The sequence below is a fragment of the Streptomyces sp. NPDC048297 genome, assembly GCF_043201585.1.
Taxonomy (GTDB): domain Bacteria; phylum Actinomycetota; class Actinomycetes; order Streptomycetales; family Streptomycetaceae; genus Streptomyces.
This window is the reverse complement of sequence record NZ_JBICZA010000025.1, coordinates 1-57,671: the sequence shown is the minus strand read 5'-3', so window position 1 is coordinate 57,671 and position 57,671 is coordinate 1. Positions and strand designations below refer to the sequence as shown.

General features: G+C 72.3%; 46 protein-coding genes and 1 pseudogene. 30 read left to right on the top strand and 17 right to left on the bottom strand.

Translation table 11 applies throughout. From position 1 onward, the window contains the following. The first annotated feature begins 130 nt into the window (after window positions 1-130). A complete protein-coding gene (locus ACGFYV_RS25395) occupies window positions 131-802 on the top strand; it encodes a hypothetical protein (protein ID WP_393880749.1) in 672 nt (223 codons plus the stop codon). Window positions 803-936: 134 nt separating this feature from the next. Here the strand turns inward: ACGFYV_RS25395 and ACGFYV_RS25390 are convergent, their stop codons facing one another. From ACGFYV_RS25390 to ACGFYV_RS25380, 3 genes are read right to left on the bottom strand one after another with little or no spacing between them, the layout of a single operon-like run. Next, the gene (locus tag ACGFYV_RS25390) at window positions 937-2,070 is read right to left on the bottom strand and encodes an Mrp/NBP35 family ATP-binding protein (RefSeq protein ID WP_393880748.1); all 1,134 of its coding nucleotides are present in this window, start codon (window positions 2,068-2,070) and stop codon (window positions 937-939) included. 43 nt (window positions 2,071-2,113) lie between these two features. After that, on the bottom strand, window positions 2,114-2,710 hold the full coding sequence (locus tag ACGFYV_RS25385) for a DUF1003 domain-containing protein (protein WP_393880747.1): 597 nt from the start codon (window positions 2,708-2,710) through the stop codon (window positions 2,114-2,116). Continuing rightward, window positions 2,700-3,992 (bottom strand): magnesium transporter MgtE N-terminal domain-containing protein, encoded by a 1,293-nt coding sequence (locus ACGFYV_RS25380; protein WP_393880746.1) that lies wholly within the window; start codon window positions 3,990-3,992, stop codon window positions 2,700-2,702. Before ACGFYV_RS25380 ends, ACGFYV_RS25385 begins: the two co-directional genes overlap by 11 nt. A 199-nt stretch (window positions 3,993-4,191) precedes the next feature. On the opposite strand from ACGFYV_RS25380, the gene ACGFYV_RS25375 reads away from it, so the two are divergent. After that, on the top strand, window positions 4,192-4,929 hold the full coding sequence (locus tag ACGFYV_RS25375; RefSeq protein ID WP_393880745.1) for a hypothetical protein: 738 nt from the start codon (window positions 4,192-4,194) through the stop codon (window positions 4,927-4,929). Window positions 4,930-5,759: 830 nt separating this feature from the next. Here ACGFYV_RS25375 and ACGFYV_RS25370 read toward each other — a convergent pair. After that, entirely contained in the window at window positions 5,760-6,299 is a 540-nt protein-coding gene (locus ACGFYV_RS25370; protein WP_393880744.1) for a hypothetical protein, read from the bottom strand. 104 nt (window positions 6,300-6,403) lie between these two features. Continuing rightward, window positions 6,404-7,528 (bottom strand): magnesium and cobalt transport protein CorA, encoded by a 1,125-nt coding sequence (locus tag ACGFYV_RS25365; protein ID WP_393880743.1) that lies wholly within the window; start codon window positions 7,526-7,528, stop codon window positions 6,404-6,406. Between the two features lie 475 nt (window positions 7,529-8,003). On the opposite strand from ACGFYV_RS25365, the gene ACGFYV_RS25360 reads away from it, so the two are divergent. Next, window positions 8,004-8,588, top strand: coding sequence for a suppressor of fused domain protein (locus ACGFYV_RS25360; RefSeq protein ID WP_393880742.1), 585 nt, complete (start codon window positions 8,004-8,006; stop codon window positions 8,586-8,588). 115 nt (window positions 8,589-8,703) lie between these two features. Here ACGFYV_RS25360 and ACGFYV_RS25355 read toward each other — a convergent pair whose 3' ends face one another. Continuing rightward, complete coding sequence (locus ACGFYV_RS25355) at window positions 8,704-9,963, bottom strand: MFS transporter (protein ID WP_393880741.1); 1,260 nt, start codon at window positions 9,961-9,963, stop codon at window positions 8,704-8,706. 169 nt (window positions 9,964-10,132) lie between these two features. Between ACGFYV_RS25355 and ACGFYV_RS25350 the strand changes: the two genes are divergently transcribed. The 3 genes from ACGFYV_RS25350 (at window position 10,133) to ACGFYV_RS25340 (ending at window position 12,615) form a co-directional block, all read left to right on the top strand. Then, window positions 10,133-10,774 (top strand): DUF6758 family protein, encoded by a 642-nt coding sequence (locus ACGFYV_RS25350; RefSeq protein ID WP_393880740.1) that lies wholly within the window; start codon window positions 10,133-10,135, stop codon window positions 10,772-10,774. Window positions 10,775-11,013: 239 nt separating this feature from the next. Further along, entirely contained in the window at window positions 11,014-11,871 is an 858-nt protein-coding gene (locus ACGFYV_RS25345) for a PHP domain-containing protein (RefSeq protein WP_393880739.1), read from the top strand. 138 nt (window positions 11,872-12,009) lie between these two features. Beyond that, on the top strand, window positions 12,010-12,615 hold the full coding sequence (locus ACGFYV_RS25340; RefSeq protein ID WP_393880738.1) for a MarC family protein: 606 nt from the start codon (window positions 12,010-12,012) through the stop codon (window positions 12,613-12,615). 105 nt (window positions 12,616-12,720) lie between these two features. Here ACGFYV_RS25340 and ACGFYV_RS25335 read toward each other — a convergent pair whose 3' ends face one another. Next, on the bottom strand, window positions 12,721-12,873 hold the full coding sequence (locus ACGFYV_RS25335; protein WP_184968404.1) for a hypothetical protein: 153 nt from the start codon (window positions 12,871-12,873) through the stop codon (window positions 12,721-12,723). 204 nt (window positions 12,874-13,077) lie between these two features. On the opposite strand from ACGFYV_RS25335, the gene ACGFYV_RS25330 reads away from it, so the two are divergent. Then, window positions 13,078-13,983 (top strand): NYN domain-containing protein, encoded by a 906-nt coding sequence (locus ACGFYV_RS25330; protein ID WP_393880817.1) that lies wholly within the window; start codon window positions 13,078-13,080, stop codon window positions 13,981-13,983. Between the two features lie 91 nt (window positions 13,984-14,074). Here the strand turns inward: ACGFYV_RS25330 and ACGFYV_RS25325 are convergent, their stop codons facing one another. Together ACGFYV_RS25325 and ACGFYV_RS25320 are read right to left on the bottom strand one after the other, a co-directional pair. Then, window positions 14,075-14,956, bottom strand: coding sequence for an alpha/beta fold hydrolase (locus ACGFYV_RS25325; protein ID WP_393880737.1), 882 nt, complete (start codon window positions 14,954-14,956; stop codon window positions 14,075-14,077). 170 nt (window positions 14,957-15,126) lie between these two features. Then, a complete protein-coding gene (locus tag ACGFYV_RS25320) occupies window positions 15,127-17,718 on the bottom strand; it encodes a DEAD/DEAH box helicase (protein WP_393880816.1) in 2,592 nt (863 codons plus the stop codon). A gap of 529 nt (window positions 17,719-18,247) precedes the next feature. Between ACGFYV_RS25320 and ACGFYV_RS25315 the strand changes: the two genes are divergently transcribed. Continuing rightward, the gene (locus ACGFYV_RS25315) at window positions 18,248-18,994 is read left to right on the top strand and encodes a ferritin-like fold-containing protein (protein WP_393880736.1); all 747 of its coding nucleotides are present in this window, start codon (window positions 18,248-18,250) and stop codon (window positions 18,992-18,994) included. A gap of 244 nt (window positions 18,995-19,238) precedes the next feature. Here ACGFYV_RS25315 and ACGFYV_RS25310 read toward each other — a convergent pair whose 3' ends face one another. The 4 genes from ACGFYV_RS25310 to ACGFYV_RS25295 all read right to left on the bottom strand — a co-directional run bounded on the left by ACGFYV_RS25310 (window position 19,239) and on the right by ACGFYV_RS25295 (window position 21,089). Continuing rightward, entirely contained in the window at window positions 19,239-19,508 is a 270-nt protein-coding gene (locus ACGFYV_RS25310; RefSeq protein WP_393880815.1) for a hypothetical protein, read from the bottom strand. 167 nt (window positions 19,509-19,675) lie between these two features. Further along, window positions 19,676-19,903, bottom strand: a complete 228-nt coding sequence (locus ACGFYV_RS25305) for a DUF3107 domain-containing protein (protein ID WP_393880735.1) — start codon at window positions 19,901-19,903, stop codon at window positions 19,676-19,678. Window positions 19,904-20,058: 155 nt separating this feature from the next. Then, window positions 20,059-20,700 carry a TetR/AcrR family transcriptional regulator gene (locus tag ACGFYV_RS25300; RefSeq protein WP_393880734.1) on the bottom strand — a complete coding sequence of 214 codons (642 nt, stop codon included), beginning with the start codon at window positions 20,698-20,700 and terminating at the stop codon, window positions 20,059-20,061. A gap of 167 nt (window positions 20,701-20,867) precedes the next feature. Continuing rightward, the gene (locus ACGFYV_RS25295; protein ID WP_393880733.1) at window positions 20,868-21,089 is read right to left on the bottom strand and encodes a hypothetical protein; all 222 of its coding nucleotides are present in this window, start codon (window positions 21,087-21,089) and stop codon (window positions 20,868-20,870) included. A gap of 263 nt (window positions 21,090-21,352) precedes the next feature. Between ACGFYV_RS25295 and ACGFYV_RS25290 the strand changes: the two genes are divergently transcribed. From ACGFYV_RS25290 to moeZ, 13 genes are all read left to right on the top strand, one after another. Further along, on the top strand, window positions 21,353-22,399 hold the full coding sequence (locus tag ACGFYV_RS25290) for an alpha/beta fold hydrolase (RefSeq protein ID WP_393880732.1): 1,047 nt from the start codon (window positions 21,353-21,355) through the stop codon (window positions 22,397-22,399). Between the two features lie 7 nt (window positions 22,400-22,406). Beyond that, window positions 22,407-24,116: a DUF3152 domain-containing protein gene (locus tag ACGFYV_RS25285; protein ID WP_393880731.1), complete on the top strand. Its 1,710-nt coding sequence runs from the start codon at window positions 22,407-22,409 to the stop codon at window positions 24,114-24,116. A 56-nt stretch (window positions 24,117-24,172) separates the two neighbouring features. Continuing rightward, on the top strand, window positions 24,173-24,268 hold the full coding sequence (locus tag ACGFYV_RS25280) for an Ms4533A family Cys-rich leader peptide (protein ID WP_393880730.1): 96 nt from the start codon (window positions 24,173-24,175) through the stop codon (window positions 24,266-24,268). 212 nt (window positions 24,269-24,480) lie between these two features. Next, window positions 24,481-26,199, top strand: a complete 1,719-nt coding sequence (locus tag ACGFYV_RS25275; protein ID WP_393880729.1) for an ABC transporter substrate-binding protein — start codon at window positions 24,481-24,483, stop codon at window positions 26,197-26,199. Between the two features lie 4 nt (window positions 26,200-26,203). Continuing rightward, on the top strand, window positions 26,204-27,256 hold the full coding sequence (locus ACGFYV_RS25270; protein WP_393880728.1) for an ABC transporter permease: 1,053 nt from the start codon (window positions 26,204-26,206) through the stop codon (window positions 27,254-27,256). Then, window positions 27,253-28,251 carry an ABC transporter permease gene (locus ACGFYV_RS25265; protein WP_393880727.1) on the top strand — a complete coding sequence of 333 codons (999 nt, stop codon included), beginning with the start codon at window positions 27,253-27,255 and terminating at the stop codon, window positions 28,249-28,251. The genes ACGFYV_RS25270 and ACGFYV_RS25265 overlap by 4 nt, the downstream gene beginning before the upstream one ends. Then, on the top strand, window positions 28,248-29,909 hold the full coding sequence (locus ACGFYV_RS25260; RefSeq protein WP_393880726.1) for a dipeptide ABC transporter ATP-binding protein: 1,662 nt from the start codon (window positions 28,248-28,250) through the stop codon (window positions 29,907-29,909). Before ACGFYV_RS25265 ends, ACGFYV_RS25260 begins: the two co-directional genes overlap by 4 nt. Before the next feature lie 272 nt (window positions 29,910-30,181). Beyond that, complete coding sequence (locus tag ACGFYV_RS25255; RefSeq protein WP_393880725.1) at window positions 30,182-31,987, top strand: DUF3492 domain-containing protein; 1,806 nt, start codon at window positions 30,182-30,184, stop codon at window positions 31,985-31,987. Between the two features lie 137 nt (window positions 31,988-32,124). After that, window positions 32,125-33,513, top strand: coding sequence for a hypothetical protein (locus ACGFYV_RS25250; protein ID WP_393880814.1), 1,389 nt, complete (start codon window positions 32,125-32,127; stop codon window positions 33,511-33,513). 254 nt (window positions 33,514-33,767) lie between these two features. Next, on the top strand, window positions 33,768-33,896 hold the full coding sequence (locus ACGFYV_RS25245; RefSeq protein WP_393880724.1) for a hypothetical protein: 129 nt from the start codon (window positions 33,768-33,770) through the stop codon (window positions 33,894-33,896). Further along, entirely contained in the window at window positions 33,893-34,852 is a 960-nt protein-coding gene (locus ACGFYV_RS25240) for an NAD-dependent epimerase/dehydratase family protein (protein ID WP_393880723.1), read from the top strand. The genes ACGFYV_RS25245 and ACGFYV_RS25240 overlap by 4 nt, the downstream gene beginning before the upstream one ends. Next, entirely contained in the window at window positions 34,840-35,592 is a 753-nt protein-coding gene (locus tag ACGFYV_RS25235) for a spherulation-specific family 4 protein (RefSeq protein WP_393880722.1), read from the top strand. The genes ACGFYV_RS25240 and ACGFYV_RS25235 overlap by 13 nt, the downstream gene beginning before the upstream one ends. 63 nt (window positions 35,593-35,655) lie before the next feature. Beyond that, window positions 35,656-36,834 carry an adenylyltransferase/sulfurtransferase MoeZ gene (moeZ, locus tag ACGFYV_RS25230; protein ID WP_393880721.1) on the top strand — a complete coding sequence of 393 codons (1,179 nt, stop codon included), beginning with the start codon at window positions 35,656-35,658 and terminating at the stop codon, window positions 36,832-36,834. Between the two features lie 226 nt (window positions 36,835-37,060). Here moeZ and ACGFYV_RS25225 read toward each other — a convergent pair whose 3' ends face one another. Together ACGFYV_RS25225 and ACGFYV_RS25220 are read right to left on the bottom strand one after the other, a co-directional pair. Beyond that, window positions 37,061-38,623 carry an alpha/beta hydrolase gene (locus tag ACGFYV_RS25225; RefSeq protein WP_393880720.1) on the bottom strand — a complete coding sequence of 521 codons (1,563 nt, stop codon included), beginning with the start codon at window positions 38,621-38,623 and terminating at the stop codon, window positions 37,061-37,063. A 183-nt stretch (window positions 38,624-38,806) separates the two neighbouring features. Continuing rightward, entirely contained in the window at window positions 38,807-41,953 is a 3,147-nt protein-coding gene (locus ACGFYV_RS25220; RefSeq protein ID WP_393880719.1) for a lysylphosphatidylglycerol synthase domain-containing protein, read from the bottom strand. Between the two features lie 176 nt (window positions 41,954-42,129). Between ACGFYV_RS25220 and ACGFYV_RS25215 the strand changes: the two are divergent. From ACGFYV_RS25215 to nudC, 5 genes and pseudogenes are all read left to right on the top strand, one after another. After that, window positions 42,130-42,498: pseudogene (locus tag ACGFYV_RS25215) on the top strand (MGMT family protein); the annotation flags it as partial. Window positions 42,499-42,873: 375 nt separating this feature from the next. After that, entirely contained in the window at window positions 42,874-46,257 is a 3,384-nt protein-coding gene (locus ACGFYV_RS25210; protein ID WP_393880718.1) for an ATP-dependent helicase, read from the top strand. A gap of 214 nt (window positions 46,258-46,471) precedes the next feature. Then, window positions 46,472-50,119, top strand: coding sequence for a UvrD-helicase domain-containing protein (locus ACGFYV_RS25205; protein ID WP_393880717.1), 3,648 nt, complete (start codon window positions 46,472-46,474; stop codon window positions 50,117-50,119). A gap of 10 nt (window positions 50,120-50,129) precedes the next feature. After that, window positions 50,130-51,533 (top strand): dipeptidase, encoded by a 1,404-nt coding sequence (locus ACGFYV_RS25200; protein WP_393880716.1) that lies wholly within the window; start codon window positions 50,130-50,132, stop codon window positions 51,531-51,533. Window positions 51,534-51,678: 145 nt separating this feature from the next. Continuing rightward, on the top strand, window positions 51,679-52,623 hold the full coding sequence (gene nudC, locus ACGFYV_RS25195; RefSeq protein ID WP_393880715.1) for an NAD(+) diphosphatase: 945 nt from the start codon (window positions 51,679-51,681) through the stop codon (window positions 52,621-52,623). Window positions 52,624-52,749: 126 nt separating this feature from the next. On the opposite strand, the gene ACGFYV_RS25190 is transcribed toward nudC, so the two are convergent. Beyond that, entirely contained in the window at window positions 52,750-52,992 is a 243-nt protein-coding gene (locus ACGFYV_RS25190; protein WP_393880714.1) for a mycoredoxin, read from the bottom strand. Window positions 52,993-53,231: 239 nt separating this feature from the next. Between ACGFYV_RS25190 and ACGFYV_RS25185 the strand changes: the two genes are divergently transcribed. The 4 genes from ACGFYV_RS25185 (at window position 53,232) to ACGFYV_RS25170 (ending at window position 56,784) form a co-directional block, all read left to right on the top strand. Next, window positions 53,232-55,436: an ATP-dependent DNA helicase UvrD2 gene (locus ACGFYV_RS25185; protein WP_393880713.1), complete on the top strand. Its 2,205-nt coding sequence runs from the start codon at window positions 53,232-53,234 to the stop codon at window positions 55,434-55,436. Between the two features lie 163 nt (window positions 55,437-55,599). Next, on the top strand, window positions 55,600-55,917 hold the full coding sequence (locus ACGFYV_RS25180; RefSeq protein ID WP_393880712.1) for a hypothetical protein: 318 nt from the start codon (window positions 55,600-55,602) through the stop codon (window positions 55,915-55,917). A 175-nt stretch (window positions 55,918-56,092) separates the two neighbouring features. Next, on the top strand, window positions 56,093-56,461 hold the full coding sequence (locus ACGFYV_RS25175; RefSeq protein ID WP_393880711.1) for a WhiB family transcriptional regulator: 369 nt from the start codon (window positions 56,093-56,095) through the stop codon (window positions 56,459-56,461). Then, window positions 56,458-56,784 (top strand): hypothetical protein, encoded by a 327-nt coding sequence (locus ACGFYV_RS25170; RefSeq protein ID WP_393880710.1) that lies wholly within the window; start codon window positions 56,458-56,460, stop codon window positions 56,782-56,784. The genes ACGFYV_RS25175 and ACGFYV_RS25170 overlap by 4 nt, the downstream gene beginning before the upstream one ends. 118 nt (window positions 56,785-56,902) lie before the next feature. On the opposite strand, the gene ACGFYV_RS25165 is transcribed toward ACGFYV_RS25170, so the two are convergent. Continuing rightward, window positions 56,903-57,671: transposase (locus ACGFYV_RS25165; RefSeq protein WP_393880709.1), on the bottom strand; the 769-nt coding region annotated here is incomplete at its 5' end.

The following is a 57,671-nucleotide window of genomic DNA, read 5'->3' as shown; positions in this document are numbered from 1 at the left end:
ACGCGGCGGGCGATTTCCCGGCTGTCTCCAGCTGTGTGGATATGCTGCCGAGTTGTTGTGCGGACCGGGCAGTACGCCCGAAGGGGGGCGGGCCACCCCGGTCCGACGAGAGCGAGGAGGCGTCCGGGCAATGGACACGACGAGTCGGGTGGGCGCACAGACGCCGGGCGCGGCGGGTGGAGCGCGGTTCGCGAGCGCCCGGCGCACGGTCGACGGCTACCTGCAGGCGCCCTTCCCCTGGTACGGCCTCGACGAGGCGTTCACGGGGCCGCGCTGGCTGATGCAGGTCGGCACGGCGGCGGACGGGGCCGTGGAGCACGGCTCGATCGGGCATGGCGACGAGCCCTCCGTGCGCAACGAGCACATGGCCGCGTCCTCGGAGGACGCGCGGGAGAAGTTCGCGGCGGTCGTCACCGTGCCGGCGAACCCGACCCGGCGCAGCGCCGACGGCACGGGGCTGCTGGAGGCGACGTCCGTGTCCTCGGCGGCGTGGCTGGCCGGCGTGGGGCTGCTGTCGTTCACCTGGCCCGGTCAGATGGACCACAGCCTGCGCGACGACTGGCTGGAGCAGCAGACCGAGACCGCGTGGGCCCTGGCCGACGATCTCGACGGATCCGAGTGGTCCAGGCTCTCGCTCCCGGTGGACGGCGTGGCCACGTCGTTCCACTACCGGGAGTCCGAGTTCGGGTGGGTGCTGGCCGGGGCCACCGAGGCGGGCGTGCACCTGGGGGCGTACGGGCGGGGCATGAGCGCGTACGGGCTCGGGTTCGCCGTGGTGAAGGACATCGCGGTGTACGCGTAGCCGGCGCCGCTCAGCACAGAACGCTCAGCACAGAAGGGGCGCGCCGGTGTTCCGGCGTGCCCCTTCGTCGCAAAGCCTCCAAGCCTCCCTCAGGGCGACTCGGAGCGACCGCTCCGCTGTTCGCCGGAAGTCCCTCAGAACTTGTTCTTCGGGGTGATCCCCAGCGACAGGCCCGACAGGCCACGCTGGCGGCCGCCCAGTTTGCCGGCGATGGCGCGCAGGGCGGAGCCGGCGGGGGAGTCGGGGTCGGACAGGACGACCGGCTTGCCCTCGTCGCCGCCCTCGCGCAGGCGGACGTCGATGGGGATGGAGCCGAGGACCGGGACCGTCGCACCCGTGGTGCGGGTGAGGCCGTCGGCGACCGTCTGGCCGCCGCCGGTGCCGAAGACGTCGACCATCTCGCCGCAGTGCGGGCAGGGCAGGCCGGACATGTTCTCGACCACGCCCACGATCTTCTGGTGCGTCTGGACCGCGATGGAACCGGCGCGCTCGGCGACCTCGGCCGCCGCCTGCTGCGGCGTGGTGACGACCAGGATCTCGGCGTTCGGGACCAGCTGGGCGACGGAGATGGCGATGTCGCCGGTGCCGGGCGGCAGGTCGAGGAGCAGGACGTCGAGGTCGCCCCAGTAGACGTCCGCGAGGAACTGCTGCAGGGCGCGGTGGAGCATCGGGCCGCGCCAGACGACCGGGGCGTTGCCCGGCGTGAACATGCCGATGGAGATGACCTTCACGCCGTTGGCGGAGGGCGGCATGATCATGTTCTCGACCTGGGTGGGACGGCCGTCCGCGCCGAGCATGCGCGGCACGCTGTGGCCGTAGATGTCGGCGTCCACGACACCGACCTTCAGACCGTCGGCGGCCATCGCGGCGGCCAGGTTCACCGTCACCGAGGACTTGCCGACGCCGCCCTTGCCGGAGGCGACCGCGTAGACGCGGGTGAGGCTGCCCGGCTTGGCGAAGGGGACCTCGCGCTCGGTCTGGCCTCCGCGCAGGGCGTTCGCCAGCTCCTTGCGCTGCTCGTCGCTCATCACGTCCAGCGTGACGTCGACACGGGTGACGCCCTCGACCCGGGAGACCGCGTCGGTCACGCGCTGCGTGATGGTGTCGCGCATGGGACAGCCGGAGACGGTCAGGTACACGGTCACCGCGACCGATCCGTCCGCGCCGATCTCCACCGATTTGACCATCCCCAGTTCGGTGATGGGTCGGTTGATCTCGGGGTCGTTCACCGTCGCCAGTGCCTCGCGCACCGCGTCTTCCGTAGCCATAAGGACGATGGTACGGCGCGCCGCGGTGCCCGAGGGATGCCCCTCAGCGGTCTTCTACGTCACGTCCGGGCGACCGTTCTGCCGGGAATACCACGTGCTCGTGGTGGCCGTCGTGCCGGTCCTCCAGATCCTTCATCGCGTCCTGCAGCTCGGAGCGGATCCAGTCACGGGTGGCGACCTCGCCCAAGCCCATGCGCAGCGCGGCGATCTCCCGGGTCAGGTACTCGGTGTCGGCGATGGACCGCTCGTTCTGCTTGCGGTCCTGCTCCAGATTGACGCGGTCGCGGTCGTCCTGCCTGTTCTGCGCGAGCAGGATCAGCGGGGCCGCGTAGGAGGCCTGGAGCGACAGCATCAGGGTCAGGAAGATGAACGGGTACTGGTCGAAGCGCAGGCCCGCGGGGGCGGCGACGTTCCAGAGCACCCACAGGATGATGACGACCGTCATCCAGACCAGGAAGCGGCCCGTGCCCAGGAAGCGGGCGATCTTCTCCGACAGCCGGCCGAAGGCCTCCGGGTCCCACTCGGGCAGGTACCGGGGCCGGCGCGGGCGCGGCTGGTCCAGCCGTGGCGTGCGGTGCCGCGTGGCGGCGGTGGCGCCCGTCGGCACGCGCTCCCGGTTGCCCTCGCGCTCAGGAACCATCGACGCTCACCCCCTCGCCGTCCTCCAGATGGAACTCCGTCTCCCGCCAGTCGTCGGGCAGCATGTGGTCCAGGACGTCGTCGACGGTCACCGCGCCCAGCAGCGAGCCGGACTCGTCGACCACGGGCGCGGCGACCATGTCGTACGTGGCGAAGAACCCGGCGATCACCGGAAGGGTGGCGTCCGGCTCCAGGGGGGTCAGATCGTCCTCGCCGACCAGCGAGCTGACCAGGGTGTACGGGGGGTCGCGCAGCAGCCGCTGGAAGTGGACGGTGCCCAGGTACTTGCCGGTCGGCGTCTCGTCCGGCGGGCGGCAGACGTAGACCTGGGCGGCGAGCGCGGGGGACAGGTCGGCGTTGCGGACCCGGGCCAGCGCGTCGGCGATGGTGGCGTCCGGGCGCAGCACGATCGGCTCGGTGGTCATCAGACCGCCCGCGGTGTGCTCCTCGTACGACATCAGGCGCCGCATCTCGGCCGCGTCGGCGGGCTGCATCAGGCTCAGCAGCCGCTCCTTGTCCTCCTCGGGCAGCTCGGAGAGCAGGTCGGCCGCGTCGTCCGGGTCCATGGCCTCCAGGACGTCGGCGGCGCGCTCCTCCTGCAGCTTGCCGAGGATCTCGATCTGGTCGTCCTCGGGCAGCTCCTCCAGGACGTCCGCGAGGCGGTCGTCGTCCAGGGCGGCGGCGACCTCGGCGCGGCGCTTGGCGGAGAGGTGGTGCAGGACGTTGGCGAGGTCGGCGGCGCGCAGCTGCTCGAAGGTGGCGAGCAGGCTCTCGGCGCCCTGGCCGTGCTCCTCCAAAGAGAACCCGGTGACCGCCGACCACTCGACGGTCAGCGTCTCGCCCCTGGCCCGCCGGAAGGCGCCGCCCTTCCTCCCCTTGCGGACGAAGACCCGGTCGATCTCCCAGTCCCGGCGGGCGGGCAGCTGCTGCACGGACAGGTCGAGGACGGTGACCTCCTCGTCCGTCTCCACCAGCTTCACGCGCCGGTCCAGCAGCTCGCCGAAGACGAGGCGCTCGGTGGGGCGCTGTTCGAAGCGGCGCACGTTGACGACGCCGGTGGAGATGACCTGGCCCGAGTCGACGCCGGTCACCCGGGTCATGGGCAGGAAGATACGGCGCCGGGTGGACAGTTCGACGACCAGCCCGAGCACGCGCGGGGGCCTGCGGCCGACGCGGAGCATGACGACGACGTCGCGCACGCGACCCACCTGGTCGCCGGTCGGATCGAAGACGGGGACCCCGGCGAGGTGCGAGACGAAGATCCGGGGGGCGCCGGCTGCCATGACTGTGCTTCCTTTGCGTGGAGATGCGTATTTACTGTGCCGATTGCTGGGAATTGCCCTCTCACGTGCGAATCAGGCTAGCCCGTACTGATCGGATACGCCCTGGTGAGCGGTCCGGACGGACTGCCTCCGCCGGGCGTGCGCCGTCCCGGTACGCTGCCGTACGCCGCTCAGGAGCCGTCAGAAAGGCAACCCACCCGTGACTGCGATTCCCCAGGGCCGAACCCGCCGGACCGCGTGGGTGGCCGCGACGTGCGCGCTGGCCGTGACGGGGACGGTGGCGCTGACGGGATGCGGCGGGGACGACCCCGACGCCGGGACGAACGGGGTGGGCAAGCTGCCCGCCGACAAGATCCAGGCGAAGACCCGGGCGGCGGCGGACGCGGCGCCCGCGGTACGGCTGTCCGGGACCGTGGTGACGAGCGGGACGACGTACACGCTGGACATGCGGCTGAAGGCCGACGGCGGGACGGGCTCGGTCACGTCCAAGGGCGGGACCTTCCGGCTGCTGCGGGTCGGCAAGCAGCTGTTCCTGAAGGCCGACGCGGACTTCTGGAGCCAGGGACAGGACAGCTCGGCGGGCGGCAAGCTCGACGGCAAGTACGTGAAGGTGCCGCAAGGGGACCCGGCCTACAAGAAGTTCAGCGGCTTCACGGACAAGGACGTCCTCCTGTCCGGCCTGCTGACCCTGCACGGCAAACTCGCGACCGACGGCCACCACAGCCAGTCCGGCGTCCGCACGATCCGCGTCACCGGCGACAACGGCTCCGGCGGCACCCTCGACGTCTCCCTGGAGGGCAAGCCGTACCCCCTGCGCCTGGTCCGCGCGGGAAGCGCCGGCACGCTGTCCTTCTCCGACTGGTCCAAGAACTTCCCCCTCACCGAACCACCAAAATCCGACACCGTCGACTACGGCCAACAACTCCCAACCTCATAACGCCGGGAACGCCCCCTGTCCAGCCGCAGTCCGGCTCCGCCGAGCATCACCGTTGCGGCTGGTTGCTGTGGGGGGCGGGGTGGAGGGGGGTGCCGGTTCGGCACTGCGGGCCCTGCCGTGGGGGTGCCGGTTTGGCTCCGCGGGCCACTGCCGTGGGGGTTTCCGGTTCGGCTCCGCCGAGCATCGCTGCCGTGGCTGGTTGCTGTCGGGGTGGGATGGAGGGGCTGTTGGTTCGGCCACCGCGGACCACCGCCGTCGTGACCGGTCGCCGTCGCGGCGGGGCGTCGGGGCCGGGTAGGCGTGGGGGTGGGGCGTCTGAGCCAGGTGGGTGTGAGGGCGCTAGGTGTTGTTGCCGGGCGTCCCGGACCGCGGCGTCCTGGCCCGCGCGGCCGTGAGATCCCGCTCGCTCATGTCCGCCGCAGCGGCGCTCAACCACGACGTACGTCTCCGGCGGTGCCGAGCCGTCCCCGCCCCCGCGCAGCGCCCCAGCGAGCATCGCTCATGCTCGCCGCGACCTCGCTCGCTCATGTCCGCCGCAGCGGCGCTCAGCCACGACGTACGTCTCCGGCGGTGCCGAGCCGTTCCCGCCCCCGCGCAGCGCCCCAGCGAGCATCGCTCATGCTCGCCGCGACCTCGCTCGCTCATGTCCGCCGCAGCGGCGCTCAACCACGACGTACGTCTCCGGCGGTGCCGAGCCGTTCCCGGCCCCGCGCAGCGCTCCAGCGGGCATCGCTCATCTCGGCCGCAGCGGCGCTCAGCCACGACGTACGTGTCCGGCGATGGCGAGGCGAGCCGCCCCCGTCCCGGCTCCGCGCAGCCCCGCACCGCGCTTACTTCTTCTTGCGGCGGCGGGTCAGGAGGCGGGGCAGGGCCGCGGGGACGGGTTTGCGGGTGGTGGCGGGGGTGGGGACGGGGCGCTGCGCCAGGCTGCCGGTGGGCAGCGGCGCCACGGACCCCGTCGGCACCAGGCGGAGCACCCTGCACTCGCGGGCCCAGCGCGCCGGCATCTCCTCGCTGTCGGGGGCGTTGAGCCGCTTGCCCTTCAGCTCGGCGACCGCCGCTTCCCACTCGGGGGAGCCCGGGGCCGGCTCGGAGACGGTGGCCTGCCAGGAGACCAGGCGGCCACCCTTGTCCTTGCCGCGCACGGTCACCTCGGCGAAGCCGCCCGCGGTGAGGCCGGGCAGGGGCTGCTCATCTGGACCGTCGCCGACCAGGCACACCGCGCCCTCGTGCCACACATGCCACACATGCCACAGCGCACGCGCCGCAGGCGCCTCGGCACCCCTCACCCAGACGAGGCCGGACTTCTTCGTGGCCTCCTCGATGAGAGCCAGGTCGAGAAGGGCCTGGTCGAGCAGCTCGCTTGTCATACGCCCAGCCTATCCAGCCATCCAGCTACCCGGCCGTCCAGCCACCTGGCTACCCATCTGTCCAGCCACCCATCTGTCCAGCCCGGCACCGGCCCGGCAACCCCTCACAGCCAGCCGTTGCGCTTCAGCGTGCGGTGGATGCCGAGGCACAGCGCGAACGTGACCCCCATGATCACCGGGTAGCCGTACCGCCAGTGCAGCTCGGGCATGTGCTTGAAGTTCATGCCGTACACACCGCACACCATCGTCGGCACGGCGATGATCGCCGCCCACGCGGTGATCTTGCGCATGTCCTCGTTCTGCGCGACCGACGCCTGCGCCAGGTTGGCCTGGAGGATGGAGTTCAGCAGTTCGTCGAACCCCATCACCTGCTCGTGCACCCGGGCCACATGGTCGGCGACGTCCCGGAAGTACTTCTGGATGTCCGGGTCGATCAGCCGCATCGGCCGCTCGCTCAGCAGCTCCATCGGCCGCAGCAGCGGTGCCACCGCCCGCTTGAACTCCAGCACCTCACGCTTGAGCTGGTAGATCCGGGCGGAGTCCACACCACGCGACACCCCGCCCCTGCGCCCCGGCGAGAAGACCTCGGTCTCCACCTCGTCGATGTCGTCCTGCACCGCGTCCGCGACCGCGAGGTAGCCGTCCACGACATGGTCGGCGATGGCGTGCAGCACCGCCGAGGGCCCCTTGGCGAGCAACTCCGGGTCGTCCTGCAGCCGGTGACGCAGCGCCCGCAGCGACCCCTGCCCGCCGTGCCGCACGGTGATGAAGAAGTCCCGGCCGGTGAAGCACATCACCTCGCCGGCCTCCACCACCTCGCTGGTGGCGGTCAGTTCGTCGTGCTCGACGTAGTGGATCGTCTTGAACACGGTGAACAGCGAGTCGTCGTACCGCTCCAGCTTCGGCCGCTGGTGCGCCTGCACCGCGTCCTCGACGGCCAGCGGGTGCAGCCCGAACTCGCTCGCGATACCGGCGAACTCCGCCTCGGTCGGCTCGTGCAGACCGATCCACACGAACCCGCCGTCCCGGCGCACCTGCCGCATCGCCTCCTGCGGCGTCAGCGCCCCGTCGCTCTCCACGCGCGCGCCGTGGCGGTAGACGGCGCAGTCGACGACGGCCGAGGGCGTCGCGGGGTCGCGGGTGGTGTCGTACGACGCGTTCGTCTCCTTGCGCAGGGACGGACGGGCCGACGGGCGGACCACGGCGCGCAGGTCGCGGATCATCGACATGGGCAGGCTCCTTCGCGGGCGGGCGGCGACGCGGGGCCGGCGACGGTTGGAACTGCCCGGAATGGGGACGTCCTGTGCACGGATGTTTGGCACGTCCACAAAGCGGGGAGCACCGCACCGTCGCGGTGGCGACTTCGCCGCTGATACAGAACTGACGGAGATCAGACAGATCAGACAGATCACAGATCAGGCAAAGCGAAACGAAGTGCTCTTCCGAACGATGACGCGAACGTGAAGGCGGCAGCCGGCCAGGAACTACATCAGCGGCGGGAAGAGCGAGTGGTACTACCAGGTCGACTTCGATCCATGACAGCCCCACCTCCTCCGGCCGGTCCCTCGTAAGGGAGTCTCATCGGCGTCGGGACTTGATAGCGACGCTTCTGCGTGCTGCCCCGAACCACCGGCTCAGCGTAGCAGTCGCCCATGGTGTCAAGGTGCCGCTTTGCCTGTCGCTGACGAGTTCTATGCTCACCGCATGGTTGATGTTCTTCCTCTGGTCGAGGCGCGGTTGAGTACCGCGCTGGGCGAGCCGGACGCGCGCGCCGCGGTCACCTTCCTCGGCACGGACCGCATCGAGGTGCTCCGGTTCCACGAGGAGGGCGTGGTCCGCTACGCCACGCTCGGCATGTCCGCGCAGCCCATGGCGGACCCCACCGCGATGCTCGCCGACCCCGTCAAGGGCCCCCGCGCCGAACTCGTCCTGTCCGTCCGCGCGGGCCTCGCCGACACCGACAAGGCGCTCCGCGCGCTCGCCGTGCTCGCCGCGTCCCCGCAGGTGGAGGGGGTGGTCGTGGTCCCCGGCGCCTCCCTGGACGTAGGCGGCCCGCTGTGGCCGGGCGCCCCCTTCACCTCGGTCCTGGTCGGCGAGCCTGGCGGGCTCGTGGAGGACCTCGAACTCGACGCCCCGATGGACCCCGTACGGTTCCTGCCGCTGCTGCCGATGACCCCGAACGAGGCCGCCTGGAAGCGGGTGCACGGCGCGCAGGCCCTCCAGGAGCGCTGGCTCACGAACGGGACGGACCTGAGGGACCCCGCCCGTACGTCCGTCCCGCTCGACTGAATCCGCACGCGACCCGCACGTGACCGATCTCACCAACGCGACGGTGAAATCGGCCAGTTGACGCGGACCCGGTCGACACGGGCTCAGCGAGTGCAAAGGCTCGGTGGGCACGGTCTCAGTTGGCGAAGACCGTGACACCGTCCTCGGTGGCGTGCGCCGTCTCCAGTTCCCCGGCCATGGGGGTCCCCCCGCTCGAGCGAAGCCGAGAGTGGGGGAGCGTGAGCGCCTCGCGCCGTACGACGACCACCACCGCGCCCAGCACCGCCGTGACCGCGGCGACCACGAACGGGACGTGGATGTCGGTCCACTCCTCGATTTTGGGCGCGAAGTAGGGCGCCGCCGCAGCCGCGAACCAGCGCACGAAGTTGTAGCCCGCGCTCGCCACCGGACGCGGAGCGTCCGACACGCCGAGGGCCAGCTCGGTGTAGACGGTGTTGTTCACGCCGATGAACGCGCCGGACAGGATCGTGCAGACGACGGCCGTGGTGTGGTCGCCGTAGCCGAGCACGAGGACGTCCGCGGCGAGCAGGACCAGGGAGCCGCCGAGCACCTTCAGAGAGCCGAACCGCTCCTGCATGCGCGGGGCCACGATCACCGAGAAGACGGCGAGCAGCACACCCCAGGCGAAGAACACCGCGCCCGAGCGGTACGGGGTCATGTTCAGCACGAACGGCGTGAAGGCCAGCACGGTGAAGAACGTGTAGTTGTAGAAGAACGCCGAGACCGCCGCCGAGGCGAGGCCGCCGTGCCCGAGCGCCTTGATCGGATCCAGGACCGAGGTCTTGCGGGCCGGCTTCGGCTGCTCCTTCAGGAACGCCGTGATGCACAGGAAGCCGATCGCCATCAGCGTGGCCGTGCCGAAGAACGGGCAGCGCCAGCTGATGTTGCCGAGGACCGCGCCGAGCAGCGGGCCGCAGGCCATGCCGAGGCCGAGCGCGGACTCGTACAGCAGGATCGCCGCCGCGCTGCCGCCGGCCGCCGCGCCCGCGATGACCGCGAGGGCGGTGGACACGAACAGGGCGTTGCCGAGCCCCCAGCCGGCCCGGAACCCGACGAGCTGACCGACCGTGTCCGACGTCCCGGCGAGGCCCGCGAAGACGATCACGAAGGCGAGACCGGCGAGCAGGGTCTTGCGCCCGCCGATACGGCTGGAGACGAAGCCGGTGAGCAGCATCGCGATCGCGGTGATCAGGAAGTACGAGGTGAAGAGCAGGGACACCTGGCCGGGCGTGGCGTCGAGGCCCTGTGCGATGGACGGCAGGATCGGGTCGACCAGGCCGATGCCCATGAAGGCCACGACGGAGGCGCCTGCCGTGGCCCGGACCGCCTTGGGCTGTCGCAGGAGGCTGCCGGCTCCCGCGTCGAAGGCGTCCATGTACGTCTCCCGTCTCTCGAAAGATAGTTGGTGTAAGCACATAGTAAGTTAGATCGGCTAAATAATGTAACATACATCTAATTTTGGCCGGTGGGGGCGATCGCGCCGGGGAGCCCGGACGGGTGATCGTCCTTGACGTGGCGGGGAAGGGGTAGGACCGTGGAGCCCTATGAGGGGCGAACCCAGTTGCCCGAGGTGTGGTGGCCGGGTCAGGGCTCCCGGACTCTTCGCCGACTCGTGGCAGTGCGATGTCCACGGGACGGTGTATCCGCTGCAGCCCGTGATCCCGCCCAGCGTCGAGGCCCTGACCGTCGTGGTGCAGCGCACGCAGGTTCCGCTGTGGATGCCGTGGCCGCTGCCGGTCGGATGGCTGTTCACCGGTGTGGGCTACGCGGGCGACGAGCGCAGTGGCGGACGCGCGACGGCCGTGGCCTGCTCGGGTCCCGGACCGCTCGGCGGCCCCGGTGAGCTGATCCTCGTCGCCGAGGAACTGGGCGTCGGACTCGGCGCGCGGTACGCGGGACTCGACGGCCCGGACCCCGGGCCCTATCTGAACGTGGAGAAGCCGCCCCAGGCGAAGGTCCTGGCCGCCGGTCGTCCCACCCCGCTCTGGCACGTCTCCGGGGCCCCGGACGACCGTGCCGTGTTCGCCGGTGAGGCACTGGGCATGTGGCTGTGGGCCGTGATGTGGCCCGAGCAGTCCGGGCTGCTCATGTACGACGAACTGGTCCTGACGGATCTGCGGGACGCCGGGGCCGAACTGGATCTGGTGCCGTGCGGGGCGCTGTCGCCGCGCCTGCTCAAGCCGTAGCGCCCGCGTGGGGGTCGGGGCGTGGCGCCCGGTGGGGTGGGGGCTTCTGCCGGGTGGCGGCTGCGGGTGTGGGGTGGCTGGTCGCGCAGTTCCTCGCGCCCCTTGGGGCGCTTGTCTCCTCAGGGGGTGCTTGTAGGGAGTGCCTGTAGGGGGCGCTCGGTGGTTGCGGGTGTGACAGGGGGCTTGAAAATACGGCTATTCTTGGGTGTCCCCCTCCGTCCGTCCCGCCTGGAGCAACCGTGCGCATCGATCTGCACTGCCACTCCACGGCCTCCGACGGTACGGACACCCCGGCCGAGCTGGTGCGCGATGCCGCCGCGGCCGGCCTGGACGTCGTCGCCCTGACCGATCACGACACCACGCGCGGGTACGCCGAGGCGACCGCCGCGCTGCCCGAGGGGCTCACGCTGGTCACCGGTGCCGAGCTGTCGTGCCGCATCGACGGCGTCTCCATGCACATGCTGGCCTACCTCTTCGACCCCGAGGAGCCCGCGCTGCTCGCCGAACGTGAGCTGGTGCGCGACGACCGGGTGCCGCGGGCCCAGGGCATGGTCGCCAAGCTGAACGCGCTCGGCGTGCCGGTCACCTGGGAGCAGGTCGAGCGGATCGCCGCCGGCGGCTCCGTCGGGCGGCCGCACGTCGCTTCCGCGCTCGTCGAGCTGGGCGTGGTGCCCACGGTGAGCGACGCCTTCACGGAGGAGTGGCTGGCCGACGGCGGCCGGGCCTACGTGGAGAAGCACGAGAGCGACCCCTTCGAGGCGATTCGGCTGGTCAAGAGCGCGGGCGGTGTGACCGTCTTCGCGCACCCGGCCGCCGCCAAGCGCGGTCGTACGGTCCCGGAGTCCGCGATCGCCGAGATGGCCGCGGCCGGTCTGGACGGCATCGAGGTCGACCACATGGACCACGACACCGACTCCCGGGAGCGCCTGCGCGGCCTCGCGAAGGAGCTGGGCCTGCTGGTCACCGGGTCCTCGGACTACCACGGCAGCCGCAAGAGCGTGGCGCTCGGCGAGTACACGACGGACCCCGAGGTGTACGGGGAGATCATCCGACGGGCGACCGGCGCGTTCCCGGTCCCGGGTGCCGGCGGGGTCTGACCTTCCCCCGTCACCGGCCCGACCCGTCTCCCCCCTCACTCTTCCCCGTCACCCGGCGCAGTCCGCCGTGCCCGTGCGTTCCGCGCTGTGGAACGCACGCCCGCGGCTGCGCTCCGCTCCGCAAGGTTCGCCATCACCATGTTCGACTTCGCCGTCTTCGGCTCCCTCTTCCTGACCCTTTTCGTCATCATGGATCCCCCGGGGATCACCCCGATCTTCCTCGCCCTGACCGCCGGACGACCGGTCAAGGTGCAGAAGCGGATGGCCTTCCAGGCCGTCTGCGTCGCCGGCGGAGTCATCGCCGTCTTCGGTGTCCTGGGCCACCAGATCCTCGACTACCTGCACGTCTCCGTCCCCGCGCTGATGATCGCGGGTGGTCTGCTGCTTCTGCTGATCGCCCTCGACCTGCTCACCGGCAAGACCGACGAGCCGAAGCAGACCAAGGACGTGAACGTCGCCCTCGTACCGCTGGGCATGCCGCTGCTGGCGGGCCCCGGCGCGATCGTGTCCGTGATCCTGGCCGTGCAGAAGGCCGACGGCGTCGCCGTGCAGATATCGGTGTGGTCCGCGATCCTCGCGATCCATGTCGTGCTGTGGCTGGTGATGCGGTACTCGCTGCTGATCATCCGGCTCATCAAGGACGGCGGCGTGGTCCTCGTGACGCGGCTCGCGGGCATGATGCTCTCCGCGATCGCCGTGCAGCAGATCATCAACGGCGTGACCCAGGTGATCAAGGGCGCCTGAGGCCGCCGGACGCTCGGCCCGAGGAGGTCGTCGTACAACGCAGAGCCCCCGTACGGCATCGGTGCCGTACGGGGGCTCTGAAGCTTCTGCGGTACTCCGCGGCTCTTACGAAGCCGTGGTCTCGGCCGGGCGGATCCAGAGGCGCTGCCCGATGGCGGCGGCCTGCTGCACGATCCGGTTGACGGAGGCGGCGTCCACGACGGTGCTGTCCACGGTGGTGCCGTCGACCTCGTCGAGTCGCATGATCTCGAAGCGCATGGCTTCTCCCTTCGTCTGGTCATCCTCCTGAGGAGAACTACTGGTGTGACGTGGTTCAGTCGGTGTCTGACCTAGTCAACGCGCTTCACGTTACAAACATTCCCTACGCTAAATAAATTTTTCGCACGTCTAATTACCGACCGGTACGGATCACTCGTGAGACTCGCCGGGACCGGTTGTGTTCGCAGCGTGACCGCCGGGACAATGGAGACGATGAACGACGACCTGGCGGCCCTGGGCGGCCGCATCGACCACACGAACGAGCTGCTCCAGCGCATGCTCGCCGAAGTGGCGAAGACGCCCTCCACCCACGCGATCTTCGTCGACGCGGGCTACCTGTACGCGGCCGCGGGCCGGCTGGTCGCCGGGACGGAGGACCGCCGCGCCTTCGATCTCGACGCCGAAGGCCTGATCGACGCGCTCATCGACAAGGCCCGCTCGATCTTCGCCGACAGCCGGCTGCTGCGCGTCTACTGGTACGACGGCGCCCGCCGCCGCATCCACACCGCCGAGCAGCAGTCCATCGCCGAGCTTCCCGACGTCAAGGTCCGCCTCGGCAACCTCAACGCCAACAACCAGCAGAAGGGCGTCGACTCCCTCATCCGCACCGACCTGGAGTCCCTGGCCCGCCACCGCGCCATCAGCGACGCGGCCCTGCTCGGCGGCGACGAGGACCTGGTGTCGGCGGTGGAGGCGGCCCAGGGCTACGGCGCCCGCGTCCACCTGTGGGGCATCGAGGCACCCGAGGCGCGCAACCAGGCCGAGCCGCTGCTCTGGGAGGTCGACAGCCAGCGCACCTTCGACCTCGAGTTCATCAAGCCGTACGTCTCCCGGCGCACGGCCGCCGCGTACGAGACCGGCGCCGGGAGCCGGCCCAGCCGCGAGGACGTCCGCTTCGTGGGCGCCCAGATCGCGGCGAAGTGGATGGCCGCCCGGGGCCGCGAGGCCCTGATCGAGCTGCTCCCCGGCCACCCCTACCTGCCCGGCTCCGTCGACCAGGACCTCCTGGTCGAGGCCGAGGGCCTCCTCCAGTACTCCCTGCGCGGCCAGGCCGACCTGCGCCGCGCCCTGCGGGACGGCTTCTGGGGGCACTTGCAGACGCTGTACTGAGCCGCACTGGTCCGTACTGGGCTGTGCTGAGCCGTACTGGGCCGTATCGAGCCGGTGACGGGTGAGCGGTCGTGACTGGCGCTGTGGCCGGTCAGGTCCTGATTGCCTCGGCGTCCCAGAAGTCGGCGAGTGCGCGGGCCGTCGCGGTGGGGCGGTCGGTGTTGGGGGAGTGCCCGGCACCCTCGACGACCGTCCGGCGGGCCTTCAGCCGTACGGCCATCTCGTCCAGGAGCACCAGCGGCCAGGTGTCGTCCAGCACGCCCGACATGACGTGGAATCGCAGCGGTACGGCGGCCAGTTCGCCGACCCGGTCCGGCTCTGCGCACAACTGGCGTCCCGTGGCGATGAGTTGGGCCGGCTTGGTGGACAGCCAGCGGCGCCGCAGATCCTCCCGGTTGTCCAGGCCGCCGTCCAGCTCGGCGGTGGCCGTCTCCTCGGGCGGCTCCATCGCCTGGATCGACTCCCACACCTGCGCCATCGTCATCACGGCGAGCGCGTCCCGCAGCAGTTTCACGCGCTGCTGCTGGGACTCCGAGATCTGCGCCGGCCCGGAGGCCATGAGGGTGAGCGAGCGGAACGGGGTGTGGTCGACGAGCGTGGCCGCGCGGGAGATCTGTCCGCCGAGCGAGTGCCCCAGCAGATGCACCGGCTCCCCGAGCGCCTCCGCCTGGGCCAGCAGATCCCGCGCCAACTCCGCCTGCGCGTAAGCGGATTCGTCCCGTTCCGGCCCGTCCGACTCGTGCTGGCCCCGCCCGTCCACGGCCACGGTCCGGTACCCGCGCTCGGCCAGGGGCACATGCAGCGGGTTGAAGTCCTCCTTGCTGCCCGTGAAACCCGGCACCAGCAACACGACACCCCGGGGCTCGACCCCGCCGGCCGCCGGCGCGTCGACCACGGCGAACTCCCCGCGCGCGGTCCGCAGAGAGTACGCACGGGCACCGGGGGGCGGGACGAAGGTGACAGGCCTGCTCATGGGGAGAGGTTATCGGTCGGTCATCGAGGCGTCGCGGGTGCGGGTGCGGGGGCTTGGGGGCGCGGGCCCGGTTCGCGGGCCCGGCCAGGGGCGGTGGCCCGCTCGTGTGCGAAAACGACGACGGCCCGGCCCCTGTGCGGGGCCGAACCGTCGTTCGGGCGATGCGCGGATCAGGCCTCGGAAGGCTCCGCGGCTGCCGCCGCCTTCCGCGTCCGGCGCGGCTTGGGCGCCGTCTCGGCGGTCTCACCGGCCGCCTCGGCGACGGACGCCGTGGCCTTGCGGGTACGGCGGCGCGGCTTGGTCTCCGGCTCGTCGGTGGCCTGCGCCGGAATCTCCGGAGCGGCAGCCTCGGCGACGGCCTTGCGGGTCCGCCGCGCCTTGGGTGCGGCCACCTCGGCCACCTCGGCTCCGTCGACCGCGTCCACCGTGGCGGCAGCGGTCTTCCGGGTCCGGCGCGGCTTGGCCTCGGCCACGGGGGCCTCGACCGTCTCCGGTGCGGCGGCGGTCTTCTTGCGGGTGCGGCGGGGCTTGGCTTCTGTGGCTTCGGCGGTGTCGACGGCGGCTTCGGCGGCAGCGGCGGCGGTCTTCCGCGTGCGGCGCGGCTTGGCCTCCGCGGTCTCCGTGGCCTCCGTGGCCTCCGCTTCGACCGTCTCCGGCGCGGCGGCGGTCTTCCGCGTGCGGCGGGGCTTGGCCTCCGCGGTCTCCACGGCCTCCGTGGCCTCCGCTTCGACCGTCTCCGGTGCGGCGGCGGCCTTCTTGCGGGTGCGGCGGGGCTTGGCTTCCGTGGCTTCGGCCGTGTCGACGGCGGCCTCGGCGGCAGCGGCGGCGGTCTTCCGCGTGCGGCGCGGCTTGGTCGCCGGGGCGGCTTCCTCCGTGGCCTCGGGCGCCGCGACGACCGTCTCGGCGGCCGGCTCGGCGGACTCGGCCGTCTTGCGGGTGCGGCGGCGGGGCTTGGCCTCGGTTGCCTCGGCGGTGTCGACGGCGGTCTCGGCGGCAGCGGCGGCGGTCTTGCGCGTCCGGCGCCTGGGCGCCGCCGTCTCGACGGTCGCCTCGGCCTCGGACGTGACGGCCGGCGCAGGCGCGGCCTCGGTCACCTCGGTCGCCGGTGCCTCGGCCACGGGAGCCTCGGCCGCCTCGGCCGTCTTGCGGGTGCGGCGACGGCGCGGCTTCTCCGCGGCGTCGTCCAGGACTGCCGGACCCTCCGCGGTGTCGACGGCGGCCTCAGGGGCCGTGGTCGTCGCGGTGGCCGTGACGACCACGGCCGCCTCTCCCGACACTCCGGCGCGCGTACGGCGACGGCGGCGCGGGGTGCGGGCCGACTGGGGCTCCTCCGCGGCGACCGGCTCGGTGGCGGCCGGTGCCGGGGTGGTCGCTACCGGGGTGTTCGCGGCCGGGGAGTCGGCCAGCGGAGTACCGCCGCGGGTGCGGCGACGGCGGCGCGGCGTACGGGGCGCACGCTCGGTCGTCTCGGACTCGGCGCGGCCATCACGACCGTCACGGCCACCTCGGCCACCACGGTCCCGGTCGTTGCGGTCGCCACGGCCGCCCCGACCACGCGCACCGCGCCCGCCGGTCTCGCCCAGGTCCTCCAGCTCCTCGGCGTCCAGACCCGCACGGGTGCGCTCCGAGCGCGGCAGGGTGCCCTTGGTGCCCGCGGGGATACCGAGGTCGGAGAACAGGTGCGGGGACGAGGAGTACGTCTCCACCGGGTCGTTGAAGTCCAGCTCCAGCGCCTTGTTGATCAGCTGCCAGCGCGGGATGTCGTCCCAGTCGACGAACGTGATCGCCGTACCCTTGGCGCCCGCGCGACCGGTGCGGCCGACGCGGTGCAGGTACGTCTTCTCGTCCTCGGGGGACTGGTAGTTGATGACGTGCGTGACGCCCTCGACGTCGATGCCGCGCGCGGCGACGTCGGTGCAGACCAGGACGTCGACCTTGCCGTTGCGGAAGGCGCGCAGCGCCTGCTCACGGGCGCCCTGGCCGAGGTCGCCGTGGACCGCGCCGGAGGCGAACCCGCGGCGCTGGAGCTGCTCGGCGATGTCGGCGGCGGTGCGCTTGGTGCGGCAGAAGATCATCGCCAGTCCGCGGCCATTGGCCTGCAGGATGCGGGCGACCATCTCCGGCTTGTCCATGTTGTGCGCGCGGTAGACGAACTGCTTGATGTTCGCGACCGTCGCGCCCTCGTCGTCCGGCGCGGTGGCGCGGATGTGCGTGGGCCGGGACATGTAGCGGCGCGCGAGGCCGATGACCGCGCCCGGCATGGTGGCCGAGAACAGCATGGTCTGGCGCTTGGCCGGCAGCATGTCGATGATCTTCTCGACGTCGGGCAGGAAGCCCAGGTCGAGCATCTCGTCGGCCTCGTCGAGGACGAGCGACTTGATGTGCTTGAGGTTCAGCTTCTTCTGGCCCGCGAGGTCGAGCAGCCGGCCCGGGGTGCCGACGACGACGTCGACGCCCTTCTTCAGGGCCTCGACCTGGGGCTCGTAGGCCCGGCCGCCGTAGATCGCCAGCACGCGCACGTTACGGACCTTGCCGGCCGTCAGCAGGTCGTTGGTGACCTGCGTGCACAGCTCGCGCGTGGGGACGACGACGAGCGCCTGCGGCGCGTCGGTGAGGTCGTCGGGGGTGGCGCGTCCGGCCTCGACGTCGGCGGGGACGGTGACGCGCTCCAGGAGCGGGAGACCGAAGCCCAGCGTCTTGCCGGTGCCGGTCTTGGCCTGGCCGATGACGTCCGTGCCCGAGAGGGCCACGGGGAGCGTCATCTCCTGGATGGGGAAGGGGTTGATGATGCCGACGGCTTCCAGGGCCTCGGCGGTCTCGGGAAGGATTCCGAGTTCACGAAACGTCGTAGTCAGGGTCATGCCTCTTCTGTGTGCGCGGTGCGAGGCGAGCGCGGGGAGTCATGTCTGACCGTGCCAGGGACGTCGGCTGCCGTACGGGCGAACCACAGGGGCAAGCCGTATGACACGGGAACCTCTGCCGACGCTCTAGCGCTCGAACCGCTGAGGGGTCCCTCCGGTCGTCGTACGTACAGTGCAGTTACTACAGTGCAGTACGGCCACGGAGGGCTGTCGGGTCGGAGCCGATCGGGCCACCGACCGGGCATCCTCATGCGTGCGCCCTGTCGCGGGACGTCGAACACCGTCGACGCACTCTGGCAGGCGCATTACCACCATACCCCGGATTCGCGCACATGCGATGGCCGATTTGGTCACGTAGTCGTCGTCACAGTGCCCGGAGGTGCCCGGAGGTGACCGTCCGAGGGGTGCGGAGCGGGCTATTGTGCGCCTCATGACTAGCTCTGACAAGGCTGAGAACGGGTCCGCCACCCCCGCCGGACCCACCGGTGTCGCCGCCCAGAACTGGGCGCAGGCCGCCGCGGACCCGCACTACCGTGCCGCGGTCGTGGACCTGCTCGGCGCGCTCGCGTACGGCGAACTGGCCGCGTTCGAGCGGCTCGCGGAGGACGCCAAGCTGGCGCCGACCCTCGCGGACAAGGCGGAGCTGGCGAAGATGGCCTCGGCCGAGTTCCACCACTTCGAGCGGCTGCGGGACCGGCTCACCGAGATCGGTCAGGAGCCGACCGCCGCGATGGAGCCGTTCGTCGCCGCGCTGGACGGCTTCCACCGGCAGACGGCGCCCTCGGACTGGCTGGAGGGCCTGGTCAAGGCGTACGTCGGAGACTCGATCGCGAGCGACTTCTACCGGGAGGTCGCGGCCCGCCTCGACGCCGACACACGTGAACTCGTCCTCGCCGTGCTGGACGACACCGGGCACGCGGAGTTCGCGGTGGAGAAGGTGCGCGCGGCCATCGACGCCGACCCGCGCGTGGGCGGTCGGCTGGCGCTGTGGGCGCGACGGCTGATGGGCGAGGCGCTCTCGCAGTCGCAGCGGGTCGTCGCCGACCGGGACGCGCTGTCGACGATGCTGGTGGGAGGGGTCGCCGACGGGTTCGACCTCGCCGAGGTCGGCAGGATGTTCTCGCGGATCACGGAGGCGCACACGAAGCGGATGGCGGCGCTGGGCTTGGCGGCGTAGCGCTCTGTGGGGGTGGGTTTCGGTCGGTTGCGCGGCTGCTGGTGTGGGGTGGTTGGTCGCGCAGTTCCCCGCGCCCCTTTCGGGGCGTTCCGCCTTGGCTTGGTCGGAGGGCTTGGGTTTTTGAGGCGTGGCGCTCTGTGGGGGTGGGTTCGGCGGTTGCGCGGCTGCTGGTGTGGGGTGGTTGGTCGCGCAGTTCCCCGCGCCCCTGGGGAGTTTCCCTGAGCCTTGCCGGAAGCGTAGGGGGCTACGCCGTCGCTGATCGGCGGCGTAGGGGGGTGGTCGGGCGCAGGAGGAGGGAAAGGGAGGCCGCGGAGACGATCGCGGCGCCCAGCAGGGTCAGCAGGATGCTGGCGGAGCCCAGCGCGGTGTGGGTGACGAAGTCACCGAAGAGGGCGCCGGCGATGCCCGTCGAGAGGACCAGGGGACGGGCGGGCAGCCGGTGCGAGAGCCGGCGGGTCGCCGCCCAGGCGAGGACCAGACCGAGCACAGCGGATCCGAGCGTCTCCAGCATCATGTCGGGGTTCCCTCCCACGGCGGCCTGTGCATCACGGTCGTAGGCCGTCATACCCGTGACCTGCGGATTGCAATCCTCCGCTGTGGATGAGGTGTGGACAATCTGTGCACACGGAAGGGCCCGGCGGGACTGTGCCGCCGGGCCCTTCCGCGCTGCCTGCCGCGGTCCTACAGCGTGCCGAAGCCCACCTTGCGGACGGTCGGCTCGCCGATCTCCACGTACGCCAGACGGTCCGCCGGGATCAGCACCTTGCGGCCCTTCTCGTCCTCGAGGCTCAGCAGCCGCGACTTTCCGGCCAGCGCCTCGGCCACCAGGCGCTCGACCTCCTCGACGCTCTGACCGCTCTCCAGAACGATCTCGCGGGGCGCGTGCTGCACGCCGATCTTGACCTCCACGGCTATGTCCCTCCGACGGTCAGTGATGTGCGCGATCTTCCGCGCCGTACGCAGCACACATTAGCCCGGTGAGGGGACGTACACGCTGTGGGCCGGAACGCCAACAGCGAACAGGCTCCGGGAACAAACGAACAGCCTCCCGGAACGAACGGCTGTCAGTGGTTGTCGATGCCGTGCAACGGGAAGCCGGCGATGCCCCGCCAGGCCAGTGAGGTCAGCAGCTGCACCGCCTGATCGCGCGACACGGCGCGGTCGCTGTGCAGCCAGGAACGGGCCACCACCTGGGCGAGGCCGCCGAGGCCGGAGGCGAGCAGCATCGACTCCGCGCGCGGCAGGCCGGTGTCCTCCGAGATGACCTCGCAGATCGCCTCGGCGCATTCGTTCGTCACCTTGTCGACGCGCTCGCGCACCGCGGGCTCGTTCGTCAGGTCCGACTCGAAGACCAGGCGGAAGGCGCCGCCGTCGTCCTCGACGTACGCGAAATAGGCGTCCATGGTCGCCCGCACGCGCTGCTTGTTGTCCGTCGTCGACGCCAGTGCGCCGCGCACGGCCTGGATCAGCGCCTCGCAGTGCTGGTCCAGCAGGGCCAGGTAGAGATCGAGCTTGCCCGGAAAGTGCTGGTAGAGCACCGGCTTGCTGACGCCGGCCCGTTCGGCGATGTCGTCCATCGCGGCCGCGTGATAGCCCTGTGCGACGAAGACCTCCTGGGCAGCGCCCAGCAACTGGTTCCGTCGGGCTCGGCGCGGCAGGCGCGTGCCACGCGGGCGTGCTGCCTCAGTTTGCTCGATGGCTGTCACGCCGCCTCCCAAAGTCGTCCACATGCGGGTGTAGGCCGCGCGGCCATCGTACTTTTCGGTAACCGTGGTGTGCGCGGTGCGAGCGCAGAATTTCACGTACCGGACGGCGGCGAAAGCCGTGCACCCGGCCCGACGCCGTGCGCGAGGGGGCGCGGAGGTCTGCGAGGTCAGCGGTAGTCCTCCTCGTCGAGCGTGACGACGCGCGCCTGCTCGACCAGATCGGCGACGTTCCCGCGGGCCGGATCCAGGCCCGTCATGGGGTCGTCGCGCTCGGGTGTGACGGCTGCTCGCTGCTCGACCGAGTCGCCCTCCGGGGCCTCTACGTCGATCACCGGGATGTCGGCCGCGAGGTCCTCGATCGCATCGGGCTCGATGGGGTCATAGGCCATGGTGGGCTCCCTTCCCACGAATCCCACGAACGTCCCTGGATGCGGCAAGGAGCCACACACGCGGGCGCCCTGCCTACGAGCCTAGGAGACAGCCGATCCGGACGCCATGGCATCGGCGCATCCGTTCGTCGGGAGCATCGAGGTTCGTCGGGGGAGGATCGAGGATCGCAGTCGCGGCGGACATTCTGTGACGGCGAGCGCGGCGGACATTCTGTGACAGCGAACACATGAGACGGTGTGTGATCGTCTCGTAACATTGCCGCATGTCTTCGACCGAGTCGCCGTCCGTGCCGGCCTCCAGTGTGCTCCGGCGGGTGGCGCCCGTCAGGGTCGGCGAGGGTGAGCGGCTGAGGTCGGTGCGGTTGCCGGGGGTCACGCTGTCGATCCGTTCCCGGCCGTCCGCGCGCGAGGGACTTCCCGCCGCGCTGTACGTCCACGGGCTGGGCGGTTCCTCACAGAACTGGTCCGCGCTGATGGCCCAGCTGGAGGAGGTCGTCGACGGCGAGGCGGTCGATCTGCCGGGCTTCGGCGACTCCCCGCCCCCGGACGACGGTGACTACTCCGTCACCGGGCACGCGCGCGCGGTCATCCGCCATCTCGACGCCGCCGGCCGCGGCCCGGTCCACCTCTTCGGCAACTCCCTCGGCGGCGCCGTCGTCACGCGCGTGGCCGCCGTACGCCCCGATCTCGTCCGCACCCTCACGCTGATCTCGCCCGCGCTTCCGGAGCTGCGGATCCAGCGGACCGCGGCGCCCACGGCCCTGCTGGGCCTGCCCGGCGTGGCCACCCTGTTCGGCCGGCTCACCCGGGAGTGGACGGCCGAGCAGCGGGTGCGCGGCGTCCTGGGGCTCTGCTACGGCGACCCCGGGCAGGTCACGCCCGAGGCGTTCGGGTACGCCGTGGAGGAGCTGGAGCGGCGGCTGCAGCTGCCGTACTTCTGGGACGCGATGGCACGCTCCGCGCGCGGGATCGTCAACGCCTACACCCTCGGCGGCCAGCACGGGCTGTGGCGCCAGGCCGAGCGGGTGCTCGCGCCGACCCTGCTCGTCTACGGCGGCCGGGACCAGCTCGTCGGCTACCGCATGGCCCGGAAAGCGGCCCGTTCCTTCCGCGACTCCCGTCTGCTGTCCCTGCCCGAGGCCGGGCACGTGGCGATGATGGAGTACCCGGAGGTCGTCGGCGGGGCGTTCCGTGAACTCCTCGCGGACAGCGGTAAGTTGGCGGGGATGGACACCAACGCGACTGCATCGCACGCCGGTTCGGACACGGCCGCCGGGGACGACGTCCCCGTCGCGGGCGCGGGGAGCTGAGCGCGCGGTGGGACGTCACAGCCGCCGCGGACCGGCGCCCAAGGACGAGAACGCCGGCATAGGCGCCACCGGCGCCGCCGCCCGGCAAGGCGCGGTCGCCGGCGCGGCTTCCCCGGCTCCCGGTGACACCCGGGGGCCCGGCATGCCCGGACAACGGCAGGCACCCATGGGCGCGGGCCCCGGCGGCGCGGCTCCCGGCGGTGCGGCGCAGCGGCCCGGACAGGCCGTCCCGGCCGCGCAGGGCATGGCGGCCGCGCAGGGCATGGAGGGAACCCCCGCACACGGGGTCCCCCGACTTCCGGACGGTACGCCGGCTCGGGGTGTGCCTCGGCTTCCGGACGGTACGCCCGCGCACGGTATGGCCCGGCTTGCCGATGGCACGCCCGCTCGTGGTGTGCCTCGGTTGCCCGACGGCACCCCCGCGCACGGTACTGCGCGGCTTCCCGACGGCACGCCCGCTCGTGGTGTGCCTCGGCTTCCCGATGGCACGCCCGCTCGTGGTGTGCCACGGGTTCCGGACGGTGCTCGTGGGGGGCATCCCGAGCAGCGTGAAGGCGGCGGTGGCTGGGGCGAGTTCGCGGGGCGGGGTGCCGGTGGTGCCGGGGCTGTCGCGGGGGTGCGGCAGGGGCCGGGCGGGTCCGGGGCGGCGACGGCGTTGCCGCGGCAGCGCAAGGGCGGGCCCGGGGGATCCGGGGCCGGTCCCCGGCAGGACTACCTCGACGCGTTCGACGAGGACGCCGACGTCTTCGCGCCCCGGCGCGGAACCGGTGCCGTCGGTCCGGTCGGGTCCGTCGACACGGAGGAGCCGCTCGGCGGCGGTGCCGAACCGGCCGCCCCGGGCGCCGGTGACGACGGAGGCGGCGAGGGTGACGGGGGTGACGGGCACGACGCGTCCGGGATCCGGGTGCCCGCGCAGCGCGGTGGCGGCAAGGGGCGGGCGTTCACGGGGATCGCGGCGGCCGCGGTGACCACGGTGCTCGCGGTGGTCGTCGCGGGGCACGTCGCGCACGACCGAGTCGGCGACGACACGCGGTCGCAGTCGGCCACGGACGACCAGGCTCACGGCGCCCTGACCCACGGGCAGCCGACCCCGTCCGCCGCGCCGAGCGTCGTCCCGCTGACGTACGAGCAGAAGATGGACACGAAGTACCCGCTCGGCGCGACGCTGCACGCCTCGGGGAAGTTCGCCGCCGTACCGGGCTTCGACAAGGCGCCCGGCGCGGGCCGGAAGTACACCTACCGTGTCGACGTCGAGCAGGGCCTCGGCCTGGACGGCGCGCTGTTCGCCGAGGCCGTGCAGAAGACGCTCAACGACCCCCGCAGCTGGGCCCACGGCGGCGCCCGCACCTTCGAGCGCGTCGACAGCGCCAGGCCCGACTTCGTGATCACACTCGCCAGCCCCGGCACCACCGCCGAGTGGTGTGCCAAGTCGGGCCTGGACACCACGCAGGACAACGTCTCCTGCGACTCGGCGTCCACCGAGCGCGTGATGATCAACGCCTACCGCTGGGCCCAGGGCAGCAAGACATACGGGGACAAAATTCACGCATACCGGCAGATGCTCATCAATCACGAGGTGGGTCACCGTCTCGGTCACGGCCATGTGTCGTGCCAGAGGGACGGCGAACTCGCGCCGGTCATGCAGCAGCAGACCAAGTTCCTCGACCACGACGGAATCCACTGCCTGCCCAACCCCTGGCCCTATCCCACGAGTTGACCGGTGCCGCTCACGTCACATTGACATGAGTCGCATGTTCGTTCATATTTCTGCCCATGTGGTCCAGTCCAGTCGTCACTCCTCGCGCCGCCATCGAGCTGGTGCTGATCGGCGTGACCGCACTGTGCGTGGCCGACATTCACTGTTGCTGACGCCGCCTTCCTGGCGTTCGCGTCGCGACTCTTTCTCATTTCCGCGTCCGTGGCCCTGCCGTGCTCTTCCCGGCGACCTGGCCATGTGACGACCCGATGACCCGATGACCCGGCGCCAGGGCTGACGTCTGCCTCCAGATGTCTCACTCCTTGTCTCCATGTCTCACCCTTCGAGAATTTCTCGATCGGCTCCCCGAGAGGTCGTCATTCCCATGCGTCAAACGTCCGTCACAGCGCGCCGTCTGGCCGCGGCATCCGTCAGCCTGGTCGTGGCAGCGGGCGTCGCCGCCTGCGGCCCGAAGGACGGCGATGCCCAGGGCTCCGGTGGCGACTCCGCGCCGCACAAGGGCGGCACGCTCACCGTCCTGAACGCCAACCCGCAGCAGGACTTCGACCCCGCCCGCCTCTACACCTCCGGCGGCGGAAACGTCCCCTCGCTCGTCTTCCGCACCCTCACCACGCGCAACCGCGAGAACGGCGCGGCCGGCGCCAAGGTCGTCCCGGACCTCGCGACCGACACCGGACGCCCCAACAAGGACGCGACCGTGTGGACGTACACCCTGAAGAAGGGCCTCACGTACGAGGACGGCACCCCGATCACCTCGGCCGACATCAAGTACGGCATCGAGCGCTCCTTCGCCCCCGAACTCTCCGGCGGCGCGCCCTACCTGCGGGACTGGCTGGTCGGCGCGGCCGACTACCAGGGCCCCTACAAGGACAAGAAGGGCCTGACGGCGATCGAGACGCCGGACGAGCGGACCATCGTCTTCCACCTGGACAAGCCTGAGGGCGAGTTCCCCTTCCTGGCCACGCAGACGCAGTTCACCCCGGTCCCGAAGAGCAAGGACACGGGCACGAAGTACGAGGAGCACCCGGTCTCGTCCGGCCCCTACAAGGTCGTCAGCAACGAGAACGACGGCGAGCACCTCGTCCTCAAGCGCAACACCTACTGGTCCACGGACGTCGACGCCGAGCGCAAGGCGTACCCGGACACCATCGACGTACGCTCCGGGCTCGACTCGTCCGTGATCAACCAGCGGCTGTCCACCTCCCAGGGCGCCGACGCGGCCGCCGTCACCACGGACACCAACCTCGGCCCGGCCGAACTCGCCAAGGTCACCGGCGACAAGAACCTCGCCGCGCGCGTGGGCACCGGCCACTTCGGCTACACCAACTACATCGCCTTCAACCCGAAGGTGAAGCCGTTCGACGACCCGAAGGTGCGCCAGGCGATCTCGTACGCCGTCGACCGGTCCTCCGTCGTCAACGCGGCCGGCGGTTCGGCGCTCGCCGAGCCCGCCACCACCTTCCTGCCCGACCAGAAGTCCTTCGGCTACACGCCCTACGACCTCTTCCCGGCGGGCAAGGCCGGCAACGCGGCCAAGGCGAAGGAACTGCTGAAGGAGGCGGGCTACCGGAACGGGCTCACCGTCACCCTCACCCACTCCAACAGCAAGGACTTCGAGACCAGCCCGGAGATCGCCACCGCCCTCCAGGACGCCCTCAAGAAGGCCGGCATCACGGTCAAGTTGCAGGGCCTGGAGGAGAACGACTACTCGGACAAGATCCAGACCGTGGGCACCGAGCCCGGCTTCTTCCTCGCCCACTGGGGTGCCGACTGGCCCTCCGGCGGACCCTTCCTCGCCCCGATCTTCGACGGCCGGCAGATCGTCAAGGACGGCGCGAACTTCAACACGGGCCAGCTCGACGACACGTCGGTCAACGACGAGATCGACGCGATCAACAAGGTGACCGACCTCGACGCCGCCGCCGCGCGGTGGGGTGCGCTGGACAAGAAGATCGGCGAACAGGCCCTCGTCGTGCCGCTGTTCCACCCGGTCTACAAGCGCCTGTACGGCAAGGACGTCCGCAACGTCGTCATCAGCGACTGGACCGGCGTGCTGGACATCTCCCAGGTCGCGGTGAAGTGACCCCGTGAGCGAGGCACTTGTCGCCGTCGAGGCCGCCGGGACGGACACGTCCGCCCCGGCGGCCTCGGGGGCCCGTCAGTTCTGGCGGCGGCTGCGGACGCAGCGCGCCGCCCTGGTCGCCGCCGTCGTCGTCGCCGTGCTCGTCCTGGTGGCGCTCGCCGCCCCGCTGCTCACCGCGATCGAGGGCCAGGACCCGACCACCTACCACCCCTCCCTGATCGACTCCGCGCGCGGTGGCGTGCCCATCGGGCCCTTCGGCGGCGCCGGCGCCGACCACTGGCTGGGCGTCGAACCGCAGACCGGCCGCGACCTGTTCGCACGGCTGGTGTACGGCGCGAGGGTGTCGCTGGGCGTGGCCCTCGCGGCCACCCTGATCCAGGTCGCCATCGGTGTCGTGGTCGGCGTGGCCTCCGCCCTCGGCAACCGATGGGTCGATCAACTGCTCAGCCGCGTCACGGACATCATCGTCGCGCTGCCCCTGATGATCATGTCGTTGGCGCTGCTCGCGATCGTCCCGGCGAGCTTCCCGCGGCCCGTCCTGGTCACGCTGGTCATCGGCCTGATCGCCTGGGGCAACATCGCGAAGATCGTGCGCGTGCAGACCCTCACCCTCAAGGGCCTCGACCACGTCTTTGCCGCGCGGCTCAGCGGCTGGGGCTCCTGGCACATCGCCCGCCGCGAACTGCTGCCCGGTCTCGCCGCACCCGTCATCACCTACGCCGCGCTGCTCGTGCCCACGAACATCTCCGCCGAGGCGGCCCTGTCCTTCCTCGGCGTCGGCGTGAAGCCGCCGACGCCCTCCTGGGGACAGATGCTCACCGCCGCGAACATCTGGTACCAGGCGGCACCCCAGTACCTGCTGCTGCCGGCCGGCGCCCTGTTCGTCACCGTCCTCGCCCTCACCGCCCTCGGCGACGGCGTACGCACCGCCCTCGACCCCCGGGCCGCCTCGCGCCTGCGCATCGGCACGGGCCGCGGGAGCGAGAGCGACAGCGATACAGCCGCCGAGGACGACACCGGCAACGAGGGCGACACAGGCAAGGAGAAGACCTCATGAGCGGCTTCGGCGGATTCCTGCTGCGCCGTGCCCTCGGCGCGGTGATCACCCTGCTCGCCGTCTCGGTGCTCGTCTACGTCGTCTTCTACGCCACCCCCGGCAACGTCGCCCAGATCACCTGCGGTCCGCGCTGCTCCCCGGAACAGGTGCACCAGGTCGCCGCGCAGCTGAAGCTCGGCGACCCGCTCTACCTGCGCTACTGGCACTTCCTTGAGGGCCTCTTCGCCGGCCAGGACTACTCGACGGGCACCGCGGTGCAGCACTGCACGGCGCCCTGCCTCGGGCTGTCGTACCAGAGCGACCAGCAGGTCCTGGACATCATCCTGACCAAGCTGCCGGTCAGCCTGTCGCTCGTCGTCGGCGCGATGGTGCTCTGGCTCGTCCTCGGCGTCGGCACCGGCGTGCTGTCCGCGTGGCGGCGAGGTCGCCTCTCCGAACGCGTGCTGACCGTCCTCACCCTCGCCGGCTGGGCCACGCCCGTCTTCGTCCTGGGTCTGGTCCTGATGATCGTCGTCTGCGGCCAGCTCCAGCTGCTGCCTTTCCCGGAGTACGTGGACTTCGCCGACGACCCCGAACAGTGGGCGTGGAACCTGCTGCTGCCCTGGCTGTCGCTCGCCCTGATCGAGGCGGCGGCGTTCGCCCGGCTCACCCGCGCGGCGATGCTGGAGACGCTCGCCGAGGACCACATCCGCACCTTCCGCGCGTACGGCGTCTCCGAGCGTGCGATCGTCGGCCGGCACGCCCTGCGCGGCGCGCTCGCGCCCGTCATCGCGCTGAACGCCAACAACGTCGGCTCGGCCATCGGCGGCGCGGTCCTCACCGAGACCCTGTTCGGCCTGCCGGGCATCGGCCAGGAACTGGTGCACGCGGTGAAGGTCGTCGACCTTCCCGTGGTCGTCGGCATGGTCCTGGTCGTCGGCTTCTTCGTGGTCATCGCCAACGCCGTCGCGGACGTCCTGTACGCGGTGGCCGACCGACGGGTGGTACTCGCATGAGCCTGGTGGACGTCACCGACCTCACCGTCGCGTTCGGTCCCGTGCGGGCCGTGGACGGACTCTCCTTCAGCCTGGAGAAGGGGGCCGCGCTGGCCCTCGTCGGCGAGTCCGGCTCCGGCAAGTCCACGGTCGCGGGCGCCCTGCTGGGCCTGCACCGGGGCACCGGAGCCCGGGTCGGCGGCGCCGTCCGGGTCGCCGGCACCGACGTGCGGCAGGCCTCGGACGAGGAACTGCGGCGGCTGCGCGGGGCCAAGGCCGCCATGGTGTTCCAGGACCCGCTGTCCTCGCTCGACCCGTACTACGCGATCGGCGACCAGATCGCCGAGGTGTACCGCGTCCACACGCGCGCGTCACGGCGAGCGGCACGCGCGCGTGCCGTCGAAGTCCTGGACCGGGTGGGCATTCCGGACGCCGTACGGCGGTCCCGTTCCCGCCCGCACGAGTTCAGCGGCGGCATGCGTCAGCGCGCCCTCATCGCCATGGCCCTCGCCTGCGAGCCCGAGCTGCTGATCGCCGACGAGCCCACCACCGCCCTCGACGTGACCGTGCAGGCCCAGATCCTCGATCTGCTGCACACGCTGCGCGAGGAGACCGGCATGGGCCTGCTGCTCGTCACGCACGACGTCGGCGTCGCCGCCGAGAGCGTCGACGACGTGCTGGTCATGCGGTACGGCCGGGCCGTCGAACACGGCCCGGTGGCCGATGTCCTCGGGGCGCCCGAGCAGACGTACACCCGCGAACTCCTCGGCGCCGTCCCGCGCGTGGACACCCCGCGCGCCGCGTCCGCGGAGAAGTCCGCGGAGTCCGACGAGCCGGAAGGGTCGGTAGAAGCGTCCGGCGACGTCGTGCTGGAGGCGACCGGTCTGCGGCGCGTGTTCGGGCGCGGCCGGCGGGCCTTCACGGCCGTGGACGACGTCTCGCTGACCCTCCGCCGGGGCGAGACCCTGGGGATCGTGGGGGAGAGCGGCAGCGGCAAGACGACACTCGGCCGCATGCTCGTGGGACTGCTGGAACCGACCGCCGGCGCGATCCGCCACGACGGACGCCCGCACACCGGGGTGGACCCGGCCGTCCAGATGGTCTTCCAGGACCCCGTCTCCTCCCTCAACCCCCGCCGCAGCGTGGGCGAGTCCATCGCCGACCCGCTGCGCGCGCGGGGGGAGCGGGGGGAGAGTGCCGAGCGGCGCATCCGGGGGCGCGTGACGGAACTGCTGGAACGCGTGGGCCTCGACGCGGCGCACTACGACCGCTACCCGCACGAGTTCAGCGGCGGACAGCGCCAGCGCGTGGGCATCGCACGGGCACTCGCCGCCGACCCGCGGGTCATCGTCTGCGACGAGCCGGTCTCCGCGCTCGACGTCACGACCCAGGCCCAGGTCGTCACCCTGCTCGGCGAGTTGCAGCGCGAACTCGGTCTCGCGCTCGTGTTCGTCGCGCACGACCTCGCCGTGGTCCGCCAGGTCAGCGACCGGGTCGCGGTCATGCGCGGCGGACGGATCGTCGAGTCCGGGCCCGCCGACGAGGTGTACGACGCCCCGCGCGATCCGTACACCCGGCAGCTCCTGGCCGCCGTACCCGCCCTGGATCCGCGGCTGGCGGCCCGCCGGCGCGAGGCCCGGCGCGAGGCCCGGCGCGAGCCCGCCGCAGCCGCGGTGTGATCGCGCCGCGCGGTCCGTGCCGCCGCGCGGTCCGTGCGGCCGTGCGGCCGATCCCGTGCGGAGGCGTAACGTTTCGCGTACGCACGATCACTGTGTGATCTCTTAGCGCGGTCGAACGCGACCCGCACGCGAAAGTTACGACCGTTCACCCCTTTTGGTGGCGCGATGGACAACCGTCCATCGCGCCACCGCCTTGTCCGCATACGTTCGTCCCGCTGTGAGCCGCCGGGACGGACGGCGGCTCCTCCTCACGGGAGATCGGGGGTGTACACGTGCGCATCGGATTGCTGACAGAGGGTGGCTATCCGTATGTGAGCGGTGACGCCGGACTCTGGTGCGACCGGCTTGTGCGCGGGCTCGGACGGCACGAGTTCGACGTCTACGCGCTCAGCCGCAGCCGGCAGCAGGAGGACAGCGGCTGGGTTCCACTCCCGCCGCAGGTCGGCCGCGTGCGTACGGCTCCGCTGTGGACGGCCGGGGACGACCGTGCGCCCCACGGACGGCGTGCCCGCCGGCGCTTCGCCGAGTGCTACGGCGAACTGCTCGCGGCGGTGTGCGCGGGCACGGGGCCGGGAGCGGCAGGGTCGGCTGGGGCGGGGACGACAGGGCCGGCGGGGTCGGCAGGGGCGGGCCTGGCGGCCGGTGCCGGACCGGACGGCGGCGCCTCCTCCGACGGGTCCCAGGCCTCCGCCGACGACCTGGCGGACCGTTTCGGCAGCGCGCTGTACGACCTCGCCGAACTCGCCCGCGACGAGGGCGGACTGGTCGGGGCGCTCCGCTCGGACGCCGCCGCGCGCGCCCTGGAACGCGCCTGCCGCGCCCCCGGCGCGCCGCGCACGGCGCGCGAGGCGCGCGTCCCCGACCTGCTGACCGTCACCGCCCAACTGGAACGCGCCCTGCGCCCCGTCTCCCTGGACTGGTACGGCGACGAGGGCCTCGGCGCGGCCGACCTCTGCCACGCCACCGCCGGCGGCCCGGCGGCCCTGCCCGGACTGCTCGCCCGGCACTTCTCCGGCGTGCCCCTGCTGGTCACCGAGTACGGCGTGCAACTGCGCTCGCACTACCTGGCCCTCGGCCCCGACGCGGCCGCCCCCGCCGTCCGCGCGCTGCTCGCCGCGTTCCACGGCCGGCTGGCCGCCGAGATCTACCGCAGGGCCGAGATCCTCACCCCGGGCAACGCGCACGCCCGCCGCTGGCAGGAGCACTGCGGCGCCGACCGCGCCCGGATCCGCACGGTCCACCCCGGCATGGACGCCTCCCGCTTCACCGAGGTCGGCGAGTCCCCGGACCGTGCCGACCCGGACACGCTCGTCTGGGTGGGGCGCGTCGAACCCGCGAAGGACCTGGTGTCGCTCCTGCACGCGTTCGCCGAGATCCGCAAGGAGGAGACCAAGGCCCGGCTGCGGATCGTCGGCGTGCCCGTGGACGCGGAGGGCGAGGCCTACCTGGGGCACTGCCGGGCGCTCGCCGCCCAGCTCTTCCCGGACGAGGCGGAGGGCGTGCACGCGGTCGGCGACAACCCCGTCTCCTTCGAGGAGATCGGCTGCCCCGAGGCCCCGACCCTGCCCGACGCGTACGCCGCCGGCGCGGTCGTCGTCCTCTCCAGCGTCGTCGAGGGCTTCCCGGTCAGCCTGGTCGAGGCCATGTTCTGCGGCCGTGCGACCGTCTCCACGGACGTCGGCGCGGTGGTCGAGGTCATCGGCGGCACGGGGCTCGTCGTACCGCCGCGCAATCCGCGGGCGCTCGCCGAGGCGTGCGTGGCGCTGCTGCGCGATCCCGCGCGCCGTGAGCGGCTCGGGGCCGCGGCGCGCGCCCGCGCGCTCGAACTGTTCACCGTCGAGCAGAACATCGAGGCATTTCACGGCATTTACCTGGAGATCGTCTCGCACTGCCCGGTGCGCCGCGTCGTCCTCGACGCGGAGGGCGAGCCCCTGCCCTTCGCCACCCCCGCCGAGGCCCACGTCCCCGGCCGCTGGACCGGCCCCACGGCACGCGTCCTGACCCGCGGCGCGCCCGGCTGGGCCGCCGGCAGCCCGGTCCGCGCGAAACCGCTGGCCGCTTCGGAGGGCGCGCTGTGAACGGGGACGCGATGGACGGGGACGCGGTGGACGGGGACGCGATGGACGGGGACGCGGTGGACGGCCCGGGTGAACTCCCGTGTGAACTCCCGTCGAAGAACGGTTCCTTCGCGGCGGGCGAACGGGACCTTCCCGGGATGCCGAGCGCGGCGGAGGCGTGGGACGCGCAGTCGGGGGAGTGGCTGGAGGTGGCTTCGGCGGGGGCGTCCTGGGGTCCGGATCCCGTGGCGTCGACGCGGTCCGAGACCGACTCCGACGGTGGCAGAGGCCGTAGCGCTGAACGTCGTCATGCCGAACGTCGTCATCATGCCGAACGTCGTCCCCAGGGCTCGGACGGCGGCTCGGTGTCCGTGTCCGTACGGTCCGAGGCCGGCTCCGACGGTGGCAGAAATCGGAGAACCGCCCCGCGGCGAGGTGTCGCGGACCCGGTGAAAGGCCTGCTGCACCAGCACCGTGAGTTGTGCGAGCGGGCGGTGGACCCGCTGGAGATCGCCGCCGGTCTTGAGGCGCACGGGGTCACCGACCGGACGGCCGCGCGGTTCCGGCACCGTGACGTCTTCTCGCTCGCGGAGGAGCTGTACGCGCGCGTGCCCCGCGACGGGGAACCGCACACCCGGGCCGAGTCCGAATCCGAATCCGAATCCGAACCCGGACCCCGTGTCCGCGCCGTCTGGGTCCTGCTCACCCTCCTGCCCGGCGTGCTCGCCACGGTCGCCGTGACGGGGCTGCGCCTCACCCACGGCCAGGCCCGGCTGCTCGTGGGCCTCGGCGGACTGCTCGCCGTCGCCCTGGCCGTGCGGACGGCCCTGCGTCACGGGCCCCTCGCGGTCCGGCCGGGCGCGGCGCCCCGGTCCGCGGAACCCGGCACACGCGCGTGGACGCTCTGGCTGCTCGCGTACGCCCTCCTCGGCGACGGACTCCTCGGCGCCATCGTGTCCGCCGGCCCCGACGCTCTGCCCGACGGCGCCCCCGACGGACCCTGGCCGATGACCACCGCACCCGTCCTGGCCCTCACCCTGGCCTGCGCCCCCGCCGCCTGGTGCGCCCACCTCCTCGCGGCCGGCGCCCGCCGTAGGCTCGCAGGCAGCCGCGGCCTGGGGGACTTCAGCGCCGCCGCCCGGCCGTTGCTGCTCGGCACGTTCGCCCTGTTCCTCGGCGCCCTCGCGGCCCTGCTCGCCCTGTGCGCCGCCGCGCTCCACGAAGACGCGGGCTACGCGCAGGCACTCACCCTCGGCGCCCTCCTCCTGCTCGCCCGTCTGCTCGTCGTACACCACCACCGCCACGCCCCCGCCCTCGTGCTCGGCGCGGCGGGCGCGCTCGAACTGGCGGCGCCCGCACTGCTCCTGTCCGGCAGGCTGCCCGGCTGCCACTTCCTGGCCGCCCCCGTCCAGGCCCTCGTGGACACCTGGGGTGTCGCCGCCGTCCCGGCCCTCGCCTGCGGCACGGCAGCCCTGACCCTGCTGGTCCACGCCCTGCGCACCCTCACCCGGGCCTCGGCGCACGCGCCCGCGGGAGCCCCCGAGTGAACCTTCCGCCACCACGCCCACCCCCACCCTCATCAGAGCCCACCACCCACCGCCCCCGCGTGGCCACACCGGCCGTCCCCCACGCGCGCGTGATCCCACCGGGCGTCCGCCCCGTACTCGTAGCCCCACCCGGCGTCCGCCCCGCACGCGTGACGCAGCCAAGCGGCCGTCGGCACCCCGGTCCATCGCCGCTGGGCCGGGACCCGGCCCAGCGCCCGAGGCAACCGCACCACCCTCTTGAAGGAGAAGACCAGATGACCACCTCCCGACCCGGAGCCGCCGAAGCCGCCGGGGCCACCGGAACCGCCGGAGCGTCCGGGGCCACCGGAGCCTTCGCCACGGCCCGTTCCGCCGGCGCGCACACCCCGGGAGCCACCCGATGAGAGTCCTGCTGATCGGAGCCAACGGATACATCGGCCGCTTCGTCGCCGACCGCCTCCTCGCCGACCCGGCCGTCCAGCTCACCGCGCTCGGTCGCGGCGACGACGCCGACGTCCGCTTCGACCTCGCCAGCGGCAGCCCCGGAGCACTCACCCGCTTCCTGGACGCGGTCCACCCCGGCGTCGTCATCAACTGCGCGGGCGCCACCCGGGGCGGCGCCCGCGAACTCACCCGGCACAACACCGTCGCCGTCGCCACCGTCTGCGAGGCCCTGCGGCGCAGCGGCTGCGGTGCCCGCCTCGTGCAGATCGGCTGCGGCTCCGAGTACGGCCCCAGCCAGCCCGGGTCCTCCACGGCCGAGGACGCCGTACCCCGCCCCGGCGGCCCCTACGGCGTCAGCAAGCTCGCCGCCACCGAACTGGTCCTCGGCTCCGGCCTCGACGCCGTCGTCCTGCGCGTCTTCTCGCCCGCCGGACCCGGCACCCCGGCCGGCTCCCCGCTCGGCCGGCTCGCCGAGGCCATGCGCCGCGCCATGCAGTCGGGCGACGGGGAACTCAAGCTCGCCGGACTCGGCGTCCAGCGCGACTTCATCGACGTCCGCGACGTCGCCCGCGCCGTGCACGCCGCCTCGCTGTCCGCCGCGCAGGGCGTCATCAACATCGGCTCCGGTCGCGCGGTCCGCCTGCGCGACGCCGCCGCCGTCCTCGCCCGGGTCGCCGGATACGGCGGCGCCCTGCACGAACTCGACGCCTCTCCCGGCCCGCTGCGCGGCACCCTCGGGGGCCCCCGGGTGGACCCCGACCACGCGGCCCCGGTCGCCTACCCGTACCCGGACGGCTGCGGCAGCTGGCAGCAGGCCGACGTGCGCACCGCCCGCGACCGGCTCGGCTGGCGGCCCCGCATCAACCTCGAGGAATCCCTGGCCGACATCTGGATGGAGGCGGCATGCCGTATCTGACCAGCATCGCGGCGAGCGGCACGAGCACCTCCGTCCGGACCGCCCTCGGCGTCCCCGGCTACGCCCACCCGCTGGTCTCCCCGGACCAGTGGGCCGCACTCGCCCGGCCGGGCACCCCGCTGGACTGGGTGGTCCTGAACGTCGCCGCCGGCGGGCCCGGCACCCGTCCCGACCCGCACTGCCTGGAGGCCGGCGGGCGGCTGCGCGAGCAGGGCGTCCGCGTCCTCGGCCGACTGGACCTCGCCCACGGTGACCGGCCCGCCGCCGACCTGCTCGCCGACGCCCACCGCCACCTCGACTGGTACCGCGTCGACGGCTTCCTGCTGGACCGCTGTCCCACCGGGCGGACCGCGCTCCCCGAGGTCCGCCGCGCGATCACCGCCCTGCGGGCGATCAGTGACACTGCCCACATCGTCCTCGGCCACGGCACCCACCCGCACCCCGGGTACGCGGAGAACGCGGACCAGTTGGTGACCTTCAGCGGCTCCTGGGCCGACTACCGCTGGTCGCAGGTCGCCGAGTGGACCGCGGACCATCCGCCCGACCGTTTCTGCCACTTCGTGCACGGTGTTCCCCGCGGTCATCTGGAGGAGGCGCTGCGCATCGCGCGCTGGCAGGGCGCCTCGACGATCTACTTCACCGACCACACCGACCGGGGTGGTCGCGTCGACCCCTGGGAGACCATGCCCGGCTACTGGGACGAAATCGTCTCGCGGGTCGGAACAGGTGTCTCGGAATGAAGAAGGCCGTGGCAGTGTTACGAGAAGAACAACCGTAGTGATCGACCGACCAACGGAGTCCCCGTGTCGCTGCCACCCCTGGTCGAGCCAGCTGCTGAGCTCACCGTAGACGAGGTCCGCAGGTACTCCCGCCACCTGATCATCCCCGACGTCGGGATGGACGGGCAGAAGCGGCTGAAGAACGCCAAGGTGCTCTGTGTGGGCGCCGGCGGCCTGGGCTCCCCGGCACTGATGTACCTGGCCGCCGCGGGTGTGGGCACCCTCGGCATCGTGGAGTTCGACGAGGTCGACGAGTCGAACCTGCAGCGCCAGATCATCCACAGCCAGTCCGACATCGGCCGCTCCAAGGCCGAGTCCGCCCGAGACAGCGTCAAGGGCATCAACCCGTACGTGAACGTGGTCCTTCACGAAGAGCGGCTCGAAGCCGAGAACGTGATGGACATCTTCAGCCAGTACGACCTGATCGTCGACGGCACCGACAACTTCGCGACCCGGTACCTGGTCAACGACGCGTGCGTGCTCCTCAACAAGCCGTACGTGTGGGGTTCGATCTACCGCTTCGACGGTCAGGCCTCCGTCTTCTGGTCCGAGCACGGCCCCTGCTACCGCTGCCTCTACCCGGAGCCCCCGCCCCCCGGCATGGTCCCCTCCTGCGCCGAGGGCGGCGTCCTCGGCGTGCTGTGCGCGTCCATCGGCTCCATCCAGGTCAACGAGGCCATCAAGCTCCTCGCGGGCATCGGCGAGCCCCTCGTCGGCCGCCTGATGATCTATGACGCCCTGGAGATGACGTACCGCCAGGTCAAGGTCCGCAAGGACCCGAACTGCGCGGTCTGCGGCGAGAACCCGACCGTCACGGAACTCATCGACTACGAGGCCTTCTGCGGCGTCGTGTCCGAGGAGGCCCAGGAGGCGGCGCTCGGCTCCACGATCACTCCCAAGCAGCTCAAGGAGTGGATCGACGACGGCGAGAACATCGAGATCATCGACGTCCGCGAGCCGAACGAGTACGAGATCGTCTCCATCCCGGGCGCCAAGCTGATCCCGAAGAACGAGTTCCTCATGGGCACCGCCCTGGAGGGCCTGCCGCAGGACAAGAAGATCGTCCTGCACTGCAAGACGGGTGTCCGCAGTGCGGAAGTCCTCGCCGTCCTGAAGTCCGCGGGCTTCGCCGACGCGGTCCACGTCGGTGGCGGCGTCATCGGCTGGGTCAACCAGATCGAGCCGGAGAAGCCGGTCTACTGACGGCCCGCCGGCCGACTGGCCGCCGACTGGCTGACTGGCCGCCGACCGGCTGGCTGACCGGCCGACCTGCACGAGCGAAGAGGCCCACGGTTCCGAGTGATTCGGAGCCGTGGGCTCCGCTGTGTACGGGACCTGCCGTGTACGGGACCTGCCGTGTACGGGACCTGCCGTGTACGGGACCTGTCGTGTGCGGGACCTGCTGCCGGGTGTGAGACCTGCCGTGCGCTCAGGAACAGACCGTGCCCGCCTTCGGCACCTTCCCGTCCAGCAGATAGCTGTTCACCGCGCCCTGCACGCACTTGTTCTTGCTGTCGTACGCGCCGTGCCCCTGGCCCTTGTACGTCAGCTGGACACCGACGCCCTTGCCGAGGGCCTCCGCCATCCGCTGGGCGCCCTGGTACGGGGTCGCCGGGTCGCCGGTGTTGCCGACGACGAGGATCGGCGCCGCACCGGGGGCGCTGACCACGGGATGCTCGGCGGCGCCCGGTACCGCCCAGTTCGTGCAGCTGATCATGCCCCAGGCCAGGAAGTCGCCGAACAGCGGTGAGGCGGCGCGGAACTCGGGGACCCGCTGCTGCACGAAGTCCGCGCTGTAGCGGGGCTTCTCGTCGGCGCAGTTGATGGCGACGTTGGCCGCGGTGAGGTTGCTGTACTCGCCGTTCTCGTTGCGGCCGTTCAGCGAGTCGGACAGCAGCATCAGGATCTTGCCGTCACCGTCGTATGCCTCCTCCAGGCCCTCGGTGAGGTAATCCCAGAAGTCCTTCGAGTACAGGGACTGGGCGATGCCGTTGGTAGCGGCGGTCTGGGTCAGCTCGCGCGGGGAGATGCCGGGGATCGGCTTCTTCTCCAGGTCCGCCAGCAGTTTGGCGATACGGTCCTTCACGTCCTGCGGGGTGTCGCCGATCGGGCACTCGGTGGTCTTGGACGTGCAGTCCTCGGCGAAGTTGTCCAGCGCGAGCTGGAAGCCCTTCGCCTGGCCGAGGGCGCTCTGCTCGGGGTTCTGGGTGGGGTCGACCACCCCGTCGAAGACGGCCCGGCCGACGTGCCCCGGGAACAGGTGGGCGTAGACGCCGCCGAGTTCGGTGCCGTACGAGATGCCGAAGTAGTGCAGCTTGGCATCGCCCAGGACCTGGCGCATCAGGTCCATGTCGCGGGCCGCGTCGGTGGTGCGGACATGCGGCAGGATCTTCTTGGAGTTGTCCTCGCAGGCGTTGTTGAACTGCTTGGTGCGGTTCACCAGCTCGGTCCGCTCGGCGCTGTCGTCGGGGGTCGCGTCCTGCTGGAAGTAGTCGTCGAGCTGGGCGTCGTCCAGGCACTTCACGGGCGCGCTGCGGCCGACTCCGCGCGGGTCGAAGCTGACCAGGTCGTAGCGGGTGCGCAGGGCGGCGTAGTCCTCGCCGAAGGCGGGCAGCGTGGTGACGCCGCTGCCGCCGGGCCCGCCGAAGTTGAACACGAGCGAGCCGATCCGCTTGCTCGCGGGCCCGCTGGTCCGGGCGCGGATCAGAGCGATGTCGATGGTGTCGCCCGTCGGCCTGTCCCAGTCCAGCGGCGCCTTCATGGTGGCGCACTGCCACGTGGCACCCTTCGGCAGCGGGGACGGGGCGCTGCCGCCGCCCTGTGCCTCGGACGGCGCCGGGCAGTCCGTCCAGTCCAGTTTCTGTGCCGTCAGATCCCCGCCCCCGTCCTCCTCCCCGTCGCCGGAACCGCCGTTGCATCCGGCCAGCAAGGTGGCCAGCAGCGCGGCACTGGTGGTCAGGGCGGCGGCACACAGCCGGGAAGGGTTCGCCATGTACCCATCCTGCGGGCGCGGGGGCGGGGGCGCGCGGGACACGAGCCGTACGAGGTACGTTCCGCCAGGTCGGCGGGTGTCCGGGGGTGGGCAGGGCCGTCGGGGCGTGGGGTCGCAGGGCCGCCGGGCCGCCGGGCCACAGAGCCGCTGGAGTGCCGGGGCGCCGGGGTGCCCCGGGTGTTCCTACAAGGCTCCCTTGCGGCTGAGGTGGTTGAAGGCCAGCCACCCCGGCAGCACTGGCAGCCACAGGGTCAGCAGCCGGAACAGCAGGACGGCCGGGGCGGCGACCTCCTTGGGGAGGCCGACGGCGATCAGACCCACCGTGAGGGTCGCCTCGACCGCGCCCACACCACCCGGGGTCGGCGCCGCGGAGCCGAGCGCGTTTCCGGCGAGGAAGACGACGGCGACGCTGGCGATGCTCAGCGAGGTCTGGCCGTTGCCGAACGCGCGGATCGAGGCGTCCAGGCACATCACGAAGCAGGCGGTCAGCAGGAGCATGCCGCCGATGCCGGTCACGAGCTTCTGCGGTCGCTGGAGCACGTCGAGCATGCGCGGCACGACACCCGCGAACAACGACCGCACGCGCGTGACGACGAACTTCCGCAGGAACGGCACCGAGGTCACCACGAGCACCAGCACCGCCACCGTCAGCAGACCCGCGATGACCGTCCGGGACGGCGACAGTGACGGCGTCTTCTCGGTGCCGGTCAGATAGCCGAACGACAGCAGCATCAGGATGTGGCAGCCGAGCCCGAACAGCTGCGAGGCGCCCACGCTCGCCACCGCGAGCCCCGGGCGCACGCCCTGGCGCTGCAGGAAGCGCGTGTTCAGGGCCACGCCGCCGACGGCCGGCGGCGCGACGATCTTCACGAAGGACCCGGCGACCTGGGCCGCCACCGTGCGCAGGAACGGCACCCGCTCCGGTACGAACCCCAGCAGCGCCATGGCGGCGGCCACGTAACTGAGCGCCGAGAACAGCACCGCGGCGAGCACCCAGCCCCACTGCGCGTTGGCGACCAGCGGGCCGAACTCGATGTGGGTGAGCTGGGTCAGCAGGAAGTACGCACCGATCGCACCGGCGATGAAGCTGATCAGGGTGCGGGGCCGCACCCGCTCCAGACGGGCCGGCTCCACGGGGGCCTGGGGCCTGATCCGCAGCACCTGGTGCCGGATCTGGGTGAGCAGATCCTCCTCGCGGGCCTCGTCCAGCGCTTCGTCGATGGCCCGCTTCTCGGCCCGCTGCTCCGCCTTCTGCTCGGCGCGGACCGCCTTCTTGCCGGGCTTCTCCAGCACGACCCCGGTCGTCTCGGAGGCCTCCTGCCGGGCCAGCTTGGCCTGCCGGGACGCCTCAAGCACCGCCTCGCGCTCGCGGTGGGCCCGTTCCCGGGCCAGCCGGCGCAGCGTCGCGCGCGTGGAGCGCGTCAGCGCGATGGGCTGCAGCATCGGCAGGCAGTCGGCGACCGCGTCGGGGCCGAGCACGCCGACCGCCGAGGCGACCGCCCGCTCGGCCCCCACCCGCAGACCGAGCGTGGTGAGCAGCTGTGCCACGTCCATGCGCAGCAGCAGGTCGCCGGCCGCGATCTCGCCGCCGCGCAGCTCCGTGAGGATCACCTTGCCGGAACGATCCACCAGTACGGCGTCACCCGCGAGCCTGCGGTGCGCGATGCGCCGGGACTGCAGGGCCCGCACCTGGTGCCAGGTGGCGCGCAGCAGCTCGTCGGTGATCTCCTCGTCGGCCAGGGAGTCCAGCGTGCGCCCGCCCGTGTGCTCGTAGACGAGTATCACCGCGTCCGGGCCGAGTTCGGAGGTGGCGATCAGCTTGGGCGCGTTGGCGCCGGCCGCGATCGCCGCGTACGCCAGCAGCGCCTCCTGCTCCAGCGCCTGCCGCAGCGACTGCAGGCTGGAGCGGGTGGCGAAGCCGCGCAGGGTCAGGTTGCGCCAGGCCCGGTAGAAGAAGCCCTGGGCCTGCTGCTCCCGGTCGACGACCGTGACGTCCAGCGGAGGCCCGTCCTCCAGGGTGACGAAGTACCGCCGCCCCCGGTCGCCGTTCTCCGTGTCGGGGATCTCCTCGCGGGCCGCGGCGACCGGGTGGAACCCGACGTGCCGGAGCCCCGCCATCAGGGTCCGCCCGGTGGGCCGGACGTTGGGCGAGCCGACCGCGTACAGCGTGCCGTAGGCGATGGTCCAGCCGATCAGTACCGTCAGGATGATCGAGAAGGGGGTCGTGTAGCCGGTGACCAGCATGGAGAACGCGTCGAGCAGCAGCACGATCCACAGCACGGCCCGCCAGCGGGGTCTGCGGGACATGCCGACGGCCGTCATGTAGGCGATGACGGGCGCGAGATAGCCGTGCACCGGGTCGGTCAGGGCGTTCAGGTCGCCCGGTGAGGGCTGGGTGAGCGCCTCCTGGATGGAGTGGGGGGCGGCGCGGGCCACCCACAGGTCGGTGGCGAGTGTCACTCCGTGCGCGAGGACGGCCGCCAGGACGCCGTCGGCGATCCGCAGCCCGTCCCGTTTGATCAGCCGCTCGATCGCGAAGGCGACCGGCACCAGGAGGATCGCGATGCTCGACCCGAGTGCCGCGATCTTGATCAGCAGGTCCGGGGCCTGGCCGGTGCCCTTGTTGATGTCCTGTTCCAGGCCCGAGGTGGTGCCGTGCGCGAACGCCGCGATCGCCAGCAGGACGGCGATGGCGAGCACGCCCACCAGGAGCCGCACGAGGTCGGAGGGGCGGTGCACGCGCGCGGGCAGCAGGGGCTCGTCGCCCTCGACCTCGTCCGGGTGGAGATCGTCGTCGCAGGGGGGCGGCGGCGCGGCGGGGGCGGGGCCGGGGAGGTGCGCGTCCTGGCCGCCAGGCTTGTTGCTGCTGGTCGCGTCGCCGCGTTCGTCGCTGCGGGTCGCGTTGCCGTGGTCGTCAGTGCCGGTCTTGCCGCCAGGCTTGTTGCTGCTGGTCGCGTCGCCGCGTTCGTCGCTGCGGGTCGCGTTGCCGTGGTCGTCAGTGCCGGTCTTGCCGCCAGGCTTGTTGCTGCTGGTCGCGTCGCCGCGTTCGTCGCTGCGGGTCGCGTTGCCGTGGTCGTCAGTGCCGGTCTTGCCGCCAGGCTTGTCGCCGCCGGTCGCGTCGCCGTTTTCGCCGTCACGCGTGCGCGTGTCCGGCTGTCGTGCACCCTCGTCCTCGTCCTTGCCGCGGGCGCCGGTGCTGCCGGTCTCCGTGCCGGTGCCGGCTTCGGTACCTGTGTCCGATTCGTCCGCGCCCGTGGGGGCGGTGCCTGGGCGCGTGGCCGCGCCAGGGGTGCCCTCCGCGTCCTCGGGGTGCACGCCCTGCTGTTTCATGGTCTCTTCTTGGTCTCGTATCACCAGTCACCGCCCGCACGATGGTGGCATGCCCCGCCGACACGCGCAGGCATCAGGGTGCAGATGCGGGGCCGACAGTCTGCCGGAAGGGCCGCCGGGTGCGAGAGGCCGGGCCCGGCCGAGGCCGGACCCCGTTGTCGGTGCCGTGGGGCAGGATGGGACGAATGAGCGAGCGGACCCCTGCCGAGGACACGGACGCGCTTCCCGAGTACGCGGAGCGGGTCCTGGACGTCGCCGAGGGCATCCCGCCCGGCCGCGTCATGACGTACGGGGACGTCGCGGAGTGGCTCGAGGAGGGCGGGCCGCGTCAGGTGGGCCGGGTGATGGCCCTCTACGGCGGCGCGGTCCCGTGGTGGCGCGTGGTGCGCTCCGACGGGGTGCTGCTGCCCGGCCACGAACTGGAGGCGCTCGGCCACTACCGCGCGGAGGGCACCCCGCTGAAGCAGGCGAGCCGGAGCGGCGAGGGCCATCTGCCGCGGCTCGACATGCGGCGGGCGCGGTGGGACGGCGACACGGGCGCGGACGACATGGCCGCGGGCGACATGGCCGCAGGGGACATCGCCGCGGGTGGCGTGGCCGTCGGCGGCATGGGCGCGGCCGCGCGGGACACGGGCACAGAGGGTCACACCTGACAGCTTCCGCCATCCGGTGCCCCGGGAGAGAGCCTGTGGTCCGTACGAGGGACACGGGGGACGTCCGTGGCATGACGTACGTTCGTGAGACGAGGGGCCCGCGTGGCCCGAGAGCCGCGAGCGCCGCGAGGGAAGAAGCGGAAGCCCTGCTTCGGCCCGGTGCGGCGGCGTAGCGTCGGCTGCACGTGTCTCCCTCACCCCCGCGGTCACCGCCTCGCGCGCGTGGCCGCCTGCCCACCAGCAAGACCACCAGGACCGGCGAACCACGTGAGCTCCTCTTCCTCCACCAGGCGACTGCCGCACCCCCCGGTGCGGCAGGAGACCCGTGGCGCTTACCGACTGGTCCACACCCCGCCGGCCGCGGTGGATCCCCCTGGTCTGGACGCCGCGCAGCGCGCCGTGGTTGACCATCGCAGCGGCCCGCTTCTCGTTCTCGCCGGACCCGGCACCGGCAAGACCACCACGCTGGTGGAGTCCGTAGCCGCGCGCATCGCCCGCGGCGCGGATCCCGAGCGCATCCTGGTGCTGACGTTCAGCCGCAAGGCCGCCGTCGACCTGCGCGACCGTATGGCCCTGCGCATCGGCGCGGCCCGCGCGCCCCGGGCGACCACCTTCCACTCGTACTGCTACGCCCTGGTCCGCGCCCACCAGGACGCCGGCCTGTTCACCGAGCCGCTGCGCCTGCTCTCCGGCCCCGAGCAGGACGTCACCCTGCGCGAGCTGCTCGCCGGGCAGCCCGAGCTGGAGCGGCTCGGGCTCGGCCATGTGCGCTGGCCGGACGAGCTGCGCGCCTGCCTGACCACGCGCGGCTTCGCCGACGAGGTCCGCGCCGTCCTCGCCCGCAGCCGCGAGCTGGGCCTCGGCCCCGGCGCCCTGGACGCCTTCGCCCGCCGCATCGGCCGCCCCGACTGGCGGGCCGCCGCCGCGTTCCTCGCCGAGTACCTCGACGTGATCGACCTGCAGGGCGTCGTCGACTACGCGGAACTGGTCCACCGCGCGGTGCTGCTCGCCCGCCGCCCCGAGGTCGCGGCCCGGCTCGCCGCCCAGTACGACGCCGTGTACGTCGACGAGTACCAGGACACCGACGCCGCCCAGGTACGGCTGCTGCACGCCCTGGCAGGCGGCGGCCGGACCCTGGTCGCCCTCGGCGATCCCGACCAGTCGATCTACACCTTCCGGGGCGCCGACGTGAACGGCATCCTCGACTTCCCGGAGGTCTTCCCGCGCGCGGACGGCCGCCCCGCCCGGGTCGAGGTGCTGCGCACCTCCCGCCGTTCCGGCGCCGCCCTGCTCGCCGCGACCCGCCTGATCACCCAGCGCATGCCGCTGCCCCGGCTGCCCGCCGACAAGGTGCGCGCACACCGCGAACCGGCCGCCGTACGCGACGGAGGCCACGTCGAGGCCTACACGTACCCGACACCCGGCGCGGAACTGGACAACATCGCCGACATCCTGCGCCGTGCGCACCTTGAGGACGGCGTCCCGTGGAGCGACATGGCCGTCCTCGTGCGCGCCGGATCCCGCACCATCCCCACCCTCCGCCGCACCCTCACCGCCGCCGGCGTCCCCCTGGACATCGACGGCGACGACCTGCCCCTGCGCCACGAACCGGCGGTCGCGCCCCTGCTGACGGCCCTCAGGGCGCTTGCCGACGCCGACGCCGACGCCGACGCCGACGAAGGCGCCGGTGAAGGCGAAGGAACTGGCGAGGGCGCAGGCGAACAGGTCTCCCCCGACGCCGGCGAGCAGCCGCCCGCCGCCCCCACCCCCGGCCCCCGCTGGCTCGACGCCGAGACCGCGCTCACGCTGCTCGCCTCGCCCCTCGGCGGCATGGACACCGCCGACCTGCGCCGGCTCGGGCGTGCCCTGCGGGAGGAGGAGCGGGTCGCCGGGAATCCGGTGCCGCCGCCGTCCGACGAACTGCTCGCACGGGCTCTCGCCGAACCCGAGCGCCTGGTCGCGCACGATCCGGCGTACGCGCGCGGGGCACAGCGCCTCGGCGCGCTGCTGCGCACGGCCCGTGAGCGTCTCGCCGGCGGCGGTACGGCCGAGGAGGCGCTGTGGGACCTGTGGGACGGCACACCGTGGCCCGCGCGCCTGGAGCGGGCCGCCCGGCGCGGCGGCGCGGCCGGCCGCAACGCCGACCGTGACCTGGACGCCGTGTGCGCGCTGTTCGCCACGGCCGCGCGCGCGGAGGAGCGCACCGGCGGGCGCGGTGCCCTCAACTTCCTGGAGGAGATCGAGGCCCAGGACATCGCGGCCGACACCCTCACGCGCCGCGCGGTACGGCCCGACGCCGTCCGCCTGATGACCGCGCACCGCTCCAAGGGCCTGGAGTGGCGGTTGGTCGTCGTCGCCGGTGTCCAGGAAGGGCTGTGGCCCGACCTGCGCCGCCGCGGCTCCCTGCTGGAGGCCGACCGCATCGGCCGCGACGGACTCGCCGAACCGCTCACACCGGGCGCGCTGCTCGCCGAGGAGCGCCGGCTGTTCTACGTGGCCGCCACGCGCGCGCGTGAGCGTCTCGTCGTCACCGCCGTGAAGGCACCCGCCGACGACGGTGACCAGCCCTCCCGCTTCCTGACCGAGCTGGGTGTCGACCCCCGTGACGTCACCGCCCGCCCGCGCCGTCCGCTGGCGGTGGCCGCGCTCGTCGCCGAGCTGCGCGCCACCACCGTCGACCCGCGCGTCTCGGCGGCCCTGCGGGAGGCCGCCGCCCGCCGGCTCGCCAGGCTCGCCGCCCTCGCCGACGAGGACGGCCGCCCTTTGGTGCCGTCCGCGCACCCCTACCGCTGGTGGGGCATGTTCGAGCCGACCGAGAGCAAGGTGCCGCTGCGCGACCGCGACCAGCCCGTCGTCCTGTCCGGCAGCGCTCTCGACCAGCTCGCCAACACGTGCTCCCTGCAGTGGTTCCTGGGCCGCGAGGTGAAGGCCGACGCGCCCGCCACCGCCGCCCAGGGCTTCGGCAACGTCGTCCACGTCCTCGCCGACGAGGTCGCCTCCGGCCGCACCCCCGCCGACCTCGACGTGCTGATGGAGCGCCTGGACTCGGTGTGGAACGCGCTCGCCTTCGACGCGCCCTGGAAGTCGGACCAGGAGAAGGACAACGCGCGCGTGGCGCTCGAACGCTTCCTGAACTGGCACGTGCTGGACCGCACCGGGCGCACCCCCGTGGTCAGCGAGCAGGACTTCGACGTCACCCTCGAAGCGGGCGACTACGAGGTCCGCATCCGCGGCCAGATGGACCGTGTGGAGACGGACGGCGAGGGCCGCGCCTACGTCGTGGACTTCAAGACCGGCAAGCAGGCGCCCAGCGCCGCCGAGGTGGCCCGCCATCCGCAGCTCGCCGTCTACCAGCTCGCCGTGAACGAGGGCGCCGTCGACACCGCCTTCGACGGCCGGCGACCCGAACCCGGCGGCGCCGAACTGGTCCACCTGCGGCAAGGAGCCGCGAAGCGGGACGGCGGCGAGAGCCTGCCCAAGGTGCAGGCCCAGGAGCCGCTGGACGGGGAGTGGGTCGGCGACCTGCTGGCCACCGCCGCCGGGAAGGTCCTCGACGAGCGGTTCACGCCGACCACCGGCCAGCACTGCACGCACTGCGCGTTCCGCGCCTCGTGCAGCGCCCGCCCCGAGGGGCGGCACGTGGTCGAGTGACCTGTGCCGGGGGGCGAGGCGGCGTACGGAGGACGGAGGACGGACGCGAGGGTGATGTACGGAAGGTGCCAGGGTGATGTACGGAAGGTGCCAGGGTGACGTACGGAAGATGCCAGGGTGACGTACGGCACCACACGCGTTGACCTGCGCTTCTTCCTCCCCGGGAGACCGATCGGTCCCCGGTTGTCAGTGCCCGCCGCTAGCCTCTGACGACATGCCCGCCCGTATCACCGACCCCGAGCAGCTCAAGGAGCTTCTCGGCATCCCGTTCACCCCGGAGCAGACGGCCTGCATCATCGCGCCGCCCGCCCCGCAGGTGATCGTGGCCGGAGCCGGTTCGGGCAAGACCACCGTGATGGCGGCCCGCGTGGTCTGGCTGGTCGGCACCGGCCAGGTCGCCCCCGAACAGGTCCTCGGCCTGACCTTCACCAACAAGGCCGCGGGCGAGCTCGCCGAACGCGTCCGCAAGGCGCTGATCAGGGCCGGCGTCACCGACCCGGAGGTCATCGACCCCGACGACCCGCCCGGCGAGCCGGTCATCTCGACCTACCACGCCTTCGCCGGCCGGCTGCTCACCGACCACGGCCTGCGCCTCGGTCTCGAACCCACCTCGCGCCTGCTGGCCGACGCCACCCGCTACCAGCTCGCCGCGCGCGTGCTGCGCGAGGCCCCCGGCCCCTACCCCGCGCTCACCCGCTCCTTCGCCGACCTCGTCAGCGACCTGCTCACCCTCGACTCCGAACTCGCCGAGCACCTCGTGGACCCCCAGGAACTGCGCGCCTGGGACGCCGATCTGCTGCACACCCTCCAGAGCGCCAAGCTCACCAACGCCGACCTGCGCAAGGTGCCCGAGACCGCCGCCGCCCGCCGCGAACTGGCCGGACTCGTCCAGCGCTACCGCACCGCCAAACGCGAGCGCGACCTGCTCGACTTCGGCGACCAGATCGCCCTGTCCGCCCGCCTCGCCCGCGTCCCCGAGGTGGGCCGGCTGCTGCGCGAGGAGTTCCGTGTCGTCCTCCTGGACGAGTACCAGGACACCTCCGTGGCCCAGCGTGTCCTGCTGGCGGGACTCTTCGGCGCCGGCACCGGCCACCCCGTGACCGCCGTCGGCGACCCGTGTCAGGCCATCTACGGCTGGCGCGGCGCCTCCGTCGCCAACCTCGACGACTTCCCCGAGCACTTCGCGCACGCCGACGGCCGCCCCGCCACCCGCCAGGCCCTCAGCGAGAACCGGCGCAGCGGCGGTCGCCTCCTCGACCTCGCCAACGGCCTCGCCGAGCCGCTGCGCGCCATGCACGCGGGCGTGGAGGCCCTCCGCCCGGCCCCCGGCGCCGAACGGGACGGCACGGTCCGCTGTGCCCTGCTGCGCACGCACACCGAGGAGATCGACTGGATCGCCGACTCCCTCGCCCACCTCGTGCGCACCAGCACGGCACCCGGCGAGATCGCCGTCCTGTGCCGTACCGCGACCGACTTCGCCGAGATCCAGGGCGCCCTGGTCGCCCGGGACGTCCCCGTGGAGGTCGTCGGCCTGTCCGGGCTGCTGCACCTGCCCGAGATCGCCGACCTCGTCGCCGTCTGCGAGGTCCTCCAGGACCCCGGGGCCAACGCCTCCCTGGTCCGGCTGCTGAGCGGACCGCGCTGGCGCATCGGCCCCCGCGACCTCGCCCTCCTGGGCCGTCGCGCGCGACTGCTCGTCACCCACGCGCACGCACGCGACACCGACGACCCCGACCGCAGGCTCGCCGAGGCCGTCGAGGGGGTCGACCCGTCCGAGGTGATATCGCTCGCGGACGCCCTGGACACCTTCCTGGAGACGCCCTTCGACGAGGGCGGGTACGACGACGGGCTGCCCTTCTCCCCGGACGCGCGCGTGCGCTTCGCCCGCCTCGCCGCCGACCTGCGCGACCTGCGCCGTTCCCTGGCCGACCCGCTCATGGACGTCCTGCACCGCGTCCTCGCGGTCACCGGCCTGGAGGTCGAGCTGTCGGCGTCCCCGCACGCCCTGGCCGCCCGCCGCCGCGAGACCCTGTCCAACTTCCTGGACGTCGCCGCCTCCTTCGCGGCCGGCGACGCGGAGGCCACCCTCCTGGCCTTCCTCGGCTTCCTGCGCACCGCCGCCCAGTACGAGAAGGGCCTCGACAACGCCCTGCCCGGCGGCGAGAACACCGTCAAGGTGCTCACCGCGCACAAGTCCAAGGGCCTGGAATGGGACGTCGTCGCCGTCCCCGGACTGGTCAACGGCACCTTCCCCAGCGCCCAGGGCCGCGAGAAGTGGACCGCGCAGGCCAAGGTGCTCCCGCACGCCCTGCGCGGCGACACCGACACACTGCCCGACGCCGAATCCTGGGACTCCCGAGGCATGAAGGCCTTCCACGAGGCCATGAAGGAGCACCAGCACACCGAGGAACTCCGCCTCGGCTACGTCACCTTCACGCGCCCCCGCTCCCTCCTCCTCGGCTCCGGCCACTGGTGGGGCCCCAGTCAGAAGAAGCCACGCGGCCCCTCCGACTTCCTCCAGGCTCTGTACGAGCACTGCGTCGCCGGACACGGCGAGATCGAGGTCTGGGTCGACGAGCCCGCCGAGGGCGAGGAGAACCCCGCCCTGCACACGGCCGGCGCCGACCAGGTCTGGCCGCTGCCCCTGGACGACGCGGCCCTGGCCCGCCGCCGCGCCGCCGCCGAGACCGTCCTCGCCCACCTGGACGCCCTGTCCGCCCAGCCCGACGTCCCCCCGCCGGCCACCCACGACCCCGACACCTTCGACGACCCCGACTGGCCCCCACCCCCGGACGACGAGGACCCCTACGCCGAGAGCGGGTACGACAGCGACCCCTACGAGTCCGAGACCTACGACACCGACCCCTACGACGAGGACCCGTACGCCGACGAGCCCCCGCACGAGTACGACTCCGACCCCGACCACAGCCACGCCCGCCCCTCCGACGACGGCGCCCCCGCGCAGGAGCCCACCGGCCGGACCCCCCGCGCCGCCGGCCGCCCGACCGTCCCCCACCAGGCGCCCGCCCCCACCGAACCCCCGCACACGCGTCCCACCGAGCCCCCGCCCACCCCTTCCCGCCGCGCCGACCCGCATCTCCCCGCGCCCCTCACCCCCGAGGAGGCCCGTGCCGTCGCGTCCTGGGACCGGGACCTCGACGCCCTCGCCGGGGAGCTGCTGCGCGCGCGGCAGAGCGTCACGGACGTACCCCTGCCGGTCACGCTGACCGCGTCGCAGGTGTTGCTCCTCGCGGCGGACCCGGACGGGCTCGCGCGGGAACTCGCGCGCCCCATGCCGCGCCCCCCACAACCGGCCGCACGCCGAGGCACCCGATTCCACGCGTGGGTCGAGGCCCGCTTCGAGGAGTTGACGCTGCCGATGCTCGAACCGGACGAGCTGCCCGGCAGCGACGCCGAGATCGCCGACGAGCGTGACCTCGAAGCCCTCAAGGAGGCCTTCGAGCGCACCGAGTACGCGCACCGCACCCCGTACCGCGTCGAGTCCCCCTTCCAGCTCGCCCTGGGCGGCCGGGTCGTACGCGGCCGGATCGACGCCGTGTACAGGAACGGCGAGGGTGACGGGGCGACCTACGAGATCGTCGACTGGAAGACCAGCCACGCCCGCACCGCCGACCCGCTCCAGCTCGCCGTCTACCGGCTGGGCTGGGCAGAGCAGCAGGGCGTCCCGCTCGAATCGGTCACGGCGGCCTTCGTGTACGTGCGCACCGGCGAGGTCGTACGGCCGCGGAACCTGCCCGGCCGGGCCGCCCTGGAGCGACTGCTCACAAGTGTACGAATCGGCCAATCGGGGCCGCCGGGGTGTGACGAATCGCCCGCCGAGGATGTCGGTGCGGGCCGATAGGCTCGTATGCATGAGCCAGACCCCGGACAGTGTCGTCCGTTCGTACATCGAGCAGCACCGTGCCGCCTTCCTCGACGACCTCGTCGCCTGGCTGCGCATCCCCTCCGTGTCGGCCCAGCCCGACCACGCCCCCGATGTACGGCGCAGCGCCGACTGGCTCGCCGCCCGCCTCCGTGACACCGGCTTCACGACCGTCGAGGTCTGGCCGACCCCGGGCGCCCCGGCCGTCTTCGCCGAGTGGCCCTCCGGCGACCCCGAGGCGCCCACCGTCCTCGTCTACGGCCACCACGACGTGCAGCCCGCCGCCCGCGAGGACGGCTGGGACACCGACCCCTTCGAGCCCGTCGTCCGGGAGAACCGCCTCTACGCGCGCGGGGCCGCCGACGACAAGGGCCAGGTGTTCTTCCACACGCTGGGCGTCCGCGCGCACCTCGCCGCCACCGGCCGCACCGCCCCCGCCGTCAACCTCAAGCTGCTGATCGAGGGCGAGGAGGAGTCCGGCTCCCCGCACTTCCGCCACCTCGTCGTGGAGCGCGCCGACCGGCTCGCCGCCGACGCCGTGATCGTCTCCGACACCGGCATGTGGTCCGAGGACACCCCGACCGTCTGCACCGGCATGCGCGGCCTGGCCGAGTGCGAGATCCGGCTGTACGGCCCCGACCAGGACATCCACTCCGGCTCCTTCGGCGGCGCCGTCCCCAACCCGGCCACGGCCGTCGCCCACCTGGTGGCCGCCCTGCACGACGAGCACGCGCGCGTGGCCGTCCCCGGCTTCTACGACGGCATCGTCGAGCTGACCGACCGCGAGCGCGAACTGTTCGCCGAGCTGCCCTTCGACGAGGAGCGGTGGCTGCGCACCGCCAAGTCCCACGCCGCCCGCGGCGAGGCCGGGCACACCACCCTGGAGCGCATCTGGGCCCGCCCGACCGCCGAGGTCAACGGCATCGGCGGCGGCTACCAGGGGGCCGGCAGCAAGACGATCATCCCCTCTTCCGCGTTCGTGAAGCTGTCCTTCCGGATCGTCGCGGCCCAGGACCCCGACCACATCGAGAAGGCCGTCCGCGCCTGGGCCGCCGAGCAGGTGCCCGCCGGCATCCGCCTGGAGATCGACTTCGGCTCCGCCACGCGCCCGTGCCTGACCCCGCTCGACCACCCCGCGCTGCGGTCCGTGGCCCGCGCCATGGGCCGCGCCTTCCAGGGACCGGTCCGCTACACCCGCGAAGGGGGCTCGGGCCCCGCCGCCGACCTCCAGGAGGTCCTCGGCGCCCCCGTCCTCTTCCTGGGCATCTCCGTCCCCTCCGACGGCTGGCACGCCCCGAACGAGAAGGTCGATCTTGACCTCCTCCTCAAGGGCGTGGAGACCAGCGCCTACCTGTGGAGCGACCTCGCCGAGAACTGGCGTCGCACACCCTGACCCGGAAGACACCGTCCGGGACGGCGCCACGCGCGGGTCACACTGAAGACCCGCCCCGCCCGCGCCCGCACGGTGCCGTCCGGCCCACGCCCTGCCGTACCGCCCGCCGAAACGAACCGTTCCATTGGGGGAGTTGGAAGCACCTGTGACCACCTCGACCGACCACACCGCCGACCGACCCATCTCGCTGACCGCCGCGAGCGGCATCGACCGCGCCGCCCACCACCGGCTCGACGAGGCCTGGCTCGCGGCGGCGTGGAGCCACCCCACGACCCGCTGCTTCGTCGTCTCCGGCGGCCAGGTGCTCATCGACGAGACGCCCGACGGGCGGACCGAACTCGTCATGACCCCCTCCTTCGAGGCACCGCTCACCGAGGCGCACCGCTACTTCCTGGGCAACGACGAGGAGGGCGTCAGCTACTTCGCGCTCCAGAAGGACGCGCTTCCCGGCCGCATCGACCAGTCGGCCCGGCCCGCCGGACTGCGCGAGGCGGGGCTGCTGCTCTCCCCGCGCGACGCCGGTCTGATGGTGCACGCGGTCGGCCTGGAGAACTGGCAGCGCACCCACCGCTTCTGCTCCCGCTGCGGCGAGCGCACGGTCATCGCGGCCGCCGGCCACATCCGCCGCTGCCCCGCCTGCGGCGCCGAGCACTACCCGCGCACCGACCCGGCCGTGATCATGGCGGTCACCGACGAGGACGACCGCATCCTGCTCGGCCGCCAGGTCCACTGGCCCGAGGGCCGCTTCTCCACGCTCGCCGGCTTCGTCGAGCCCGGCGAGTCCATCGAGCAGGCGGTGCGCCGCGAGGTCTTCGAGGAGGTCGGCGTCGTCGTCGGCCACGCCGACTACGTGGCCAGCCAGCCCTGGCCCTTCCCGTCCAGCCTGATGCTCGGCTTCATGGCCCGCGCCACCACCACCGAGATCGACGTCGACGGCGACGAGATCCACGAGGCCCGCTGGTTCTCCCGCGAGGAACTCCACGCGGCCTTCGAGTCCGGCGAGGTCCTGCCGCCGTACGGCATCTCCATCGCCGCCCGGCTGATCGAGAAGTGGTACGGCCGGCCACTGCCGACGCGGACCTCCTTCTGACCCTGAGAGCCCGCACGCCGGTACGGGACCGGCCACAGCTGATGCGGGACCACACACAACAGGGCGGTCCCTGATCTCTCAGGGACCGCCCTGCCATTGATGGTCACCGCGGCAACCCGCGGAGCGTCACGCGGCGAGCTTCTGCTTCACCTGGGCCAGCGACGGGTTCGTCAGCGTCGAGCCGTCCTCGAAGAGCACGGTCGGAACCGTCTGGTTGCCGCCGTTCGCCTTCTCCACGAAGGCGGCGGACGCGGGGTCCTGCTCGATGTTGACCTCGGTGTACGCGATGCCCTCGCGGTCCATCTGGCTCTTCAGCCGCCGGCAGTAACCGCACCAGGTCGTGCTGTACATCGTCACAGTGCCCTGCATGTCTCTCGCGCTCCTCAAGGCCGCTCGGGGAAGTCGTCCGAAAGGCAAACGTAAGGGATCCGGCCGGCATTCCCGCCGGGGGTATCCCCATCCGTCCGGACCATCCGGACCATCCGTACCGTCCGGGCCGTCCGGATTCCTGCCCGGCGGCTTTGACGCCTGCCGCATTAGTACGACCGCGAGCCCCTGCCTGTGGACAACCGGCGCGGCAGTCCCGGGCGACCTGGCAGCATGGCCATGTGACAGCAGCAACGCACTCCCCCCTCTTCCCGCAGGCACCGGACTCTGCCGACGCGGTGCTCGAAGGGCTCGACCCCGAGCAGCGCGAGGTGGCCACCTCCCTGCACGGGCCGGTGTGCGTGCTGGCCGGAGCGGGCACCGGCAAGACCCGCGCGATCACCCACCGCATCGCCTACGGGGTCCGCGCGGGGATCCTCCCCCCGTCCAGCGTGCTCGCCGTCACCTTCACCAACCGCGCCGCCGGTGAGATGCGCGGCCGGCTGCGCCAGCTCGGTGCCCACGGTGTGCAGGCCCGCACCTTCCACTCCGCGGCGCTGCGCCAGCTCCAGTACTTCTGGCCGAAAGCGATCGGTGGCGGCATGCCCCGGCTCGTCGACCGCAAGATCCAGCTCGTCGCCGACGCCGCCGCCGCCTGCAACGTGCGCCTGGACCGGGGCGAGCTGCGGGACGTCACCGCCGAGATCGAGTGGTGCAAGGTCACCCAGACGGTTCCCGCCGACTACGCGTACGCGGCTGTGAAGGCCGGCCGTGAGGCCCCGCGCGACCCGGCCGAGATCGCCCACCTCTACACGGCGTACGAAGACGTCAAGCGCGAGCGCGCGGTCATCGACTTCGAGGACGTCCTGCTGCTGACCGTCGCCGTCCTCCAGGACCGGCACGACATCGCCGAACAGGTCCGTTCCCAGTACCAGCACTTTGTCGTCGACGAGTACCAGGACGTCAGTCCCCTGCAGCAGCGGCTGCTGGAGCTGTGGCTCGGCGACCGCGACAGCCTGTGCGTCGTCGGCGACGCCAGCCAGACCATCTACTCGTTCACGGGAGCAACCCCCGACCACCTCCTCGACTTCCGCGTCCGCCATCCCGGCGCCACCGTCGTCAAGCTGGTCCGCGACTACCGCTCCACCCCCCAGGTCGTCCGCCTCGCCAACGGGCTGCTCGCCCAGGCCGCCGGCCGCGCCGCCGACCACCGGCTGGAACTGGTCTCCCAGCGCCCCGCGGGCCCCGACCCCGGCTACACCGAGTACACCGACGAGCCCGCCGAGGCCGAAGGCGCGGCCCGCCGTATCCGTGAACTGATCGACGCCGGTGTCCCGGCCGCCGAGATCGCCGTCCTGTTCCGTACGAACTCCCAGTCCGAGACCTATGAGCAGGCCCTCGCCGACGCCGGGGTCCCGTACCAGCTGCGCGGCGCCGAGCGCTTCTTCGACCGGCCCGAGGTGCGCAAGGCCGGTGTCGCCCTGCGCGGCGCCGCCCGCTTCGGGGGCAACGACGCGCTGCTGGACGACGTCGTCGACCTGCCCTCGCAGGTGCGTGCCGTGCTCTCCGGAGAGGGCTGGACCACCCAGCCCCCGGCCGGCTCCGGAGCCGTCAGAGAGCGCTGGGAGTCGCTGGCCGCCCTGGTCAACCTCGCCCGCGACGTCGCCGCCACCCGCCCGGGGGCCACCCTCGCCGACTTCGTCACCGAACTGGACGAGCGGGCGAACGCCCAGCACGCCCCGACAGTCCAGGGCGTCACCCTGGCCTCCCTGCACGCGGCCAAAGGCCTGGAGTGGGACGTCGTCTTCCTGGTCGGCGTCGCCGAGGGCATGCTGCCGATCAGCTACGCGAAGACGGACGAGCAGATCGAGGAGGAGCGCCGCCTCCTCTACGTCGGCGTGACCCGCGCGAGGGAACGGCTGCACCTGTCCTGGTCCCTGTCCCGCTCGCCCGGCGGCCGTGCCCACCGCAGACCCAGCCATTTCCTGGACGGCCTGCGCCCCGGCTCGACCGCCACCGTCGGCCGCGCGGGACCCGGCGGCACCGGCGGCACCGGGGGCATCGTGCGCGGCGCCCCGGGCAGCGCCCCGGCCGTCCCGCGGCGCACCCAGCGCACCCCGGCCCGGTGCCGGGTCTGCGGCCGCACGCTCACCGACGCCGGTGAGATGAAGCTGATGCGCTGTGCGGACTGCCCGTCCGACATGGACGAGGGCCTGTACGAACGGCTGCGGGAGTGGCGGGCCGTCCAGGCCCGGGACAGCGGACAGCCGGACTTCTGCGTCTTCACGGACCGGACCCTCATGGCCATCGCCGAGGCCCGGCCGGACAGCCCGGCCGAACTGTCCCGCATCCCCGGTGTCCGCACCCGTAAGCTGCAGCGCTACGGAGCCGATGTTCTGGCCATCTGCGCAGGTCAGGAGGTTGGGTACGGGTGCGAGGGCGACTGATGCGAACTCGTCGAAAAAATAGTTTGCGCATGCCCCGGCAATCCCCATAGGTTCTAAGCACGGAAGCGGCGGCCTTCTCCGAGGCCCCGATGCCGTGATGTACTTGCATACCCGACGGACTGGTTCACCCCAGTCCCCAAGACGCCGAGAGGAGGCGAGTCCAGTGATCAGCATCAACACCAGCTTCAGCAGCGCGGCCAAAATGACCGATCGCCCGACCGTCTCCCTGTGCATGCTCGGCGCCTCGAACAAGGGCACCGGTCTGTCCGGCATCCGTGCCGTCCGTCCGGCGTCCCCCCTGTCTCTCGCGGGTCTTCCCGTCGAGCGCAATGAGCGACCGACCAAGGCACCGGAAGCGGTAGCGGCACAGGCACACGCCTATGCCTTTGCGGCAGCCGGTGCCGGATTCCGGAAGCAGACGACGCAGCACCACCAGATGTGGGCCTTCCGTGGGCCAGAACCCTGGAGTGATCCAGCCTGACAGTCGATCAGGCCGGCGCCTTCAGGGCCGCGGAACCCCATCCGGGATCCGCGGCCCTTCTGTTTGTCCACCAACGTGGACGACGAAGCGAAGGGGCCTCGGGACAAGTAAAGAACCCGGTACCAAGCCGACACCCGGTCAACCGGCCGGAACGACCAGACGAGGAAGACACACCGTGCAACTCGAAGCGCACGCCCCGTCCGTACCGCCTTCACACACGCTCCCCCCGCCCGGCCTCACGGAGGACTCCACCTTGCTCCCCCTCACCGCGCTCACCGCGCTCGACGACGCCATCGAGAACCTCGGCGTACCCGTCCCCTGCCGCTCCTACGACCCGGAGGTCTTCTTCGCCGAGTCGCCCGCGGACGTCGAGTACGCCAAGTCCCTGTGCCGCACCTGCCCGCTGATGGAGGCCTGCCTCGCCGGCGCCAAGGAGCGGCGTGAGCCCTGGGGCGTCTGGGGTGGCGAGCTGTTCATCCAGGGTGTCGTCGTCGCCCGGAAGCGGCCGCGTGGCCGCCCGCGCAAGAACCCGGTCGCGGCATGAACACCGCAGGAACGATCGATCGCCCCCACACGCACGACCCCAAGAAGCAGGCCCCGATGACGCCGTCCACCAGCGAGCCCACCGGCTCCGCGACCCAAGACTTCACCACGAACGGCGCGACCGGTTCGCGTCAGAAGAACAGGACCCGAGAGATGCAACTCATCCCAGAAGCCCTGGCCCGTGCGCATATGCACGAGCGCCTGCATGACGCCGCGCGGGAGCGCCGGGCCATGCGCCTGGCCACCGCCCGGCGGATGCAGCGCCGGGCGGAGCGCGCCTCGCTGCGCGCCCGCCGTGCGCTCGCCATGGCCGTCATGCAGTAACCGATCACACCTGAAGCGGTGGCCTCCCGGCCCAGGGAGGCGAAACCTTCCCCACGGGGGCCGGTCCGGCCGAACGACGCTGTTGGCGAATCCCTGGCTCTGATACTTCGCCCCGTCGTTATGCGGCGGGGCGAAGTGCTGCCGGTGGGCTGGTCCGAGTGCGGGCGCGGGGTGTGTCGGTGAGCCAGGCGTTGATGCGGGTGAGGTTGATCGCGGCGCCGGTGAGCTGGTGCTGGAGGCTGGTCTTGCCGAGTCCGCGGTAGCGGGATCTGCGCAGGCCGCAGGCTTGCACTCCGTGGGAGATGGTTCCTTCGGCCCCGGCACGGATCTTGTAGCGGTCCTTCCACTCGTCGGTCGCCTGTAGCTGCCGGGCCTGGTGGAGGGCTTCGTACTCGTGCCGGGGCCGAAGGGTGATCTCCCTGCGCTGGGCTTTCGGCGAGCTGACGCAGTCCCGGAGACTGGGGCAGGTGCGGCAGTCGGCAGGCGAGAACCGGGCCCGGATCACGGGCGGTTGTTCTTCGGAGCGGCGGTGGTGCCACTGGGTGCTGGTAATGCCGTTCGGGCAGGTCACGTGCTGGTTGTCCCAGTCGATGGTGAAGGCGTTCTGTCCGTGGGCGCCCTCGCCGCGGGCCTGGGCGACAGTCACCGGCGGCAGTGGCCCGTGCGGGTCGACCTCGTGATCGATGCGGGCGGCGGCCAGGGCGCTGGAGTTGGTGTAGCCGGCGTCGACCCGGTGTTCGTCCGGCAGCAGGCCTCGTCTCACGAGGCCGGTGTGGACGACGGCGGCCATCGGGTCGTCGGGGACGGTGGCAACGGTGGTGGTCACATTCGTGACCAGATGCACCGCGTCCGGCTCGCACGTCTCGGTGAGATGGACCTTGCAGCCG

Bases quoted from the DNA above. Each gene is read 5' to 3' on its own strand.
- ACGFYV_RS25395 (WP_393880749.1), top strand. From the start codon at position 131: ATGGACACGACGAGTCGGGTGGGCGCACAGACGCCGGGCGCGGCGGGT.
- ACGFYV_RS25390 (WP_393880748.1), bottom strand. From the start codon at position 2,070: ATGGCTACGGAAGACGCGGTGCGCGAGGCACTGGCGACGGTGAACGAC.
- ACGFYV_RS25385 (WP_393880747.1), bottom strand. From the start codon at position 2,710: ATGGTTCCTGAGCGCGAGGGCAACCGGGAGCGCGTGCCGACGGGCGCC.
- ACGFYV_RS25380 (WP_393880746.1), bottom strand. From the start codon at position 3,992: ATGGCAGCCGGCGCCCCCCGGATCTTCGTCTCGCACCTCGCCGGGGTC.
- ACGFYV_RS25370 (WP_393880744.1), bottom strand. From the start codon at position 6,299: ATGACAAGCGAGCTGCTCGACCAGGCCCTTCTCGACCTGGCTCTCATC.
- ACGFYV_RS25365 (WP_393880743.1), bottom strand. From the start codon at position 7,528: ATGTCGATGATCCGCGACCTGCGCGCCGTGGTCCGCCCGTCGGCCCGT.
- ACGFYV_RS25360 (WP_393880742.1), top strand. From the start codon at position 8,004: ATGGTTGATGTTCTTCCTCTGGTCGAGGCGCGGTTGAGTACCGCGCTG.
- ACGFYV_RS25355 (WP_393880741.1), bottom strand. From the start codon at position 9,963: ATGGACGCCTTCGACGCGGGAGCCGGCAGCCTCCTGCGACAGCCCAAG.
- ACGFYV_RS25350 (WP_393880740.1), top strand. From the start codon at position 10,133: ATGAGGGGCGAACCCAGTTGCCCGAGGTGTGGTGGCCGGGTCAGGGCT.
- ACGFYV_RS25340 (WP_393880738.1), top strand. From the start codon at position 12,010: ATGTTCGACTTCGCCGTCTTCGGCTCCCTCTTCCTGACCCTTTTCGTC.
- ACGFYV_RS25335 (WP_184968404.1), bottom strand. From the start codon at position 12,873: ATGCGCTTCGAGATCATGCGACTCGACGAGGTCGACGGCACCACCGTG.
- ACGFYV_RS25330 (WP_393880817.1), top strand. From the start codon at position 13,078: ATGGAGACGATGAACGACGACCTGGCGGCCCTGGGCGGCCGCATCGAC.
- ACGFYV_RS25325 (WP_393880737.1), bottom strand. From the start codon at position 14,956: ATGAGCAGGCCTGTCACCTTCGTCCCGCCCCCCGGTGCCCGTGCGTAC.
- ACGFYV_RS25320 (WP_393880816.1), bottom strand. From the start codon at position 17,718: ATGACGCTCCCCGTGGCCCTCTCGGGCACGGACGTCATCGGCCAGGCC.
- ACGFYV_RS25315 (WP_393880736.1), top strand. From the start codon at position 18,248: ATGACTAGCTCTGACAAGGCTGAGAACGGGTCCGCCACCCCCGCCGGA.
- ACGFYV_RS25310 (WP_393880815.1), bottom strand. From the start codon at position 19,508: ATGATGCTGGAGACGCTCGGATCCGCTGTGCTCGGTCTGGTCCTCGCC.
- ACGFYV_RS25295 (WP_393880733.1), bottom strand. From the start codon at position 21,089: ATGGCCTATGACCCCATCGAGCCCGATGCGATCGAGGACCTCGCGGCC.
- ACGFYV_RS25290 (WP_393880732.1), top strand. From the start codon at position 21,353: ATGTCTTCGACCGAGTCGCCGTCCGTGCCGGCCTCCAGTGTGCTCCGG.
- ACGFYV_RS25280 (WP_393880730.1), top strand. From the start codon at position 24,173: ATGTGGTCCAGTCCAGTCGTCACTCCTCGCGCCGCCATCGAGCTGGTG.
- ACGFYV_RS25275 (WP_393880729.1), top strand. From the start codon at position 24,481: ATGCGTCAAACGTCCGTCACAGCGCGCCGTCTGGCCGCGGCATCCGTC.
- ACGFYV_RS25265 (WP_393880727.1), top strand. From the start codon at position 27,253: ATGAGCGGCTTCGGCGGATTCCTGCTGCGCCGTGCCCTCGGCGCGGTG.
- ACGFYV_RS25260 (WP_393880726.1), top strand. From the start codon at position 28,248: ATGAGCCTGGTGGACGTCACCGACCTCACCGTCGCGTTCGGTCCCGTG.
- ACGFYV_RS25250 (WP_393880814.1), top strand. From the start codon at position 32,125: ATGCCGAGCGCGGCGGAGGCGTGGGACGCGCAGTCGGGGGAGTGGCTG.
- ACGFYV_RS25245 (WP_393880724.1), top strand. From the start codon at position 33,768: ATGACCACCTCCCGACCCGGAGCCGCCGAAGCCGCCGGGGCCACCGGA.
- ACGFYV_RS25240 (WP_393880723.1), top strand. From the start codon at position 33,893: ATGAGAGTCCTGCTGATCGGAGCCAACGGATACATCGGCCGCTTCGTC.
- ACGFYV_RS25235 (WP_393880722.1), top strand. From the start codon at position 34,840: ATGCCGTATCTGACCAGCATCGCGGCGAGCGGCACGAGCACCTCCGTC.
- ACGFYV_RS25225 (WP_393880720.1), bottom strand. From the start codon at position 38,623: ATGGCGAACCCTTCCCGGCTGTGTGCCGCCGCCCTGACCACCAGTGCC.
- ACGFYV_RS25220 (WP_393880719.1), bottom strand. From the start codon at position 41,953: ATGAAACAGCAGGGCGTGCACCCCGAGGACGCGGAGGGCACCCCTGGC.
- ACGFYV_RS25205 (WP_393880717.1), top strand. From the start codon at position 46,472: ATGCCCGCCCGTATCACCGACCCCGAGCAGCTCAAGGAGCTTCTCGGC.
- ACGFYV_RS25200 (WP_393880716.1), top strand. From the start codon at position 50,130: ATGAGCCAGACCCCGGACAGTGTCGTCCGTTCGTACATCGAGCAGCAC.
- ACGFYV_RS25190 (WP_393880714.1), bottom strand. From the start codon at position 52,992: ATGCAGGGCACTGTGACGATGTACAGCACGACCTGGTGCGGTTACTGC.
- ACGFYV_RS25170 (WP_393880710.1), top strand. From the start codon at position 56,458: ATGAACACCGCAGGAACGATCGATCGCCCCCACACGCACGACCCCAAG.